The organism is aff. Roholtiella sp. LEGE 12411, assembly GCF_015206995.1.
Classification (GTDB): domain Bacteria; phylum Cyanobacteriota; class Cyanobacteriia; order Cyanobacteriales; family Nostocaceae; genus Komarekiella.
Genome location: NZ_JADEXR010000020.1, coordinates 1 through 57,671, shown reverse-complemented (window position 1 = coordinate 57,671; position 57,671 = coordinate 1). Strand labels below are relative to the sequence as shown.

Annotated in this window: 57 protein-coding genes, 2 tRNA genes and 1 pseudogene (1 of these 60 running past the window's edge); 29 read left to right on the top strand and 31 right to left on the bottom strand. The window is 42.2% G+C overall.

The annotated features are described in order from the left end of the window. A protein-coding gene (gene sds / locus IQ246_RS07115; RefSeq protein ID WP_194001447.1) for a solanesyl diphosphate synthase crosses the window boundary here: on the top strand, positions 1–192 show its final stretch. Its footprint begins 780 nt before the window's first position; 192 of the gene's 972 nt are visible here — the last part of the coding sequence; its start codon lies off the left edge, out of view; it ends in the stop codon at positions 190–192. A gap of 133 nt (positions 193–325) precedes the next feature. Here the strand turns inward: sds and IQ246_RS07110 are convergent, their stop codons facing one another. Next, complete coding sequence (locus IQ246_RS07110) at positions 326–799, bottom strand: hypothetical protein (RefSeq protein ID WP_194001445.1); 474 nt, start codon at positions 797–799, stop codon at positions 326–328. 206 nt (positions 800–1,005) lie between these two features. Between IQ246_RS07110 and hetZ the strand changes: the two genes are divergently transcribed. The 6 genes from hetZ to gmk all read left to right on the top strand — a co-directional run bounded on the left by hetZ (position 1,006) and on the right by gmk (position 7,524). Further along, the gene (gene hetZ / locus IQ246_RS07105) at positions 1,006–2,196 is read left to right on the top strand and encodes a heterocyst differentiation protein HetZ (protein ID WP_194001443.1); all 1,191 of its coding nucleotides are present in this window, start codon (positions 1,006–1,008) and stop codon (positions 2,194–2,196) included. Beyond that, positions 2,189–3,169, top strand: coding sequence for a PatU (locus IQ246_RS07100; protein WP_194001441.1), 981 nt, complete (start codon positions 2,189–2,191; stop codon positions 3,167–3,169). Before hetZ ends, IQ246_RS07100 begins: the two co-directional genes overlap by 8 nt. A gap of 316 nt (positions 3,170–3,485) precedes the next feature. Then, positions 3,486–5,801 carry a DUF3488 and DUF4129 domain-containing transglutaminase family protein gene (locus IQ246_RS07095; RefSeq protein WP_194001438.1) on the top strand — a complete coding sequence of 772 codons (2,316 nt, stop codon included), beginning with the start codon at positions 3,486–3,488 and terminating at the stop codon, positions 5,799–5,801. A gap of 196 nt (positions 5,802–5,997) precedes the next feature. After that, positions 5,998–6,258: an NAD-dependent epimerase/dehydratase family protein gene (locus IQ246_RS07090; protein ID WP_194001436.1), complete on the top strand. Its 261-nt coding sequence runs from the start codon at positions 5,998–6,000 to the stop codon at positions 6,256–6,258. Positions 6,259–6,485: 227 nt separating this feature from the next. Further along, positions 6,486–6,752, top strand: coding sequence for an extracellular matrix/biofilm regulator RemA (gene remA, locus IQ246_RS07085; protein WP_191756985.1), 267 nt, complete (start codon positions 6,486–6,488; stop codon positions 6,750–6,752). 175 nt (positions 6,753–6,927) lie between these two features. After that, positions 6,928–7,524, top strand: coding sequence for a guanylate kinase (gene gmk / locus IQ246_RS07080; protein ID WP_194001464.1), 597 nt, complete (start codon positions 6,928–6,930; stop codon positions 7,522–7,524). A 161-nt stretch (positions 7,525–7,685) separates the two neighbouring features. Here gmk and IQ246_RS30190 read toward each other — a convergent pair. From IQ246_RS30190 to IQ246_RS07065, 4 genes and pseudogenes are all read right to left on the bottom strand, one after another. After that, positions 7,686–7,838, bottom strand: a pseudogene (locus IQ246_RS30190) (type II toxin-antitoxin system RelE/ParE family toxin); the annotation flags it as partial. Between the two features lie 114 nt (positions 7,839–7,952). After that, positions 7,953–8,474, bottom strand: a complete 522-nt coding sequence (locus IQ246_RS07075; RefSeq protein ID WP_194001434.1) for a photosystem I reaction center protein subunit XI — start codon at positions 8,472–8,474, stop codon at positions 7,953–7,955. A 280-nt stretch (positions 8,475–8,754) separates the two neighbouring features. Then, positions 8,755–8,904, bottom strand: a complete 150-nt coding sequence (gene psaJ / locus IQ246_RS07070; protein WP_012410218.1) for a photosystem I reaction center subunit IX — start codon at positions 8,902–8,904, stop codon at positions 8,755–8,757. Between the two features lie 39 nt (positions 8,905–8,943). Next, positions 8,944–9,438, bottom strand: coding sequence for a Photosystem I reaction center subunit III (locus IQ246_RS07065; RefSeq protein WP_194001432.1), 495 nt, complete (start codon positions 9,436–9,438; stop codon positions 8,944–8,946). A gap of 264 nt (positions 9,439–9,702) precedes the next feature. On the opposite strand from IQ246_RS07065, the gene tsaD reads away from it, so the two are divergent. Then, entirely contained in the window at positions 9,703–10,752 is a 1,050-nt protein-coding gene (gene tsaD, locus IQ246_RS07060) for a tRNA (adenosine(37)-N6)-threonylcarbamoyltransferase complex transferase subunit TsaD (protein WP_194001430.1), read from the top strand. Positions 10,753–10,842: 90 nt separating this feature from the next. On the opposite strand, the gene IQ246_RS07055 is transcribed toward tsaD, so the two are convergent. Together IQ246_RS07055 and IQ246_RS07050 are read right to left on the bottom strand one after the other, a co-directional pair. Beyond that, positions 10,843–11,754 carry an alpha/beta fold hydrolase gene (locus IQ246_RS07055; RefSeq protein ID WP_194001428.1) on the bottom strand — a complete coding sequence of 304 codons (912 nt, stop codon included), beginning with the start codon at positions 11,752–11,754 and terminating at the stop codon, positions 10,843–10,845. Positions 11,755–11,930: 176 nt separating this feature from the next. Further along, positions 11,931–12,650, bottom strand: coding sequence for a hypothetical protein (locus tag IQ246_RS07050; RefSeq protein ID WP_162395175.1), 720 nt, complete (start codon positions 12,648–12,650; stop codon positions 11,931–11,933). Between the two features lie 533 nt (positions 12,651–13,183). On the opposite strand from IQ246_RS07050, the gene IQ246_RS07045 reads away from it, so the two are divergent. The 6 genes from IQ246_RS07045 (at position 13,184) to IQ246_RS07020 (ending at position 18,321) form a co-directional block, all read left to right on the top strand. Beyond that, positions 13,184–13,735, top strand: a complete 552-nt coding sequence (locus IQ246_RS07045) for a GNAT family N-acetyltransferase (RefSeq protein WP_194001426.1) — start codon at positions 13,184–13,186, stop codon at positions 13,733–13,735. 285 nt (positions 13,736–14,020) lie between these two features. Then, positions 14,021–14,094: transfer RNA gene (locus IQ246_RS07040), tRNA-Pro, on the top strand. Between the two features lie 617 nt (positions 14,095–14,711). Next, positions 14,712–15,545 carry a Tic22 family protein gene (locus IQ246_RS07035; protein ID WP_194001424.1) on the top strand — a complete coding sequence of 278 codons (834 nt, stop codon included), beginning with the start codon at positions 14,712–14,714 and terminating at the stop codon, positions 15,543–15,545. Between the two features lie 3 nt (positions 15,546–15,548). After that, on the top strand, positions 15,549–16,442 hold the full coding sequence (gene prmC / locus IQ246_RS07030; RefSeq protein ID WP_194001422.1) for a peptide chain release factor N(5)-glutamine methyltransferase: 894 nt from the start codon (positions 15,549–15,551) through the stop codon (positions 16,440–16,442). Positions 16,443–16,543: 101 nt separating this feature from the next. After that, the gene (locus IQ246_RS07025) at positions 16,544–17,152 is read left to right on the top strand and encodes an L-threonylcarbamoyladenylate synthase (RefSeq protein ID WP_194001420.1); all 609 of its coding nucleotides are present in this window, start codon (positions 16,544–16,546) and stop codon (positions 17,150–17,152) included. Positions 17,153–17,379: 227 nt separating this feature from the next. Then, on the top strand, positions 17,380–18,321 hold the full coding sequence (locus tag IQ246_RS07020; RefSeq protein WP_194001418.1) for a sensor histidine kinase KdpD: 942 nt from the start codon (positions 17,380–17,382) through the stop codon (positions 18,319–18,321). On the opposite strand, the gene IQ246_RS07015 is transcribed toward IQ246_RS07020, so the two are convergent. The 11 genes from IQ246_RS07015 to IQ246_RS06970 form a co-directional block, all read right to left on the bottom strand. Beyond that, complete coding sequence (locus IQ246_RS07015; RefSeq protein ID WP_194001416.1) at positions 18,263–18,733, bottom strand: GNAT family N-acetyltransferase; 471 nt, start codon at positions 18,731–18,733, stop codon at positions 18,263–18,265. The genes IQ246_RS07020 and IQ246_RS07015 overlap by 59 nt on opposite strands. A 112-nt stretch (positions 18,734–18,845) precedes the next feature. Next, on the bottom strand, positions 18,846–19,238 hold the full coding sequence (locus IQ246_RS07010) for a hypothetical protein (RefSeq protein ID WP_194001414.1): 393 nt from the start codon (positions 19,236–19,238) through the stop codon (positions 18,846–18,848). A 103-nt stretch (positions 19,239–19,341) separates the two neighbouring features. Beyond that, positions 19,342–20,328 carry a protein translocase subunit SecF gene (gene secF / locus IQ246_RS07005; RefSeq protein ID WP_194001412.1) on the bottom strand — a complete coding sequence of 329 codons (987 nt, stop codon included), beginning with the start codon at positions 20,326–20,328 and terminating at the stop codon, positions 19,342–19,344. Beyond that, positions 20,325–21,740 carry a protein translocase subunit SecD gene (gene secD / locus IQ246_RS07000; RefSeq protein ID WP_194001462.1) on the bottom strand — a complete coding sequence of 472 codons (1,416 nt, stop codon included), beginning with the start codon at positions 21,738–21,740 and terminating at the stop codon, positions 20,325–20,327. Before secD ends, secF begins: the two co-directional genes overlap by 4 nt. Then, the gene (locus IQ246_RS30800) at positions 21,716–21,850 is read right to left on the bottom strand and encodes a hypothetical protein (RefSeq protein WP_255515479.1); all 135 of its coding nucleotides are present in this window, start codon (positions 21,848–21,850) and stop codon (positions 21,716–21,718) included. The genes secD and IQ246_RS30800 overlap by 25 nt, the downstream gene beginning before the upstream one ends. A gap of 83 nt (positions 21,851–21,933) precedes the next feature. Further along, positions 21,934–22,917, bottom strand: coding sequence for an alpha-ketoacid dehydrogenase subunit beta (locus IQ246_RS06995; protein WP_191756970.1), 984 nt, complete (start codon positions 22,915–22,917; stop codon positions 21,934–21,936). A 547-nt stretch (positions 22,918–23,464) separates the two neighbouring features. Continuing rightward, positions 23,465–23,755: a DNA-binding transcriptional regulator gene (locus IQ246_RS06990; protein ID WP_194001410.1), complete on the bottom strand. Its 291-nt coding sequence runs from the start codon at positions 23,753–23,755 to the stop codon at positions 23,465–23,467. A 360-nt stretch (positions 23,756–24,115) separates the two neighbouring features. Next, positions 24,116–24,532, bottom strand: a complete 417-nt coding sequence (locus IQ246_RS06985) for a putative toxin-antitoxin system toxin component, PIN family (RefSeq protein WP_244141951.1) — start codon at positions 24,530–24,532, stop codon at positions 24,116–24,118. After that, entirely contained in the window at positions 24,519–24,794 is a 276-nt protein-coding gene (locus IQ246_RS06980; protein WP_194001408.1) for a hypothetical protein, read from the bottom strand. Before IQ246_RS06980 ends, IQ246_RS06985 begins: the two co-directional genes overlap by 14 nt. 472 nt (positions 24,795–25,266) lie before the next feature. Beyond that, positions 25,267–26,247 carry a porphobilinogen synthase gene (gene hemB / locus IQ246_RS06975; RefSeq protein ID WP_194001406.1) on the bottom strand — a complete coding sequence of 327 codons (981 nt, stop codon included), beginning with the start codon at positions 26,245–26,247 and terminating at the stop codon, positions 25,267–25,269. A gap of 634 nt (positions 26,248–26,881) precedes the next feature. Beyond that, positions 26,882–27,223, bottom strand: a complete 342-nt coding sequence (locus IQ246_RS06970) for a DUF4870 domain-containing protein (RefSeq protein WP_194001404.1) — start codon at positions 27,221–27,223, stop codon at positions 26,882–26,884. Positions 27,224–27,346: 123 nt separating this feature from the next. Between IQ246_RS06970 and prfC the strand changes: the two genes are divergently transcribed. From prfC to IQ246_RS06935, 7 genes are all read left to right on the top strand, one after another. Beyond that, positions 27,347–28,996 (top strand): peptide chain release factor 3, encoded by a 1,650-nt coding sequence (prfC, locus tag IQ246_RS06965; protein ID WP_194001403.1) that lies wholly within the window; start codon positions 27,347–27,349, stop codon positions 28,994–28,996. A gap of 111 nt (positions 28,997–29,107) precedes the next feature. After that, positions 29,108–31,411, top strand: a complete 2,304-nt coding sequence (locus IQ246_RS06960) for a M48 family metalloprotease (protein ID WP_194001401.1) — start codon at positions 29,108–29,110, stop codon at positions 31,409–31,411. Between the two features lie 665 nt (positions 31,412–32,076). Continuing rightward, positions 32,077–32,577 (top strand): RNA-binding protein, encoded by a 501-nt coding sequence (locus IQ246_RS06955; RefSeq protein ID WP_194001399.1) that lies wholly within the window; start codon positions 32,077–32,079, stop codon positions 32,575–32,577. Positions 32,578–32,896: 319 nt separating this feature from the next. Continuing rightward, entirely contained in the window at positions 32,897–33,070 is a 174-nt protein-coding gene (locus IQ246_RS06950; RefSeq protein ID WP_194001467.1) for a hypothetical protein, read from the top strand. 59 nt (positions 33,071–33,129) lie between these two features. Continuing rightward, a complete protein-coding gene (locus IQ246_RS06945) occupies positions 33,130–34,884 on the top strand; it encodes an NFACT family protein (RefSeq protein ID WP_194001397.1) in 1,755 nt (584 codons plus the stop codon). A 187-nt stretch (positions 34,885–35,071) separates the two neighbouring features. Beyond that, a complete protein-coding gene (locus tag IQ246_RS06940; RefSeq protein WP_194001466.1) occupies positions 35,072–35,443 on the top strand; it encodes a hypothetical protein in 372 nt (123 codons plus the stop codon). 404 nt (positions 35,444–35,847) lie between these two features. Continuing rightward, positions 35,848–36,561 (top strand): PEP-CTERM sorting domain-containing protein, encoded by a 714-nt coding sequence (locus IQ246_RS06935; RefSeq protein ID WP_194001395.1) that lies wholly within the window; start codon positions 35,848–35,850, stop codon positions 36,559–36,561. Between the two features lie 145 nt (positions 36,562–36,706). Here IQ246_RS06935 and IQ246_RS06930 read toward each other — a convergent pair whose 3' ends face one another. Continuing rightward, on the bottom strand, positions 36,707–38,317 hold the full coding sequence (locus tag IQ246_RS06930; RefSeq protein ID WP_194001393.1) for an iron uptake porin: 1,611 nt from the start codon (positions 38,315–38,317) through the stop codon (positions 36,707–36,709). Between the two features lie 348 nt (positions 38,318–38,665). Between IQ246_RS06930 and IQ246_RS06925 the strand changes: the two genes are divergently transcribed. Continuing rightward, positions 38,666–39,658, top strand: coding sequence for a metal ABC transporter substrate-binding protein (locus tag IQ246_RS06925; RefSeq protein WP_194001457.1), 993 nt, complete (start codon positions 38,666–38,668; stop codon positions 39,656–39,658). 35 nt (positions 39,659–39,693) lie between these two features. Further along, a complete protein-coding gene (locus IQ246_RS06920; RefSeq protein WP_194001391.1) occupies positions 39,694–40,488 on the top strand; it encodes a metal ABC transporter ATP-binding protein in 795 nt (264 codons plus the stop codon). A gap of 88 nt (positions 40,489–40,576) precedes the next feature. Here IQ246_RS06920 and IQ246_RS06915 read toward each other — a convergent pair whose 3' ends face one another. After that, entirely contained in the window at positions 40,577–40,864 is a 288-nt protein-coding gene (locus IQ246_RS06915; protein ID WP_194001455.1) for a helix-turn-helix transcriptional regulator, read from the bottom strand. Between the two features lie 231 nt (positions 40,865–41,095). Here IQ246_RS06915 and IQ246_RS06910 point away from each other — a divergent pair, with 231 nt between their 5' ends. Together IQ246_RS06910 and IQ246_RS06905 are read left to right on the top strand one after the other, a co-directional pair. Continuing rightward, on the top strand, positions 41,096–41,962 hold the full coding sequence (locus tag IQ246_RS06910) for a metal ABC transporter permease (protein ID WP_194001389.1): 867 nt from the start codon (positions 41,096–41,098) through the stop codon (positions 41,960–41,962). Between the two features lie 72 nt (positions 41,963–42,034). After that, positions 42,035–42,107: transfer RNA gene (locus IQ246_RS06905), tRNA-Phe, on the top strand. A 124-nt stretch (positions 42,108–42,231) separates the two neighbouring features. On the opposite strand, the gene IQ246_RS06900 is transcribed toward IQ246_RS06905, so the two are convergent. From IQ246_RS06900 to IQ246_RS06890, 3 genes are all read right to left on the bottom strand, one after another. Beyond that, positions 42,232–42,978 carry a creatininase family protein gene (locus IQ246_RS06900; protein ID WP_194001387.1) on the bottom strand — a complete coding sequence of 249 codons (747 nt, stop codon included), beginning with the start codon at positions 42,976–42,978 and terminating at the stop codon, positions 42,232–42,234. 487 nt (positions 42,979–43,465) lie between these two features. Next, positions 43,466–43,738 carry a cupin domain-containing protein gene (locus IQ246_RS06895; RefSeq protein WP_194001385.1) on the bottom strand — a complete coding sequence of 91 codons (273 nt, stop codon included), beginning with the start codon at positions 43,736–43,738 and terminating at the stop codon, positions 43,466–43,468. A 22-nt stretch (positions 43,739–43,760) separates the two neighbouring features. Then, positions 43,761–44,120: a Mo-dependent nitrogenase C-terminal domain-containing protein gene (locus tag IQ246_RS06890; protein ID WP_194001383.1), complete on the bottom strand. Its 360-nt coding sequence runs from the start codon at positions 44,118–44,120 to the stop codon at positions 43,761–43,763. Positions 44,121–45,166: 1,046 nt separating this feature from the next. Between IQ246_RS06890 and IQ246_RS06885 the strand changes: the two genes are divergently transcribed. Further along, positions 45,167–45,685, top strand: coding sequence for a DUF456 domain-containing protein (locus IQ246_RS06885; RefSeq protein WP_194001381.1), 519 nt, complete (start codon positions 45,167–45,169; stop codon positions 45,683–45,685). Positions 45,686–45,977: 292 nt separating this feature from the next. On the opposite strand, the gene IQ246_RS06880 is transcribed toward IQ246_RS06885, so the two are convergent. The 7 genes from IQ246_RS06880 to carB all read right to left on the bottom strand — a co-directional run bounded on the left by IQ246_RS06880 (position 45,978) and on the right by carB (position 54,695). Further along, positions 45,978–46,739, bottom strand: coding sequence for an LEVG family PEP-CTERM protein (locus IQ246_RS06880; protein WP_194001379.1), 762 nt, complete (start codon positions 46,737–46,739; stop codon positions 45,978–45,980). Positions 46,740–47,194: 455 nt separating this feature from the next. Next, the gene (gene nblB, locus IQ246_RS06875; protein ID WP_194001377.1) at positions 47,195–47,860 is read right to left on the bottom strand and encodes a phycobilisome degradation protein NblB; all 666 of its coding nucleotides are present in this window, start codon (positions 47,858–47,860) and stop codon (positions 47,195–47,197) included. A 103-nt stretch (positions 47,861–47,963) separates the two neighbouring features. Then, positions 47,964–48,428, bottom strand: a complete 465-nt coding sequence (locus IQ246_RS06870) for a CBS domain-containing protein (protein WP_194001375.1) — start codon at positions 48,426–48,428, stop codon at positions 47,964–47,966. Positions 48,429–48,548: 120 nt separating this feature from the next. Further along, entirely contained in the window at positions 48,549–49,004 is a 456-nt protein-coding gene (mutT, locus tag IQ246_RS06865; protein WP_194001373.1) for an 8-oxo-dGTP diphosphatase MutT, read from the bottom strand. A gap of 292 nt (positions 49,005–49,296) precedes the next feature. Continuing rightward, positions 49,297–49,641: a DUF760 domain-containing protein gene (locus IQ246_RS06860; protein ID WP_194001371.1), complete on the bottom strand. Its 345-nt coding sequence runs from the start codon at positions 49,639–49,641 to the stop codon at positions 49,297–49,299. 186 nt (positions 49,642–49,827) lie between these two features. Then, positions 49,828–50,784 (bottom strand): RNA polymerase sigma factor, RpoD/SigA family, encoded by a 957-nt coding sequence (locus IQ246_RS06855; protein ID WP_194001453.1) that lies wholly within the window; start codon positions 50,782–50,784, stop codon positions 49,828–49,830. Positions 50,785–51,398: 614 nt separating this feature from the next. Continuing rightward, positions 51,399–54,695: a carbamoyl-phosphate synthase large subunit gene (gene carB, locus IQ246_RS06850; RefSeq protein ID WP_194001369.1), complete on the bottom strand. Its 3,297-nt coding sequence runs from the start codon at positions 54,693–54,695 to the stop codon at positions 51,399–51,401. A gap of 210 nt (positions 54,696–54,905) precedes the next feature. Here carB and IQ246_RS06845 point away from each other — a divergent pair, with 210 nt between their 5' ends. Beyond that, the gene (locus IQ246_RS06845; protein ID WP_194001367.1) at positions 54,906–55,064 is read left to right on the top strand and encodes a hypothetical protein; all 159 of its coding nucleotides are present in this window, start codon (positions 54,906–54,908) and stop codon (positions 55,062–55,064) included. Between the two features lie 279 nt (positions 55,065–55,343). Here IQ246_RS06845 and IQ246_RS06840 read toward each other — a convergent pair whose 3' ends face one another. Next, positions 55,344–55,892, bottom strand: coding sequence for a Dps family protein (locus tag IQ246_RS06840; RefSeq protein ID WP_194001365.1), 549 nt, complete (start codon positions 55,890–55,892; stop codon positions 55,344–55,346). A 431-nt stretch (positions 55,893–56,323) separates the two neighbouring features. Here IQ246_RS06840 and IQ246_RS06835 point away from each other — a divergent pair, with 431 nt between their 5' ends. Continuing rightward, on the top strand, positions 56,324–56,569 hold the full coding sequence (locus IQ246_RS06835; RefSeq protein WP_194001363.1) for an Asr1405/Asl0597 family protein: 246 nt from the start codon (positions 56,324–56,326) through the stop codon (positions 56,567–56,569). Between the two features lie 76 nt (positions 56,570–56,645). Beyond that, complete coding sequence (locus IQ246_RS06830) at positions 56,646–57,326, top strand: (2Fe-2S) ferredoxin domain-containing protein (RefSeq protein WP_194001361.1); 681 nt, start codon at positions 56,646–56,648, stop codon at positions 57,324–57,326. The last annotated feature ends 345 nt before the right edge of the window (positions 57,327–57,671 follow it).

The window sequence follows — 57,671 nt, the reverse complement described above, 5'->3', positions numbered from 1 at the left end:
CAGTTTGCCCAAGAAGGTGATTTAGAGCAGGCGCTGGAACTGATTCAAGATAGTCAAGGTATACAGCGATCGCAAGAATTAGCTGCTCACCATGCTAAGTTAGCAACTGAGCATCTTGTGGCTCTCCCACCCTCAGAATCTCACCAGGCATTGGTTAACATAGCCGAATATAATCTTAGTCGGCTCTATTAGGAACTAGGGCTGGGCACTGCTTAGACAGCGCTGTAGGAGGGTTTACTCCGCAGATGACTGCGAACCCGAAGGGGAATTAAAGATTAGGAAGCAGTTTTCCCAGTATCCAACTTCCCAGTCCCTAGTTATCAACTTAAGCGATATCAGGGGGTATGCTTTTCTGTGATTTATTTTGTTGCAGCTTTTGTTGAACAAGATTTTGCAGGTCAGTTCGTGGTACTTCAATCGCATTGGTAGTAGTACCAGGAGTTTCAAAAAAAACTATGCTGTCTACGGGTTCTAATGCCATTAACTGGAACAAAATATTAACAACAGGAATGGCTGTAGCTATTAGTTGAGGGTCAAGCCCAGCAGAGGAGATTAGTGAGACATCCTGTAAGGTAGGAAAAGCATAAATCACGCGCTTTTCCAATTTTGGATTTGCACGGTTACTCAATGTAGTTAGAACCCAATCTTCCTTCAAGCTTTGAAGAATATAGTACTGGGGATAGCGTAACTTTTGAGCGATCGCGCTGAGCGCAGGGGCGATTGCTGCGATAAGTTGTGGTGTAACACCATCATGGGGTGCATTGTCAATCAGCAATTGAATTTGTGCTTCTAAATCCATAATGACTTGTAAACGGCTCCTGGGTAATGGCTATAACATTTATCTAAAGTGTGAATAATCTAAACAGAGTTGGGAACAATAAATCAAGCCAAATCCTCAACGCAGGATTGGTCTGCGTTTAGCTTATACGCAAAACACACAAAGCCAATACCCACGGTCGCACAGGTTGTATTTAAGTATGTTAGGGCCTTTAAAAAACCGAGACTATGAATTCAGCCGCAACAGCAACTATTCTGGGAGAAAATTCTATCGGCGTGGAGGTGATATTTCAACTCCTATTCAAGGAGCTTCAGCAGTCAACCAAGGCTTCGGAACAGAATTGCCACGATGTGGCGACACGAATTAACGCCGAAGTCTACCGGATTTGCAGTGAAAGCAAACGTATCCAAGCTTCCGGTGCTGTGGAAAATTCGGCAATGACCCTTGCTCGACATAGACTGCAACAGTGTCTCAGGTACTATCTGTTGGGTTCAAATCGGGGAAGGGTAGAATTACATAGTACTTTGAGTGCGATTATCTATCGTTACATTAATCCGCCTCAGAGGCAATTGAGCTATCAAGGTCGGCTGACCATAATTGAAGATTTTCTACAGAGTTTTTATCTCGAGGCTTTAAACGCTTTCCGCAGGGAAAACCAACTCAGCGCCACTTATCGTCCCCAAACACTGCTAGAGTTGGCAGAGTACATGGCATTTACCGAGCGCTATGGCAAACGACGCATTCCCTTACCAGGTCGTCAGCAGCAGCTAATTATTTTGCGGGCGCAAACTTTCTCCCAACAGCAACCCCCGGAAACCAGCGTAGACATTGAACAAGCAGCAGAAGGTAGCAGCAACGAAGCCGATGGTTCTTGGGAAGAGCCAGCAGTTCAACAACTGCGCTCAACGATGGCGACACAATCCGAACCTGAACCAGAAGAAGATACGTTACGCTCCGTAGTAATTACGGAATTAATGGATTATCTCGAACAACGGGAACAATCTGACTGTGCTGATTACTTTTCCCTCCGCCTCCAGGATTTATCAGCACAAGAAATTGAGTCGGTTTTAGGTTTAACCTCTCGTCAGAGAGATTATTTACAGCAGCGCTTCAAGTATCATTTAATTCGGTTTGCCTTGTTGCATCGCTGGGAACTAGTTCACGAGTGGTTGGAAGCTTCTCTGCACACCAATTTGGGCTTAACTCCCCAGCAATGGCAACTATACACATCACAGTTGGACGATAAACAGCGTTCTTTACTAGAGTTTAAGCAACAAGGACAACCCGATGAAAAAATCGCAAAAACTTTGGGACTGTCAATGGCACAACTTCAAAAACGGTGGTTTAAGATTCTTGAACAAGCCTGGGAAATTCGTAACTCGTTAGTGTCCGGATCAGGTGCATCTACTCATGAATAGTGACTCAGAATCCTTACAACACCAGTTTATCGATTGGTTAATGACATATAATGTCAAAAACTACGAGCAGCCTTTGGTAGAGTGTAAGGAAATTGACGGGGTGGAAAACCCTTTCAACGAAGCTGTTACTCCAAAAAGTGACCAGCAAAAATTGAGAGGGACACCCCAAACCTTTCAACTGGGAGAAATTCCTACTGTGCAAGAACGTTTCCAAGCCGTCCTTAAGCGTCGGTTACAAATCCAAATCCAAGACCACCCACCGTTGTTTCCTTGGGAAACACAATTAACAGACTATCCTGATTTTGTTGACGAACCATTGATCGCACTAGTGCCTACCTGGGGGTGGATGGCACAGCAATCGAAGCTGAATCTGCCCATTCCCTTGCCAGAAAGAGTTTTCCGGCAATTGCTAGAGCAGTGTCAAGCTTTGGTCACGTCTTCAGTACCGTTAGGGGCAAAATTAGTTCAGGTGGTAGAGAGCTTTTTCCCCAACGAGTCCCAGACACTTAACGACATAGCTGGGTTGGTGCTAAGAAGCACTTATCGCTCTGTGGATACCCTGGAGATGATGCCCAATATTCAAAGCGATTACTCAGATTTACTACCACGTCAACAAATGGCGCTGTCGTTGCTGGCTGCTAAACAACTACTGGAAAATCTGACTCTACCACTTTCACCAACTAATCCAGTGGTAGAAAGGCAATGGCTAACTAGCGCTGGTACTCTTAGCATCAGGGTAGAATGCCAGTCCTTGAACAACTCGACAAAGTTGCTTGTTCAGGCTGATTTACCGGCGAAAGGAATTATAACGCTTCAGGGAAATGGCACTCTAGCAACGTCACAGTCTTCAAGTCCCGAAAGCCTAAGTGTAGAATTATACTGTAGGCAGATGAGCCAGACTTATACCCTGGAAGTTGAGTTTCCAGAAATAGACCAACAGCCACTGTTGTTTGTGATTAGTTCCACCATTTAGCTTAAATTGCCACCGCTAGCACTCTACGTTATTCAACGCCAATCCAATATATAAAGATGATTTTCCTGGTTTTGAAGCTTATCCTATTTTTCAACATACGGTCATTAGGGGTTTAGGAAAAGCGGCTCTGAGAAGGACATTTAACATAAGACGTGTAGGGCCCCATAAATACCTGAAGAGTTTCTAAACAAAGGGTAAGAAAGCTTTCTCAAGGGTAGTAGCTTCAGGTAGGAGTCCAGTTCCGTCTCAAGTATTATGTCCGCGTAGCATCTACATCATCGCTTTGCTGAGACTCGAAATGTTTAACTTATCCAGGATGAATCGGTTTTGGCGTCTCCCTGTAGGTAATTACTGGCGGCATACGCAGGGGTCGCCTTTAACAGAAGTGGAAGATTCAATTTCTTTGCGGGTGCTAGTGCTAGCGTTGGTTATTTTGGGAATTGTAGCGACGGATATTGCCGCTGAGACTGCATTCAGCCCTTGGGCATTACCTTTAAGTATAGTAGGTGCGATTTGGAGTTACTACCGTCGTGGTTATGGCAATATTCCAGTTAAGTTCTGCATCGCTGTAGGGATGTTAGCAGCACTGGGCGCCTTCTTTGGGCGGTTAGTGGGAGAATTGAATGATACGCGGTTGGGTTTGGCAGAATTATTAATACAACTCCAAGTACTGCATAGCTTTGATACACCTCGCCGCAAAAACTTAGGTTATTCAATTGTCATAGGACTGATTTTAATAGGTGTGGCTGGGACTTTGAGTCAGACCTTAGCCTTTGCACCGATGCTGTTGTTATTTTTAGCGATCGCTCTGCCAACTTTAGTACTAGATTACCGCTCACGCTTAGGTTTACAGCAATTAAAAATAAAAAAAGAAATATTCCAAAAGGGAAAATTCTCAAGTTTAAATATAAAACTTTTAATTCTTAATTTTTTGATAATTGTCAGCCTGGGGCTGGCAATTTTTGCTATTTTGCCTCGTTTTCCTGGCTACCAATTACGGATGTTTCCTGTAAGTTCTCCTATCGGAGTAAAAGGAGATTTTACAGGACGTAGCATTATCAATCCCGGTTATGTCCGCCAAGGTAATGGTAATAAGGGGGGTAGTAGTGGTACGAGGCAAAGCCAAACCGGCCAACCAGGAAAAGTAGATAAGGGCTTTTATTACGGTTTTAATAGCCAGATTAACCAAAATCTTCGGGGCGAGATGACACCTAAAGTTGTAATGCGGGTGCGATCGCAAGCCGAGGGTTTTTGGCGAGTCCTGGGATTTGACCGTTATACAGGTAAGGGATGGGAAGTTTCTCGTAATGAAGACGTTACGACCATTAAGCGATCGCCTTGGTCTTACCAAATTTTTCTTTCCCCACCCTGGATCACTGGTAAAACCAAAGAGGTGGTACAAACTTATACAGTGGTGTCAGATTTGCCCAACCTGATTCCAGCGATGGCTTATCCTAAAGAAATTTATTTCCCCACACCAATAATTGCTGTTGATCAAGAAGACGGGTTGCGATCGCCTGTGGAATTATCAGAAGACCTGACCTATACAGTAATTTCCGAAGTACCATACCGCGATCGCACTTTATTAGGACAAGCTCAAACCAAATACCCGCAGCAAATTAAAAACTATTATCTACAAATTCCTCCTGAAATTGCTGAAAAAGTCCGGCAACGCACGGAAGAAATCTTCGCTAACTACAATCGGGAGCGGGTAGCTAAGTCATTTAAAACACTCGATTCACCCTATGAAAAGGCTCTCTATTTAGCTCAATACTTGAAGCAAAACTACTCTCTACCCCAAAATCCCTTAGAACTGCCTTATTTGGGTGAAAAAGAAGATTTAGTAGAAGCTTTTTTGTTCAAGCACAAAGGAGGCTATCCCGACCACTTCTCGACAGTGCTTACAGTGATGCTACGTTCTATTGGCATCCCAGCACGGTTGGTGGCGGGGTTTAGTGCAGGAGAATTTAATCCATTTACGGGAATGTATGTTGTTCGTAATACAGACGCTTACGCGATGACCGAAGTGTATTTCCCCAAATATGGCTGGTTTGCTTTTGACCCAATTCCCACTCATCCCCTGATTCCCCCGTCAATTGAGGATACTCAGACTTTTAGCGTGCTACGCCAGTTATGGCACTGGATTGCAGGGTGGCTACCTTCTCCAGTAACAAGTCTACTGAATAATATGTTTGGGACAGTATTTAGCTGGGTAACTAGGGCGATCGCTTGGTTTTTAGCTTTATTTTCTCAAGGTTGGTTCGGTGTATTAACTGGCTTCATCTTAGCGACGACAACGGCTTTCTTAGGTTGGCTGGGTTGGGGTCAGTGGCGAGAATGGCGCAACCGCCAATGGTTGAATCAATTGCCAGCAATGGAAAAACTTTATCAACAGATGCTCCAATGGACAGCCCAAAAAGGTTTGGGTAAACATCCAGCACAAACACCATTGGAATATGCCCAAATATCACACCAGCATCATGCTCCGGCGATCGCTCAGGTAATAGATGAAATTTGTCAAGCCTATGTTGGCTGGCGCTATGGCGGTCATGCTCCTGACTTGAAGCGACTGCGACAAAGATGGGAAAATTTGAAAAACACTTTCAATCAAGAAAACTTGTTAAAAACATAGAATATAGGACTTACGCACTGTACAAATAGACCATCATGTGTATTAACTAAATTTGGTTGTTTCAGGCTTTTTATAACTACCCTTTGATGGTTGGCGATCGCTTCAAAAGCGTCGAAAAACCAATCTCTAATGGCTGAAATTCATATCCCATGTTTGGTATTTTCTGTCAATGCGTAAGTCCTAGACTAATTCATATTTGGCAAAAGTTTTAGCTAAACCAACAATTTGCAATTATTCGTATAAATTGTTACTTATAAAAATATTGGTTACGGGCAACGAAGGAATGATCGGTTCGGTTGTTGAAAAAGTCTTGAGTGCCGACGGATGTGAAGTGATTGGCTTTGACATTAACAAAAGTGGCGTTGAGGTTTTGCATAGGGTACAGCACAACCAAATTGGTATCTTAATGCAATGCGCTTCGATTTTGCTCTCCATCAAATTCCATACCAGATTGTGATTAAAAATAAATCTACATCAGCCGAATAGCTTGTATCAGTCTAATATCGCCTATATCTTTGGGTATATTTTAAGTTAATTTAGCTGATAAACCACTAAAAAAAAGCAGACATTATTTAAAACCAAAGGCTGGCGTGAATTTAAGCGTTTTAACTCCCATTTTTGGGGATAACATGGGAATAAGTTTCTTATAAGCTTCTCACACCGCGTTTGGTGTCAATTTTTTATATGGATATTCAGCTAATCAACATTGGTTTTGGCAACATCGTATCTGCCAGGCGAGTAGTTGCTATCGTTAGTCCCGAGTCTGCCCCGATTAAGCGGATCATTACCGATGCACGGGACAGAGGCCAACTAATTGATGCAACTTACGGACGCCGGACTAGGGCTGTAATTATCACCGATTCCAGCCACGTAATTCTGTCAGCGATTCAACCGGAAACGGTAGCGAATCGGTTCGTGATTTCCCGCGATCATCAGGCTGTAGATAATTAATTAAGAATGGTTTAACAGCCTCACTCTATTTGCACCGTATCAGCAGTACCATGTGAATTAGACAAGTTTTCTGTCACCCGTGCTACAAATTCCCTAGTCAACAGTGGTCTTAGTAACGAACACAAGACTAGTGGCTAATGAATAATGTTTATTGATTAATTCACAGATTGAACGGATGATGCAAGTTTTACCTATCCAGAGTGGTGCTAACAAAGAATACCCGCCAAGTGGCAGGCTAATTGTTTTGACTGGCCCTAGTGGTGTCGGAAAAGGCACTTTAATGCGATCGCTCCTACAGCGTCATCCAGAGCTATATTATTCTGTATCTGTGACGACTCGTTCTCCCCGTCCAGGAGAAATCGACGGCAAAAATTATTACTTTATTAGCCGCAGCAAGTTTGAGCCATTGATTGCTCAAGGCGAATTCTTAGAATGGGCGGAATTTGCTGGTAACTATTACGGCACTCCTCGCGAAGCTGTGCTTAAGCAAATTAGCTCTGGCAAATTGGTAGTGCTGGAAATTGAGTTAGAAGGGGCAAGACAAATTCGTGCTTCTTTCCCTAGTGCCATCAGTATTTTTATTTTGCCACCTTCTTTTGATGAATTGGAGAAACGTATACGTAATCGCGCCCAGGACTCTGAAGAAGCGATCGCCCGGCGTCTACGCTGCGCCCAAGAAGAAATTAAAGCCGCAGATGAATTTGATATTCAAATCGTTAATGACGATTTTGAAACCGCTTTAAAAGATATTGAAGCGGCTTTATTTGGATAATTTGGCTTTGCCGTCGTCAGCCCCGCAGTATAACTGTACTCAGTTTGGTGTCGGGATATAAGAGGGTTAATTACCAGTAGTAGACACAGACACTAAAAACAACTCAAGGTGGTGATTCCTTATACTACTTAACTATCCCCATAGTTAACTCACCTTTCCTCTTATTGCAATTGTTCTAAGTGTGATTCAAACCTGGCATCAGCCTTTTTTATAAGTTGCTTGTAGAAACGACGTTGGCCTACACCAGATTTATCAGCAGCCACTAATCAAATTGCATTTCGTCTTGGAGCAAATGCAAATGCTACACGCCATACACAATCAAAAAAGGACACAAAGAAAAACCTCTGTGTCCTTTGTCATTTGTCTTTCGTTAGTCGATATTTTTTCACTACGAACCACTAACAATTGACCAATGACTAATAATTTAATTAACCCACTATACCTTGAATTAGTCCCAGATTACTAGTCAGAAAGTAAGCAACTACTGCACCACCAATACCACCAATTAAGAAAGAACTGGCAAAGTTATTCCAGCTTTCTTTGGAGTTAAAAGCATCGACTGGTGGGTTGGGTACGGTAACACTGGCAAGTGCTTTAGGAGGATTACTACTTGCATACAAGGATAGGCAAGCAGTTAGAAGAACAACTAAGCCTATACTTGCCAGTAAGCCAGCTAGATTAGCATTAGCTGTATCCCGCAGGGGCCCCAATTTAGCGAAGGGGCCAAACAGCAAGTAACCATGAGCCATACCAACTTCCAGCCCTCTTCTGGAAGGAGTAATACCTGGGCGATAAGCGGGCAAGTTATTAATGAACCACTTGCTCAAGGGAGAAGCATTAATCGGGGTTTCTAGATTGCCCTGCTGTGGATCGCGTCCTGCGGGAAAAACAACCTCACGATTTCTTGGATCACTGGGGAGATTTTTTGATGCATCTACTGCTTGCGCCATGTTTTTATGTTCGCCTCTAAATTTAGAATGGGGGCATTTTTATATTAATAATAATTGTAGCCAAAGATGTTTTTTAACTAGGAAGTTTAGAAAAATTAATTTAGCTGTTTTCAAAAGTCTGAAACTCGCTAGCTGTAAACAGCATTACGAGTTTCATAAAACTATTTTCACTGCTTATTTGAGTGATAATTTCACCTAAATAAGACAAGCTACCCGACTACCTAATTTTAGGTACAAAACTAAAACTAGACATTCAACTTTTTTACATCCTATTTTCCACTTATGGCAGTGGGTGGAAAAGTAGATCAGGAAAAAAGCGGTTGAATTCAATCAAAATACCTGCTGTGATTGTCAGCCATATAGTAGCTGCCACTGGCGCTGTGGAAATAAATTTAATCAAATAGGATGATTGATCGCCTTTGTCCGCCATGAATTTAGTCTCCAAAACAAGTGAATTAGTTAAGCTGAATTAACGTGGAGAAATAGGGATTTCTGTATCCTTGGCTGTTAATTTGCCAGAGAGCAATTCTTGGACAGCAGCTGCTGGCCAAGCAAAGCCTGTAGCCATGATCGGTAGTGCCAAGCCCAGATCGATCTGGATCTCTTTTTGTTCAGCATCCGATCCTTTTTTGATCGCTTGCAGATAGGCACGTCCTACCCAACCAATCCAACCAGCAATATACAGGAAGAGAATACTGGGAATTAAAAAATCTCCAGCACGATCAAGACGACCGTCAACAATCAAGTGGGGATAACCTTCAGGGCCACACAGCGCTTGAGAATAACGCTCAAACCGCTTTCTCCCAGATTCAGGATCAGCGGTAGTATTACGGGCATTTGCTGCTAGCTGTTGAAATGCGGGAGAGTCTTTACAGGGTACAAGGTCAGCCCCCAGAGCTTTTGCTGGAGGGGCAAAATTGAACCAAAGACCAATCGCTAAAATCAAAGCAAACAATCGTCGCATGGAGTTGTTTCCTTTTATTACAAAACAAAAAGTTTTTTGTACAAAACGAAGCGGCTTGTACAGTGTTTATTTGCATAACTAGCATGTCATCATACTCTTGGGTGGGAACCGAGTAAAGTTTAAGTAAATAAAAGTTAAAGCTTCTCAAACAATTTTTGCTTGAGTACTGAGTACTGAGTAACGGGTTCTGAGTATAAGAATTGTTGTTGTAGGGTAGTAAAGAAGCAAGAATTCGTCTCGACTATTCAGGACTCAGCACTTTCAATGGCAACCGTTTTAGCAATAGAAACCAGCTGTGATGAAACTGCCGTCGCAATTGTTAACAATCGTCAGGTTTGCAGTAGTATCGTAGCCTCACAAATCCCTGTCCATCAGCAGTATGGTGGGGTAGTGCCGGAAGTGGCTTCTCGCGAGCACTTAGCAACGATAAATGAGGCGATCGCCCAAGCTTTGGAGCAAGCACAACTAGACTGGGAGAAAATTGACGGGATTGCCGCCACCTGTGCCCCTGGACTCGTAGGAGCGCTGTTAGTGGGGTTAACTGCTGCCAAAACTCTGGCGATGGTACACAACAAACCTTTTTTGGGCGTTCATCACTTGGAAGGTCATATTTACGCAACTTACTTGAGCGAGCCAAGTTTAAATCCCCCTTTCTTGAGTTTATTAGTTTCTGGCGGACATACAAGCTTGATTTATGTCAGAGATTGTGGTAATTACCAAACATTGGGAGAAACCCGTGATGATGCAGCGGGTGAAGCCTTTGATAAAGTGGCGCGATTATTAAAGCTAGGTTATCCCGGTGGGCCGGTCATTGACAAATTGGCACAAGCAGGGAATCCCCAAGCTTTTACCTTACCAGAAGGAAAAGTTTCATTACCTGGTGGCGGGTATCATCGTTATGATGCAAGTTTTAGTGGGTTAAAGACAGCGGTACTGCGTTTAGTGCAGCAGTTAGAGAAAGATAGCGAGCAAATACCAGTGGCAGACGTAGCAGCTAGCTTTCAGGAAACTGTAGCGCGATCGCTAACCAAAAGAGCGATCGCCTGTGCTCTTGATTACGGTCTAGATACGATTTCTGTTGGTGGCGGTGTAGCAGCTAACAGCGGTCTGAGAAAAAACCTACAAGCCGCAGCTGCTGAAAATAACCTGCGTGTGCTATTCCCAGCTTTGAAATTTTGTACCGATAACGCTGCCATGATTGGCTGTGCCGCAACTGACCATCTATCCCGTGGTCATACATCCCCCCTCACACTGGGCGTTGAGTCTAGGTTAGGGCTTACTCAGGTGATGAAGTTGTATCAACCTGTTGAGTAGTGATCAGTCATTTGTCCTTTGTAACCACCAATGCCCAATGCCCAATGCCCAATCCCCAATCCCCAATCCCCAATGCCCAATGCCCAATAATTAATGACTCTTGACTATCGATCTGATGTGATCAGCAACTGCATCCGGCTGTTCTAACATTGCTAAGTGTCCGCACTCAGGAATTTCGATGACATTATTACCACAGTATTGGAACAGTGGATGAAAGCTAGCTAGATGGCGCACATACTTGGGTTCCATAACCTTGTCTTCAGCACCAGCCAAAAAATAAACTGGCTGCTTAAGTTGGGATACTAGTTGGGGTAAGCGGTTAATTTCTTCCTCAGTTGTTGAGTCTAACAGGGTTCCCAGAGCAGCTTGTGGGTCAGCCACAACGAAATCAATCACCCTTTGACGTGCCCAATAGCGCTCTAGGGGACGTGCCACACTTGCTCTGGTAAATAGCAAATCAATCAAAGGCATCTGGGACAGCCAGCGCGGGCGGACTTGCAAAAATTTCTGACCTACTGAGCGAAATTGCTCAAAAGCTTCTTTAAGATAAATGCCACCACCTGAATTAATACAGATAACTCCTTTAACACACTCAGGCATTTGAGCAGCTCCCCAAAGGGCGATCGTGCCTCCTAAAGAGTGACCAATTAGCCAAGCACTGGTAATATTCATCTGTTGCAAGAGGACTGTTAAATCCTGAGCATAGGCAGCAGGAGTATAAAGAAAATCGAAAGATGAGCTAACCACACTATTACAAATAGAGTTTAGGCTCATAGAAGTTGGTATTTGACTAAAATCGGTTTTCGTATGGAATTGGGACTCACCAAAACCTCGCAAATCATAAGACAGGCACTGCAAATCGGCTGATAGGCGGGAAATCACAGGTTGCCAGTATCCACGGCTATTGAGCCAACCATGGATAAACACTAAAGCATGGGGGCAGGACGTGGGAGCCGTTAGCTCGTATGCGTGTGGAACGCCCAATATTTCGATGTTTGCCATACTTTTATCGTACCCTTAAGAGCGGGTGCGACTAAATACGGAATCGGAGAAGCAAATTAAAAATTAAAAATTTGGAATTTTGAGCAAAGCCAAAGACGCTCCGCCTCTGGAGAAATCTGAGCAGAACTTTGTAACAGAGGAATCCTCAGCTCAGAACTTTAGTGATTTTTAAATATTCATTGACCCAGTAACCTTTGTCGCACCCCTTCAGCAATCTTATGACCCAGATATTCAGGAATGAGGCTTTCATTCGGCCCCAACAAGTAGAGAATTAGACGTGTACGTCCGCGCCAAACCAACAAATTGGCATTAACTACCAGCAGGTCTTCCTGCCAGATGGCGTACATGACTTTATAGAATAATCCTGGTTGGTTATCGGCTTCAATCACTAATGCAGGAAGATGAAAGACCGGATCGACGTAAAACTCTGTTTGTACCTGCTCTAAGCCAGTGTCAAGGTTGAATTCAACCGCTAGCATCTCTTCTACCTCAAACCGCCCTCCTAAAGCCTCGCGAATAGCGCGACAGACATTTTCTGCGGTTTTATCGGTCAGAGCTTTGCTGCCACGAGACACCAGCAGCTTGATAAAAACTAACATCGGTGGTCGGATCTGACCATATAGACTTAAGCCGTGGATAGTCAAGCCATAAGCTGCCAGCACACCAAAAATATCGCTGAGGAGAAAAGACTGGTTACGGTAGGCAAAATGCAGAGCACTCTTACTACCTTCAGGTTTTAGTTCTATAACAGCGCGTCTGGTTTTATATAGACGGTAGGCTAGTCGCAAATTTTGCAGTTGAATCTCACTGCTGACAAACTGCTCATAAAACTGGGGAAACGCTCGGTTAAAGCGCTTTAGGAGTTCCAGTGTCGAGGATTTTAAACCAGAAGCCATTGTTTAGGTGTAAGACTCGCTTGCTTTCGTCATTAGAGGACTGAAGACTGGGTAATACCGTTTCACCTTAAGGTTGCTAAAGATGGCAGGCAGGGAGAGTGATTTGTAGCAGTAATTTTAGTGAATTGATATAGCCCTACGAATAAATTCGCTTGCCTGAGATAATTACGCCTTGTGTGTCGCACTACGTGTCTTCACAGAATTTTTTTCCATATCTCAAAGATAGGGGCTGGCGATAAATTATTTCCAAATATCCAGCCCCTGTTCTCCAATCCTTAATACCTTCACTTATATACAATTCACTCTCATATCCTCCCTTTTGGCGAATTTCTCCTAGGCTTTACAACAAAATGCTAAAGTTGAAAATGATTGGTGTGAAACACGCTCAAACTAGCTGTTACCATTGCAAATCCCGAAAATAACCGAAAAATTTTGAGTATTAGGGGGAAGAAATGGTACTAGCTATGTTAAACGTAAATCAACACTCTTGAGAGTGGAAACCAATTCAGTTATACTACCCGAACCGCGTTGGCATGGGTTTTTGGAAAACTTGGTTTAGTACTCCTGAATCTGTAGCGACAACTAGGACAACCTCCTTTGAAGAGCATACAGCGGAAACTGTGGGCAACTCCAGCCCTAGCAGCGTTGGCGAAGCCTCTCCAAAGGAGACTCGTATTGTCTTCAGCACGGAGCGAGATATTGACCTGTATGAACTAGAAGAGCTTTGTGATGCAGTTGGTTGGTCGCGCCGTCCTCTGAGAAAAGTGAAAAAAGCCATTGAGCATAGTTTTCTCGTTGCCTCTATGTGGCAAGTGCGAGGAAACCAGAGACGGCTCATCGGTTTTGCCCGTGCTACCTCGGATCATGCTTTTAATGCCACCATTTGGGATGTGGTAGTTCACCCAGACTTTCAAAGTCAAGGACTGGGGAAAGCACTGATGAAATACGTGCTCAAAAAACTTAGAAGCGAAGAGATTAGCAATGTCACTCTCTTCGCCGACCCACATGTTGTAGATTTCTACCGAACTATGGGGTTTATGGCTGATCCAGAAGGGATCAAAGGTATGTTTTGGTATCCTCACTAATGCTCGATCCAAATAAAACAGCTTTGGTCAAGAAAATCAGCTATTATAGAGAAAATCTGTTAATTTTAGTGTAGTTTTGCTCAACTCAGCCGACAAACAAGCAAATTTTATGTAAAGTTTAAGTCGGCTCACAATTTTTATTTGTGTAAGGATATGATTAATTTTCATCTTTACAGACAGTAAAAATTGTGAGCAATTACCCGCTTGATATGATATAATAAGTCTGAAACCTGATTGTTTGTATATCGAGCGAAAACCAAATCATTAAAAAATAGATTTATCTAACGGGATGTAGCGCAGCTTGGTAGCGCGCCTGCTTTGGGAGCAGGATGCCGCAGGTTCAAATCCTGTCATCCCGATTTTACATAACATTAAATTATTAAACCCCAGATACATTAGTAAATCTGGGGTTTATTGATATGTGAAATAAAAAAATTAAAATTTACTCTGTTTTAATTAGGGATTGACTAGAGATTTTATTGCTAAAATGTGCATTTAAATTGCTTAATTTACCGTCAAAGACAAATCTTGCTTTTCTACTATTATGCCGAATTTTAAAGACTAACAGGTACGTTAGATAGCTAAGGAGTAAATGACTTCCAAAACCGCGTTTTGTATAAATTCAATCACATATTCAGCTAACAGCAGGTGGAACGATTGATTAAGAGATGACGTCACACGTGTCAGAGAAAGACAATAAAATGGTGTTTATCACCTCCAAGGTCATGGAAATTTTTCACTGCTTGAGAAGACATATAATAGGCATCTATAGCATTTCGCAGTGAATAACCAGGCGAAAAAAAAGGAAAACACAACTTTAGTACAGTCAATTTTTTGACCATTGGCAGTTAACAGTCAACAACTACCATGAGTTTTTTACAACTCAAGTTGATTGCTATATAACTAAAACAAGTTAGTGTTGTGCAAATACAACCATTCATCTAACGTAATTGAACTTTTGATACGAGGAGTAATTATGAAATCATTGGTTCGCTGGGGCGCGACATGGGGTTTAATCGGTAGTACTTTACTAGGAACAGTACTTGGTGCAAGTGTGCCAGTGCTGGCATTGTCAGAACAGCAAATAAAAGAGAAATTAGACTCAGTACCTGTTTACTTGATTACTAACGACAAAGGTTTACCGCTAAGTCGTGCGTTGCCTGAAGGTCAAAATGGGCAGAAAGGTGGTGGTTCGGTGACAGGCGTTTATATGAGTCGGCAAGAAGCTCAAGCTTTTATTAACGAACTGAAGAATGCAAAAGGCAAAGACCCTAAACTGGACGCAATGGTGAAAAACCTACAAGTGACACCAGTGCCTATGGGAGTGATTTATCAGCAATTGCAACAAAGCAAAAACCAACCAAACCGTCTTTTATTTGCTTTTAAACCTGTGGAGCAAGAGATTAAGGGAGCAATGGAGTTGCTGCGCCAAAGTGGACAACAGGTAACTCAATTCAAGAGCGTGCCTGTTTTTGCTGTCAGATTTGCACCAGATAAAGGGTATGTACCTATTAAACTGACAGCTGATAATCAGCAACTTATTCCTCTATTTTTGAGTAAGCAAGACGCACAAGGTTTATTGAACCAGGTGAAGTCAAAGAACCCCAAAGCTGATATTCAAGTAATAGACGTAGACGGGGTTATTAAAACTTTGCAAGATAAAAACGATCCGTGGTTGAATCAAGTTGTCTTAGTGCCATCCCCAGAGTCTAGAGAATATATCAAGACACTGCCTAGGAATAGCACACCCAACACTCCTGCTGCTCCCAATCGAAACAATTCACAGCCTGCAAAGCCCCAGCAACGTTAAGACATGGCGGAGCAACAGCCAAAGATAGTTTCTGGTTTACAACTTTGGCAGTGGCGTTATGAGGCAATCCAAGCGGCGATCGCCTCTGATGTCGCACCAGCAGAAGTGGATTGGCTTCTACAAGAAATAGCTGGGTTAGACCGTTTGGCACTGCGTTTGGAGTCTTTCAAAAACTGGCCTCAGATTCAGATGGAGCAGCCTCTAGAAGAGTTAGATCAACTTTGGCAGAGGCGATTACATGACCGTTTGCCAGTGCAGTACATTGCGGGAGTTACACCTTGGCGACAGTTTAAAATTGCAGTGTCGAGTGCTGTTTTGATTCCTAGACCAGAAACAGAGTGCTTAATTGATCTAGCTATGGCGGCTGCTAGCAGTGTGTCAGGACACTGGGCAGATTTGGGTACAGGGAGTGGCGCGATCGCTCTGGGACTAGCAGATGTCTTACCAGAGGCAACAATTCACGCCGTTGATTATAGTCTTGAAGCTCTGGCGATCGCGCAAACCAACGCCCATAATTTAGGTTTCGCTAACCGAATTCGATTTTATCAAGGTTGCTGGTGGGAGCCATTAAAAGTCCTCAAAGGTCAGTTTAGTGGTATGGTGTCGAATCCGCCTTATATCCCCACCAGTATTTTGCCTACCCTGCAACCGGAAGTCGTTAACCATGAACCACATCTAGCCCTGAATGGTGGCGCTGATGGCTTAGATTGCATCCGCCATTTGATAGAAATATCTCCCAGTTATTTGCAACCTGGTGGCGTGTGGCTGATTGAGATGATGGCAGGACAAGGGGATGCAGTACGAGAACTTTTGCAAAATCAAGGTAGCTACTGCAACATTCAAATTCACGCTGATTTAGCTGGAATTAAACGTTTTGCCCTGGCCTGTATTCAGTAGAAACGCGATTAATCGCGTTTCTACTAGTGAGTAATGAGTGTAAAGTTATGAGTTGAGAAGTAGTGGTTAACTTCTGATTCCTGACTCCTAACTTTGTAAAGATGACCCAAGTTTCTCTAAAAACCCTAGTAGCTGGCGCACGTGCCGGTCTCTTAGTGAGCTTTCCTACAGATACTGTTCCTGCGCTGGCAGCTGTACCAGAGAAAGCAGAATTAATTTTTGCAGCTAAACAACGTAGTCAGGACAAACCTTTGATATTGATGGCAGCTAGCGCTAAAGATTTATGGCCTTATGTCAAAGGTAGTGAAGATGAGTATAAAATTTGGCAACAAGTAGTAGAAAAATATTGGCCCGGAGCATTGACATTAGTTTTGCCAGCGAGCGATCGCGTACCAAAAGTTATGAACCCCAATGATCCGACGACAATTGGTATCCGAGTACCAAAAAGTGCGATCGCCCAAACTATTTTGAAGCACACAGGCCCTCTTGCCAGCACTAGCGCTAATTTTTCTGGTCAGCCACCTTTACAAACGATGGCAGAAATTGAGGCTCAGTTCTCCAAGGTTTTGACTCTAACAACTATAGAATGTCAGGATGAAGTACCTGGGATTGGTGTACCTTCTACCGTTGCTAAATGGACAGGGATAGGTTGGCAAATTTTGCGTCAAGGTGCAGTCAAGCTAGATTTATCAACTGAGAACCAGAAATAGATAGCTATAATGTTGTTTTGCTGGTTTTGGTCTGATATCTTGTAGCTAAATTTCGTTATTAGTAACTTGGTTAACTCCCAGGAGGCAGAATAAATTATACCTTTTTGAAAAAGGAATGCGACAGATAGGCCATTGTAGAGATATTGCATTGCAACGTCTCTACTGGGAAATCCGGAACTTTATTTTGCGCTGTTGTGGTCAATTAACAAGTTGAAAATTGGCAAATTATGAATTGGAGCAACTGGATATACCTAGGAGTAGGACTAGGACTGGGGTTGGGTTTTCGTTGGTTATTTGCGCGATCATCAAACGCTTCATCTAGCTCATCCCCAGTAGCGCCATTAGATCAACAGCATGTCCCATTAATCCAGCAGCAAATTCAGCAAACGCAGCTGGCGTACCAAATGGCAAGAGAAATGAGCCAGTTTAAAGCTGGTTTTTTGGCGCGGACTACTCATGAATTGCGATCGCCCCTCAATGGTCTAATTGGCTTACATCAACTAATTTTGTCAGATCTGTGTGAAAATCCAGCGGAGGAGCGAGAATTCATTGCCCAAGCTCACGAGCGGACACTAAAATTGCTCAAACTGATGGATGAAATTCTCAGCGTTGCTAGAACCGAACATGGTACTAACAAATTGGATATTCAGCCTAGACCATTAGCCCAAGTTTTGGAGGAGGTTTATGACTTAACTTATATGCTGGCAGCAAATCGCAATTTTTCTTTACAAATCTCCGCCGCAGATCCAGAAATTTATGTTTTGGCAGATCACCGTTGGCTGCGCCAAGTATTAATAAATTTAGTAGACACTGCTATTGCTCAGATGGAAGAAGGCAGTATCTATATTTCTAGTAGTATTATACCTACAAGTAATTTGGCTTACATTTGGCTGGATGTGCCAACTCACGCTATATCCTGGAGTGAGTCAATTGATTTGATCAAGTCTGAAGACAAGTTATCTCGGACGGACGCAGAGAACGCTGGTCTTTCCCCAGGAATGAAGCTATTACTTAATCAAACTTTGGTGGAAGTTATGGGAGGAAAGCTGGAAATCTTGCCTTCTCCAATTTCTAAAGAACCAGAGCAGGAGCTTGTTAGACTGCAAGTCTCTATCCCCCTAGTGATTTCTGAAGCTGCACTTCTTGAGCAGAAAGGGAAACAAGGTTAGCTCGGCTGCACAATACCATCGTGGTAGTGGTGTTGGGTTCAAAACCAATTTTTTCATAGAACTCCTGCTGGTGAGTAGTCATCAGATACACACGCTCAACCCATTTCATGCGGGGATGACTCAAAACGGTTTCTACTAAGTTACTTCCCACCCCACTACCACGATATTCTGGGTGAATGACAACATCCCAAATCGTGGCACGATATATGCCATCGGATATAGCTCTAGCAAAACCAATGAGTCGGTCTCCATGCGAGACAGAAATTACTGGATCACTATTGGCAATGGCTATGCCTAAATCTTCAAGACTGCGCCCTTTTGCCCAGAAAGCTGAAACATTTAACAGTTCTTGGAGTTGGCAAAGATCAATTTCAGACTTGCGATCGCTAAATTGAAGCTGAGGAGAGTTCATGTACAGCACCTAATGGCAATATCTTGGTTATTGTTAAGTCATATTTTGCTATAAAGCGCTGAATATTTATCTACAAACAACTATTTTAAAATTTCATCATCCATTCAAATATTTAATGACAAACCCACTTCCATAAAGGATGAGTTGCTCCTTGCTGGCGGATCCGAAAAACTTGTTTTTCTAAACGTTGCTTTTCCTGTTGTGGTAGTCCAACTAAAATATTCCGACTTTGCCAAACTAAAACCGCAACAGTCATCCCAATACAAAAGCCTAAACCTAGAGTAGACAGTGGATGGTAGAACAGTCCATATCGCACCGCCACCCAAGTAAAATATTGTTGCCAAAGAGCAATTTCTCTACGTAAATCCCACAGACAAACAGGTGCAATGGTTAGCCACAAACAGCAAACAAACAGCCACCTGCCGTATACTGTCAGCTGGTGTAGCCTTTGTACTTGTTGAGCGAAAGCTGGGTCATTTACTGGAAGTTGTTCGGATTGTTCCATAGGCTGTAAGTTTTGTTACGACTACGCTTCGGCTACGCTCACTTCTAGCGCTGCTTATCGTAAGAGTATAATCGCGTTCCTATTTTTGACTTTTGACAAACAACTAATTACTAGCAGATGTATCAATCGATTCAGCACTAGCCACCACCTCAGATGAACCACTGCGCTCTCGCCACCAAGTTAGAAGAGTACTGGCGATAAAAATACTCGAATAAGCCCCCGCCGTAAAGCCAATAATTAAAGCTAAGGCAAAGTTTTTTAGTGTTTCGCCGCCAAACAGAAAGATAGCAAACAATGACAGCATTGTAGTGAAGGTCGTGTTAATAGACCTTGCTAAAGTTTGGTTTACCGCATCATCCACAATGTCAGCGATTGGTCGATTGGGATTTATTTTCAGGGTTTCACGAATGCGATCGTAAATTACCACGGTATCGTTAACAGAGAAACCTGTAATTGTCAGCAGGGCGACGATGAACAGACTATCTACTTCAGTACCTAGTACCAAACCAAAAATCGAAAAAATTCCTGCTGTAATCAAGACATCATGAAATAGCGCAACGATCGCAAACACAGCATAATCCAACTGGAATCTAAAGCTCAAATAAATAATGATGCCTGCGAAAGAAACTATCAGAGCTATTATTCCAGATCTAAAAAGTTCTGCCCCTAGAGTCGGGCCAACTGTGTCAAGCTGGTTTTTTTGCTCGTCAAAAGTGCCGACTTTTTCACTTAAAGCCTTTTGCAAGTTGGTACGCTGCTCACGAGCCAAGTTTTTTGTGCGAATTAATATGCCATTTTCTGCGCCTGTTCCTCTGTCAGCAACAATTTGGATGCTGCTATCGCCCAGATCCTGTTCTTTAGCTACTTCTCGGACGACATTGATATCAATAGGCTGATCGCAATTACCTGGTTTAGTACAATCTCGTTCAAACTGCAATCGTGTACCGCCGACAAAATCCAGACTGGGGCGTAGGGGTGCGCGAATGTTCGGGCTTTGCCAAGAAATCACCATTGAGATGATACCAGCAAGGATAATGGCACAAGAAATAGTCCACCAAAGCGATCGCGATTTGTTAATACTCAGTTTCATCGCGCCACCTCTGCCTTATTTGATACTGGCAAGTTCGGACAGAAAAGTTCTGGTTTCCGCAGTGCGGGAATTGTATATGCTAAAAACATGAAAGTGCGACTACAAGTAATGGCGCTAAACATACTTACTGCTACGCCCAAAGCTAAAGTTAGGGCAAAGCCTTTCACCAAACCAGCCCCTAGCCAGAATAGTGCAGCACAGGCAATGACTGTGGTAACGTTACCGTCCAAAATACTAGAAAAGGCGCGGTAAAAGCCAGATTCTATGGAACGATATAGGGATTTGCCTGCTTGCAATTCTTCCCGCGTCCGCTCAAAAATTAGTACATTTGCATCCACCGCCATACCAATACTGAGGATAAAACCGGCAATTCCTGGCAAAGTCAGGGTGATACCCAATAAAGCAAAGATAGCCCAGGTTAACAAAGCGTATACCAGTAGTGCGACATCGGCAATTAGTCCTGGTAGTCTATAGTACACCACCATAAATATTAATACTAAAGTCAGTCCACCGATACCAGCATAGATACTGCTAGTGATGCTGTCTTGACCCAGAGTTGCCCCAACAGTGCGGATCTCTGCAATTTCTACTGGTACGGGCAATGCCCCACCGCGTAACTGTACACCTAAATCGTTAGCTTCTTGTGCTGTAAACCTGCCTGTAATGACGGCGGAGCCACCAGTAATACCAGTGGCAGCAAATTCCGGGCCGACAACAGGAGAGCTAATCAGTTCATTGTCTAGAAAAACGCCGATGCTACGCCCAGTACCAGCGAGGCTTTTGGTCAGTTCCGCAAACAGTTCACCACCCTTTTGGTCGAAGCGAATGGCAACATTCCAATTGCTGCCTTGAGAAGTGGGTTCACCATAAGCATCCTTGAGGTATTTGCCAATTAGCGGTGGGTTGGTGCTTTCAAACAATTCGGCGATCGCTTGATTATTTTTCTGTAAATCTTCTTGATTTTTAGTAATTGCTGCTTTATCGTTGCTCTTTCGCAACTCTTGTTGCTTTACTTTCAATTCGGCTCGTGATGTTTGGAAAGCAAACAGTTGGGTTTCTGTATTCGGCTTTTGTGTACGGAACTCTAACTGTGCTGTACCTCCCAATACTCGTTCGGCTTGCTCTGGATCATTGACCCCTGGTAGTTGCACTAATATCTTGTCTGTACCAACTGTTTGGATCACTGGCTCAGAAACACCGAGGCCATTAATCCGACCTTCGATGACTTTCTTTACACCTTCCAATTCTCGTTCGGTGATTTTGGGAATTTCTGCTGATGGTTTCACCTGAATCGTTAGCTGTGAACCTCCTCGCAAGTCAAGCCCCAAAGGTATGGGAATTGTGGCAATCACCGCAATAGCGGCGATTACCAAGACTAAAATCAAGACTAATAGCGATCGCTGTCTTTGCATACCATAACTCGCAACTGACAAAGGTTATAATAGCGCTCTTTTATCGAGTTATGAGTATGAGTTAGGGATGGGCATGGGGCATTGGGCATTGGGGATTGGGAATTGGGCATGGGGCATGGGGCATTGGGCATGGGGGATAGGTTATTCTCTTTGTTCCCAGTCCCCCAGTCCCCCAGTCTCCAATCCCCAGTGCCTAAACTCGCTGGGCTACCATTTTTTCTACGGCTTCGACTATTTGCTCTGGTTGGACAATTGTCAATCGCTCCAGATTACCGTTGTAAGGCGTGGGGATGTCTTGGGATGAAAGCCGCAGTACTGGCGCATCTAATTCATCAAACAAGCGGTCATTGATTGAGGCAATAACTTCTGCTCCAATACCTGCGGTTCGCATGGACTCTTCCACAACAATCACTCGATGGGTTTTTCGTATTGATGCGCCGATTGTGTCAAAATCTAACGGTTTGAGTGAGATTAGATCAATTACCTCCGGGTCATAACCTTCTTTTTCCAGAGTTTTTACTGCTTGCATCACATGATGCCGCATTCTGGAATAAGTAATAATTGTGACATCTTTTCCTTGACGCACAACTTCTGCTTTATCCAAGGGCAACAGGTATTCTTCTTCTGGCAGGTCTTCTTTTAAGTTGTAAAGCAGAACGTGTTCAAAGAACAACACTGGGTTATCATCGCGGATCGCAGATTTTAGTAATCCTTTGGCGTTTCTTGGTGTAGAGCAGGCGACTATTTTCAAACCTGGCACAGCTTGGAAGTAGGTTTCTAGTCGTTGAGAATGTTCTGCTCCTAGCTGCCGTCCTACACCACCAGGGCCGCGAATTACCATAGGAATTTTAAAGTTACCGCCAGAAGTATAGCGCAACATTCCAGCGTTGTTGGATATTTGGTTGAAGGCCAGTAGTAAAAAGCCCATGTTCATGCCTTCGATTATGGGTCGTAACCCAGTCATGGCGGCTCCTACTGCCATGCCAGTAAAGCTGTTTTCGGCGATGGGGGTGTCTAAAATTCGGAGTTCGCCATACTTTTGGTATAGGTCTTTGGTAACTTTGTAAGAACCGCCGTAGTGTCCTACGTCTTCACCGAGAACAAAGACACTGGAGTCACGCGCCATTTCTTCATCAATGGCTTCCCGTAAGGCGTTGAAAAATAGTGTTTCTGCCATTTAGACCTTTAGTACGATTATGGTTTTAGAATTTTATCGTGCCGTTTTGGCAAATACCGTGAGCGATCGCACTAGTTAGAGATTAGGTTGTTTGAACTAATCGCTCCAAGCTACAGAGGATAAAAAATAAAAGGTAAAATCTTTTTACCTTTTTCATTTCTCTCCTCTCTGATTGCTATTTTGCCTCTAGGCAGGAAGTAATTATCGAGATAACTATACCAAAGCTGTTCCTCAAACCAAAATAGACGTAAATATACTGTAAATTATGCACTGACAATGTATTAGAAAGATGGAGCAACTTTGCTAGTTTGAGCAGCTTTGTACAGGAAAAATTTAGTCACCAACAGATGCTAATACAGTAGTAATTAAAACTCATTAACAATAAAAAATGTTAGGAAGTTAATTTCCAGTACATTAGTATTAATCATCTAGTCGATTACTCTAAAATAACTGCACTGAAGTAAGCGAGAGGATAAGTTAGATTTTATAGCTTTTCTCAAGTATCGACACAGAAGAAGGTACTTACTAAAGTTTATCTAGCGCGTAATCAGTTGCAAACTGGTGAATCAGTCACGTGAGATACCTGATTATCAGGAAAGCGTTTCGGTCTTCCTGGTTTGCGTTTATGCCGCTGATTAATTGACTTTTCACTTGCCGCTGCCAATTCTTCAGGTGTACATTTGAACAGACGCAAAGCATCTAAATATTTTTTTGGCGTCATTGTCGGTTCAGTACGCCCAGCCTCCCAATTGCGAACACTGGTTTCACTGATTGCAAGCCTGAAGGCAACCTCTGCACGGCTAAGGCCCGCACGCTCTCTCAAGACTTGCATATCCATATCTAATGCTCCCCTTGAAAATCAAGAATATTTTAAATAGATTGACATTAAATGCCAATTTGAAAAAAATTTATTAACTATCTTCATTTTATAAGCGATCACTTCCCACTCTGGCAAACGAGGTAAATCTCTACTTACGTATTAGATCTATCTTAATTTAAGAAGCGATCGCCTCATTTGCAATAAAGGTAGACGCTCACTCAGTTTATGTATTATTACATAGACAGCATCTATGAACTGTGCTTTATTAACTATAATTAATCAACCGTCTTAGTTGTTACTAGATGAAGGCGATCGCAAAACTTGTAAGAAATACACATGATATCACAATATGCATTGTCTAGTATAGGGTAACTCTTGCTACTTAGAGGCTAAAAATTCTTGAATAGTCAGAATATATATGCCCCTCCAGGGGTTTAGCACTAGTAAATCATCGTCTCCAGTAACAATACATTCTGCTTGACTACTTAATGCCAATTCCAAATATTTGTTATCTTTTGGATCTCGACATTCATTAATCTGCTCAGTCACATCAATAAACTGAGCGTTTTGTGTTAAATTTTCTAGAAACTCTTGCCGTCTTTCTTTAGTGAGATACCTATCAAATTTCGGACGATATAAAACCTCTTTTAACTCCGAAAAAACAGAACTCGATAATACGATAACGCCAATATCCTGAGCTTGGTCTAATGCCTGACGTGGCTGGCTTTGACTAAATAAAAATGCACTAATTAGCACATTAGTATCAAAAACGAACCGTCGATTATTCGTCATCATTCAAAATCGATTCCAAGATTTCAGGCGTTAATCCTTGCTCTTGTGCTTCAAGGCTTGCTTTATCCATCGTGTTTCTCAGACGCGCAATGGACTCTTGTCTTTTTATTGTCAGTTGAGACTGCATAATTGCCGCAATCTTAAGCTGTAATTGTTCGCGTTCTTGTTCTGTAGCATTGCGGTATGCCTCTGCTACCAAAGAGGGAACTTTGATGGTAATTTCTTCTTTAGTAATCATGGTCTGTTCGCTTCCATAACTTCTCATCTTTCATCATGTTACTTCCTCGGCTCAGAGTTCCCTCCCCCAGGAGGCTATTTGGATTAGGGAGTTGATGAATGAGTTAATATACAGAATCTAGAAAGACCACGAAAGCAAGCTTAAGCTCTCCCAAACCTCCAAACATAACCCAACGAAGTCTTGATCGGGAGCAACGCGAAAAAGTGAGATCGGGGTTTAGTTCTCAATTACACCTCTATATTCTCAACAGAACTTGGTTTTTTAGTTGCGATGCCTAGGTTGGGCTACGCCTACGCATCCCGAAACAAGCTATATACGTCCAAGGTTTCAGCACCTCACTGTTAGAGCGTTGCTCCCTCATGGATAAATATGCAAAATCTCCTGGCAGTCAATACAATAATCTCACGCTCAGACACCAAGACACTAAAATGGACTTTCCGCTGCATCTATGCGTGAGATCTTCCGATAGCGATAAATTATTACTATTTAATTGTGTAGTTTACCGTAACCATCGCGCTGCATCTTTGGCGTGGTAGGTCAAAATCAAGTCAGCGCCAGCACGTTTAAATCCAGTTAAAGTTTCCATAACCACACGCTCCTCATCAATCCAACCATTGAGAGCCGCAGCTTTCACCATCGCATATTCACCAGAAACATTGTAAGCTGCAACGGGTAAATTACTCGCTTCCTTCACCCGCCAGATAATATCCATGTATGCCAAAGCTGGTTTGACCATCAGCATATCAGCGCCTTCAGCAATATCGAGTCCAATTTCTTTAATCGCTTCACGAGCATTACCAGGATCCATTTGGTAAGTTCTGCGATCGCCAAATTGCGGTGTCGAGTCTGCTGCATCCCGAAATGGGCCATAATAAGCTGATGCATACTTAGCAGCATAAGACAAAATCGGCGTGTCTTGAAATCCGGCTTCATCCAAACCCACACGAATTGCCTGTACAAAGCCATCCATCATCCCAGAAGGTGCGATGATATCAGCACCAGCTTTTGCTTGGGAAACAGCTGTTTTCTTTAGCAACTCCAAGGTAGGGTCATTTAAAACCCGTCCTGTCAAATCACCCACTTGCAGATAACCACAGTGACCATGACTGGTGTATTCACACAGACATGTATCTGCGATGATAATTAAATCTGGCACTGCTTCCTTGACAGCAGTAGCCGCTTTTTGTACAATGCCGCAGTCATGCCAAGCGCCAGTAGCATCTACATCTTTATCCGCAGGAATACCAAATAAAATAATGCCAGGAATGCCTAAGTCATAAACTTCTTTTGCCTCTTCGACAATTTTGTCTACCGAAAGCTGATAAACTCCCGGCATTGATTTGACTTCATTAGCAATTCCATCACCAGGTACGGCAAACAAAGGATAAATTAAATCATTCGTTGTTAATACAGTTTCGCGCACCATTCGGCGCAATTGGGGATGGGTACGCAGACGACGAGGGCGATGTGTCGGAAACATAGAGCTTTTTAAAGGTAAAGACTAAGCGGGTCAATGGTGCATTAAAGGTGCTTACTTGTCCCATGAAGTATGGTACGACGCCCTTAAGCCAAGTATTCACACTATTAATTATTAATTATTAAACATTAACATCTACTCCAACAGGATAACTGTTCCCTAGTTATGGGTAACTAGATGCAATCTGTCAAATATGCTGGTTTTACCTAACTGATAACCTATTATTTGCTGTTTAAATGCATCAACAACTTGAACATCTACAGTGAAGCTGATGTATAAAACAATAGCCAGTTGAGTATTTTTTAGAACAGCTTGCCACAAATTAGAGCATCTTTTGCTGCTTACTTGAAAGCAAGTGACACTAGACTCTTTTAAAGAATGTTGATGGACACAAGACAAAGCGTCACAAAAGCAAAGTTAAACGTTCCTGCTGTCAGACAGACTACAAATAGTGCTTAACTGTCCCTTGCCCTACTCTTCATTAAGTTGTGGGGCAATTTTGTATTTTACAGCTTGGTTGACATCTCTCCGACGAATTGAAAGAAACAATCTAAAAAAATCTGACCAAATTAATCACTGGACTTTGGGTAATGAGGCATTGCTTCAGGGACTCGATTGCTCAATACCATAATTTGTGCTATAAAACTCGGAAAATCAAAGGATAACGAAAGGGTGTATCAGGATTGCTAAAAACCTGTGCTAATGCCCAAATTGTTAGTCCCCAGTGTAATAGATAGCCAAGACCTGCTAGTGGTAGCAACAAGCCAAATGTTATCCAAACCAATCCTGTAATAATCAAGCTATAGAACCATACATTAAAGTGGAAATTAATGGATTCTTTGGCGTTCTCCTTAACAACAGGATCATCGGATACGAAAAAGATGGCAATAGGTGCACCTACAGATATCAATGCAGTGCTAAAAAAAATGGCTCCATGAGACAGAGCGGATAAAAGCTTTCGTTTATCTGTGTCGTACATTCTTTTCTCCCATTAATTATGGCTTTCAATTATATTACGACCCGATCGCGAGCATGTATTGTCTTAAGATTGAAAGACTCGCTAGAGTAAAAAAAATTAAGTTTAAAGCAAAAAAATACAATTATGTCAACTGAACTTCAGTCTGAACTGCATCAAGCAGTCGAACTTCGCCGCAACTTTGCGATTATTTCTCACCCCGATGCGGGTAAAACTACACTCACAGAAAAGCTATTGCTATATGGAGGTGCAATTCACGAAGCTGGGGCGGTGAAGGCGCGACGAGCACAGCGCAAAGCTACCTCTGACTGGATGGCGATGGAACAACAACGGGGTATTTCTATTACCTCGACAGTATTGCAATTTGAATACCGAGACTGTCAAATAAATTTACTAGACACCCCTGGACACCAAGATTTTAGTGAAGATACCTATCGTACCTTAGCTGCCGCCGATAATGCAGTGATGCTAATTGATGCCGCAAAAGGTTTGGAACCTCAAACCCGCAAACTATTTGAGGTTTGTAAACTGCGGGGTCTGCCCATTTTCACATTTGTGAATAAACTCGACCGTCCGGGAAGAGAACCACTGGAACTTTTGGATGAGATTGAGCAAGAATTGAAATTGCAAACCTATGCGGTAAACTGGCCGATTGGCATGGGCGATCGCTTTAAAGGTGTCTTTGATCGGCACAAACAACAAATCCACCTGTTTGAACGTAGCGCCCACGGCAGCCGAGAAGCCCGTGATACGATAGTGGAATTAGGTGATCCGAGAATTGAAGAACTGCTGGAACAAGACCTTTACTACCAACTGAAAAATGATTTAGAACTGTTGGAGGGAGTAGGGCCAGAACTAGATTTGCAGTTGATACATCAAGGCAAAATGACGCCAGTGTTCTTTGGTAGCGCCATGACTAACTTTGGGGTAGAGTTATTCCTCAAGTACTTCCTTGACTATGCCCTCAAACCCGGTTCCCACCACAGTAGCGTTGGCGATGTCTCCCCTACATACCCGGAGTTTTCTGGGTTTGTCTTCAAACTGCAAGCAAACATGGATCCGAAGCATCGTGATCGTGTGGCTTTTGTCCGGGTCTGCACTGGTAAGTTTGAAAAAGATATGACAGTGAATCATGCCCGAACTGGTAAAGTCGTCCGCTTGTCTCGTCCGCAAAAACTCTTTGCCCAAGAAAGAGAATCGATTGATGAGGCTTATCCTGGCGATGTGATCGGTTTGAACAATCCCGGTGTATTTGCGATCGGGGATACTATTTACACGGGACAAAAACTGGAATATGAAGGGATTCCGTATTTCTCGCCAGAACTATTTGCGACTCTCAGAAACCCCAACCCCTCGAAGTTTAAGCAATTCCAAAAAGGCGTTGCAGAATTGAGAGAAGAAGGTACTGTGCAGATTATGTACTCAATTGACGAAGCAAAGCGCGATCCAATTATGGCGGCGGTGGGTCAGTTGCAATTCGAGGTGGTGCAGTTTCGTTTACAAAATGAGTATGGTGTAGAAACCATACTAGATTTATTACCCTATAGTGTCGCCCGTTGGGTTGAGGGTGGTTGGGAAGCTTTGAATCAGGTGGGACGTTTATTCAACACCACTACAGTCAAAGACACCATGGAACGCCCAGTATTGTTATTCCGGAATGAATGGAATTGCCAACAGTTACAGGGCGACCATCCAGAGTTGAAATTAAGCGCGTTGGCGAAGCCCGCCGTAGGCATCGCCCCGGTATTTTCCAGTCAACAACCAGTGGAAGAATAATTCACTCGACAGGACTAACCGGGCGCGGTTGATTTCCACGGCATCCGAGGTTCGCGCTTTTGCAAAAACAAACGTGGATCACCTAGAAGAGATTGGAGTGCCAGAATTTGTATGCCTTCACATGCCGAATCGTCTTTGGAGGCTGGTTTAGTTGCCCTCAAGCAAGGAAATTACCAAACAGCGATCGCTCAACTAGAACCTATTACTAGCAACCAGGAAAATGGGACTGCTAGCTTGCAAGCCCAGGTTGGTTTAGTGATGGCTTATGCACGCAGTGGCGAAGCCCCCAAGGCGATCGCCCTGTGTCAAAATCTCACTAAGAGTAATCATCCGCAAGTTCAAGAGTGGGCAACACGCGCTCTCGAACACTTGACAAAAAGCAAACAACGTAGTATCGAATCTAAGGAATCAAAAAATTCTAAAACTGGATTTGTCAGTTTTGATAATTCCCGCCCAGATTCTCCCCCAGTGAATGCTGCGTTACAGCAGAAGCCGAAAGATCCTCCGTTAAAAGAAACCAAAAGCCACGACATCTCGCCTACTGTGTCACCTAGTAGCCTCAAAGCTCCAGTTGTACCAGAGAAGCCAAAAGAGACAATTCCAGAAACCAAGAACCACGACATCTCACCAACTGCCTCACTAAGTGGCTTTATGGGATCTGTGGGCCGCACACAAGCTAAACTATTCGGCGTTATTTATTGGCGACAAGCAAAACGTGCCAAGGCATGGCAACCCCTGCGTAAGCTCAACTTAATACCCTTGCGGCTGCTAGCGGCTGGAACATTCATCGCCCTGTTTTGGGTGATCCGGGAAATGCTCAAATTAGCAATGGGATTAACTAACCAGATTTTAGTTAAACTACCATTTTTGGAGCCATTGCAGCTTTTATACCGCGATTCCACTCCATTATTGCTACTAGTATTGGCGATTTTGCTTGCAGTGTCACCCTGGTTGCTAGATCGGCTACTGGCAAACTTTTACGGACAGCGACAGTTATCGAAAGATGTATTGAATAACTATAGTCGCGAAGCAGTGCGAGTGTTACAACGTTCTTGCCAACAGCGAGGCTGGCAGTTACCCAAACTGCTGATTCTGCCAATAGCTGCACCAATTATTCTGACTTATGGTAATTTACCACGTAATGCACGAATTGTGGTGAGTCAGGGGCTGTTAGAGCAACTTGCAGATGATGAAATCGCCACTATCTACGCTACGCAGTTAGGACATATTGCTCACGGGGATTTTGTTGTGATGTCCCTGGTGTTGCTGGTGACACTAACGATTTACAGGCTATATCAGCAAGTATCGGAGTGGGGAAACAACATATCAGGAATTTGGCGCTGGCCGGTGACAATCTTAGCTACTCTTGTGTATGGAGTGTGGTGTTTGCTAACTGGGACTGCTCTGTGGTTATCGCGCTTACGGCTTTACTATAGCGATCGCCTCGCCGCTGAAATTACTGGTAATCCCAATGCTCTGATTCGTGCCTTAATCAAAATTGCCATTGGCATTGCAGCAGATATCGAAAAGCAAGAACACACCAGTTGGCAGTTGGAAAGCTTAAATCTCCTGACACCAGTGGGACACCAACAGAGCCTTTGTTTGGGTACTATTGCTAGTCATCTATCTTTTGAATCCTTCTTGATGTGGGACGCTCTTAATCCTTATCGCCGATGGTTTACTATTAACAATAGTCATCCTTTGATTGGCGATCGCATCAAACGCCTCTGCCAAATAGCCCGCCACTGGCATCTAGAAACCGAACTAAATCTTAATAGTGAGCAATCTCTAAAAGTTAAACGTCAGTCTTTCTTATTACAAATCGCTCCCTGGTTGGGAATTCCTCTGGGTTTTCTGTTTGCAGGTCTAATTTGGCTGACTTGGCAAATAGCATTCGCACTCAAGTTTTTGAACCTAAAATGGATATACGAAGATTGGTCTTTTATTACAGGTTGCCTCCTCATTAGCTTTAGCATTGGTACAGTGATGCGGATGAATTCTTTTTTTCCCGATATCAAACCTGCAACCGTACAAACTGATGACTGCCTACCCAGTCTGTTAGCTGACCCATCTGCCCTACCCATCGATAGCATCAGCGTGTGTCTTGTCGGAAAACTAATAGGTCGTCAAGGCATTAGCAACTGCCTAGCACAAGACCTAATCCTACAATCTAGTACAGGTTTGGTGAAATTACATCATATTTCTTGGCTGGGACAGTCGATTAATTACCAAGACTTAATCGGTCGCCAGATTACTGTTACAGGCTGGTTTCGGCGAGGAGCAACGCCCTGGATCGACATCCAAACTCTGCAAACCCAAAGTGGTAAAACTATTAATAGCCCTCATCCTATTTGGTCTACTGTTTTGGCAGTTGCCGCACAAGCTTGGGGCGCATACATTTTTCTCACAGGATAGTTAAGTGTCAAGAGTCAAGGGTCAAGAGTTAAGTAATAATTTTGGACTGTGGACTATTGACTTTGGACTCCGCGTAGCGGCAAATGTAAACAAAAGTTGCATATTTTCTTTACAAGTGTTACATTTATTTACATAGTCAATAGTAACCAACATAACTCAGCGCACTAGCCTTGTTATGGATATGGCTGCTTTTGCTGATAAATCCACGTGTATTCTCCCAACACAGCAGCAAATCAACCAGCCAATGGCTGGTTTTTGTTTCCGAATATCCCCTCTTGAGAAAAAAATGTCTTTTATGCTACGATGCGATCATACTATGGTCGGAAATGTATGCGCTGAACTAGCTACGTAGAAAATACCGTGATAATGTAAGGAATGGTATTTAATTCTGCGAAACAAGGCATTGAAGAAAGCGTGTATTTTGGCAGGCAGTGGGCTATTAAATTTACAATTCTTAGAATTAAGGTGTTATTAGCTCAGCATAGTGCGAGCTTTTGGATTAAACAAGCTTGAACCCGAGGAAAAACTGTATTGTATAGGTTGACAGTTTGGAGTAAAAAAAATTGGTTTATGGCAGTCTTGGTCAATAGCATCTATTTAAAAGCCAAAGCCAAGTAATTGTTTTCTTGCCTTGCCATGTTCGTTCAACTCTGGAGGTATAGTTCATGTCCGTTCGCCTATATATAGGTAATTTGCCAAAAGAAGAAATAGATCGTCAAGAACTGCAAGCAGTTTTTGCAGCAGAAGGTGATGCTGTCACCACTAAACTAATTAAAGATCGAAAAACTGGCAAATGCCGTGGTTTTGGTTTTCTCACCGTCAACAATGACGAACAAGCTGATGAAATAATTGAAAAGTATAATGGTCAGCTGTTCAAAGATACTGCCATCAAACTAGAGAAGGCATTACCTCGTACAAAGGGTGATGAGAGCGAGGAACAGCAAGCTGCTCCCAAAGTTGCTAGCCCGATTAGTGGTAATCCCACTCCTAGCCCCAATAAAGAAGGCAGTCGTCGCGAGAAAGGGTCTAAAAAACCTCGTCGTGGTGGCGGTAGTTCTCGTGAAAGTACTACTACTACAGAGTCAGACGCTATTCGTCCAGATCCCCGTTGGGCTTCGGAATTAGAAAAGCTGAAGCAGATGCTAGCCGCACAAACCACAAATTAATCCCTATGGGAGAGAAATTAAAAATTAAGAATCAGAATTTTTTTTGGTTTTTAATTTTTAATTATTCCCTAGCTGCATAATGACAAGATACTTGCAGCTATTTTTGTAAGTGCGATCGCTCGTATCTATCGAATCTATCGAATAAAATGTAGTCTTTGGCTAAGTTTGTCTGATGCGAATTGGCTGAGGTATCAGATCTCATATCTAACCACATTCATTAAGAATAAAATCTAATTATTTCATAAATATATTTTACCAAAAACTGCCTTGGGAAAAGGCACAAAGGTAGAGAAAAAACTAAATCTCCTTTAGCTTAAGAGTGAGGGACATTCAGCTAATTATTGGCGGTGGTAGTACTCCAGGTAACAGCGATGGCAGAGAACGCGATCGCATTGAGAAAATTATTAAAGAATTGAGAATAAGCGACTTTACAACCCTCAGCATTATCTTCTCAAAGATAATGCTGAATGCTTTTTTGTATTATTCCATCTAAATTCAGAGAAGATAGAAGTATACTGAGCATCGACATTTGAACGCCAACCACTAATCGCTTTGCAACCAGTTGACTTTACCACCCTCACAGCTGCTTGTAGCGAACTACGCGCTAACTGGCTACCCTCGCGGATAGAACAGGTTTACCAGCGCGATCGCTACACTATTGCTATGGCATTACGCACCCTTCAACAGCGGAGTTGGCTAGAGATTTCCTGGCACCCTCAAGCTGCACACGTTTGCATAGGCGATCCGCCACCAAGAATACCAGATACCTTCACCTTCAGTCAGCAACTAATACACCAGTTGGGCGGTTTGGCGCTGGTGGGGATTGAGGCGATCGCACCTTGGGAACGCGTTATTGATTTACAATTTGCCCGTCGCCCCCAAGAAAGCGCCCTATATCATCTGTATGCAGAAATTATGGGCAAATACAGCAATGTCATCCTCACCGACGCTAGCAATCTAATTATCACCGCTGCTCATCAAGTTAGTCAGCAACAATCCAGTGTTCGTCCGATCCAAACCGGACAACCTTATGAAACACCACCGAAACTAACTGGTACTGTCCCCAGTTTGACTGAATCCCAAGAACGCTGGCAAGAACGGGTAAGTTTGGTACCAGGAGGCATCAAGCGGCAGTTACTGAAAAGTTATAGCGGTTTGAGTACCGCACTGCTAGAGTTAATGCTACTCGTAGCAAATATAGCACCAGAAACAACCACCGATACCCTCAACTCTGAAGATTGGCAAAGGCTGTTTGGGCGTTGGCAAGAATGGCTGCAAACCCTAGAATCCTGTGAGTTTAAACCAGCCTGGACTGCGAACGGATACACCGTGATGGGTTGGGGTGCAGTTGCAACCGCAAAAGACATCCAGGAATTACTCAACCGCTACTACATTGACCAGATCAATCAACAGTTATTTTCCCAACTGCGTCATCAGCTAAGTCAGAAATTAAATAATATTCTGACTAAATTAAGGAACAAAGCGCAAACCTTTACAGAACGCCTGCAACAATCAGATCGAGCCGATGAGTATCGGCAAAAAGCTGATTTATTGATGGCTCACCTGCAAAATTGGGAACCGGGAATGAAAGAAATTACCCTTGCTGATTTTGACACAGGTCAACCAGTAGCGATCGCTCTCCAGCCAGATAAAAATGCTGTACAAAATGCCCAAAGTCTTTACAAACAGCACCAAAAACTGAAACGCGCTCGCGCTGCTGTTGAACCGCTACTTTTAGAGGTACAGGCAGAAATTCAGTATTTAGAGCAAGTAGAAGCAGCGATTGGCCAGATAGATAAGTACCAAACAGCAGAAGATTTGCAAGCTTTAGAAGAAATTCGCGAAGAGCTAATTGATCAAAAGTATCTAGAAGACCCAGAATACCGTAGCCGCAGCACCAATGAACCTGCCATCAGCAACTTTTATCGTTACCGCACCCCCAGCGGCTTTGAAGTCTTAATCGGTCGCAACAATCGTCAAAATGACCAATTGACCTTTCGTGTGGCTGGAGATTATGACATCTGGTTCCACGCTCAAGAAATTCCGGGGAGCCATGTACTACTACGACTAGAACCGGGAACTGTCCCAGAAGAAGCTGATTTGCAATTTATTGCAAATCTTGCCGCATACTACAGTCGCGCTCGTCAAAGTGACCAAGTACCAGTGGTTTACACTCAGCCAAAGCACGTTTACAAACCCAAAGGAGCCAAACCGGGAATTGCTATTTACAAGCACGAGCGCATCCTCTGGGGACAACCGCAGTTAATAGTCAAGAGTCAAGAGTCAAAAGTCAAAAGTCAAAAGTAGAGACGCGATTATATTCTTACGAGCAGCCGGTTTTTGAGCGTCTACGCGTCTGTACAAGGTCAAGAGTTATTTCTTCCCCTGCTCCTCTACTCTCTCTGCTCCCCCTGCTTCCCACATCTCCACCCTGCCATCCACAGAATTATCCTGTAAGATAGAAGCTTTTAACTTCTGCTCGGATCTTTTTCTGATGAATTTTCATGAAAAATCTGTGTTGGCTGTTACAATATTGTTAAGAAAAGTTGCCCGTTGCATTTTGGGAACGCGCAATTGGTTTTTAACTCTATTGAGAAGACAACGCAAAAAAACATCTTTTAGACCAGCTGTGGGAGGCTGGTCTTTTTGTTTAAACGTGTTAATTAAGTTCGGTTTAGAAGCTGAAAGTTGTCCGAATTATACCGAACCTGAAGCGATCGCTAACACACCTGACCTTTTAACGTATGCAGCAGAACGGTTGATGCGCTTGATTAAAGTTGGGCAAAACTTAGCTCAGCCAGCCACCTTCTCAACTTACACACAATGTTCGATAGTTGCATATCAAAAACTCTCTCAGACTTTCTGAAACTGCTGCCTCAAAAGAATATTTTCCAAAACATTGAATCACTGGGAATTCTAAATTTTGTGGAAACTTTTAAGTAATTTCCACAACTTTTCTTTTTCGACTCCGTTAAATCCACTAGAGATTTCACTTTTGTTCCTCCTGATAGGATTTGAAAATAGCTGACCTTACTCATAAATTGCCTTTCGTAAACAATTAACGATACAACCACAATTTTTCCCTACGTATATATATTGATTTTTTATATTAAATAATAGCCTTGAGACTATTGATTACAAAGAGCTTTTTCTCAACTTCAGATTTATTTATTCAATACATTTTTTTGATAAAAATGATTCTTAATCACTACACAAATTCCCAGTTGGCGTGCCAAGCTGTGGATATTAAATCATTAGGAAAATAAATCAATGTTTACTCTGCAAAAACTATCAATCGCCTTGGTCGGAACAGCAGTTATTTTCATGGGTGCTAACCCAGCAGGTGCTGTTAGCTTAACACAAGGAGGTTCCACACCTGTTGTAGGAGAAGGTCAATACACGAATATTCAAGGAGCTCAAACTATCAACTTTAATAATGGTATAGCGCCTTCTTCTGGAGTTGTTAATTACTCTGCAACCAATGGAATTGTACAAGGATCTGTAGGCGGTCAATATGCTACCCCTTTTGGTAACACCAGCAAATTTTTAACAATTTCCCCAAAAAATGATAAAGTTAGCGGTAATGATTTTGCAGGGAACTCTGGTGATGTAACTATTAGCTTTGCTCAAAGTCTTGATTACTTTGGCTTCTACTGGGGGTCAATAGATACATATAACTTTGTGGATGTTTATAGCAAAGGCAACCTGCTAAGAACATTTAGTGGCGCAGATGTTCCCGGTGCGCCAGCTAATGGTGAACAAAGTGGTAGCACAAATAATGTCTACGTTAATCTGTTAGCTGATACCAGTAAAGGAGAGACTTTTGACAAAGTAGTTTTGAGATCGACTGGTCGCGCCTTTGAAACTGATAACCATAGCTATAGATTAGCTAGTGTTCCTGAATCTAGTTCTACTTTGGGTTTACTAGCCTTCGGTATTTTGAGTGCTGGGTCATTTGTAAAACGGAAATCAAAGACAGCTTGAAATTATCCATTCAGACTGTCTGAAAAATTTAAAATATTATTGTGAGATATAAAGCCTAGCAACAATGCTGGGTTTTATTTTTAAAATCACACAAAAAAGACGCAAAGGAAAACTTTGCGTCTTTTAGGAAAATTAATTGTGAGAATTAGAAACTGAATGTGGTTCTCAGAGCACCAATTACAACATCACCGTTGTCATCGTTATGATCTGGGGATGTCAACCAAATGACTCCTGGGGTAATGGTGATATTGTCACTCAGCTTGTACTGGTAGAACGCCTCAATATGATATGAAGTATCATCATCTTCTGCCAATCCGGCAACACTGGAACTTGTTACTCTCGGCTCTACACCAACGATGATACCAGCCAAGTTGCCTTTTTTACCAAGGTCGGGAAAACCGAGAGTTACAGCGTAGTTCCAAATATCAACCTCTCCACGGTTTCCACTCAAGGTGCGGCTATTGGTGTATCCTGCCCAACCACCCAAGACTAATTTATCACTGATGCCAATGGATGCTTGGATACCATAAGAATTGCTGGAAAATGCTACTTCTTCTAAACCCTGGTCGGCTGCTAAATTCACGAAAGTTGCCGCATTACTACCTGTGAGTAGTGGCTGTTTGTAGGAATTGATGTAAGTTAAACCAACAGAAATGCGATCGCTTGGCGTAAAAGTCAGCTGTGCCAGCGCACCGTAAGCACCATCAAATAAACCATTCTTAGGTGTAGGGTTATTAGCCGTACCACTTAAATAGCCTAAAGTTAGTGCCAATTTATCACCAAACTCCTGGGTTATTCCTAACCCAGCACCAGCCATCTGCCCATAAATTGGGTTGCGTGTACCAAAAGTAGACAAAGCACCAAACGAACCATCACCATCAAAGAGATTGACTGTAGTGGTAAGGTCATCTGCTGCACCTGCATTGGCAATAGCGATTACCTGTGTATTTTCGCCCAGAGGAAATTTGTACCACAGTGCATCGATACCAGCATCATTGTTAGCATCTGCACCACTGTTACCACTGGCAAAAAATAAGTTACCTTCTGTGGTGTTAATGTTAGGGCTAACAATATTATTAGTTTGGATTCTGGTAAACAGTGTATCTTCCCCTGTAAAACTAGTCACTAGTTCGATACGCGCCCGTACTCCAAGAGTTGTATTCTGGTCTGCAATTTCTGCACCCTCAACATTGTCTCCTGACAAAACATCGCTGATGACTGTGACAACTTGTCCTTGCAGTTTGGTTGTAGTTGAAAACTGATTTGCTTCCAACTCCGTGGTGCGTGCTTCTAATGCATCCACTCGACCCCGTAATGTCGCCAGTTCTGCTGAAAATTCTTCTTGCAGCTTTTGCAGTTGGGCTAAATCTTCTTTTTTTACCAATTCACCAGTGGCGGTGGCAATTAGTTCGTTAACTCGCTCAAGACAAGCATTCAAGCCAGCAGCAAACTCATATCGCGTCATTGCCCGATTACCGCGATAAGTGCCATTTGGATATCCTGCAATACAACCGTAACGTTCTACCAGCGATTGTAAGGCTTGGAATGCCCAGTCTGTAGGTTGCACGTCCGACAACTGAGACACCGAGGTAACTTGTGCCATTACCTTATCTTGAGTAACGCTCTCAGCTACAACTTGAGGTTCATTAATTTCCGATGTAGTTGATATTTCACCTGCAAATACAGCACTATTAACAAAAAGTATTGCAGCATAAATTACTGGATTAGCCAGCAAATACGTACAGAATTTTTGCATTTTCTTCTCACACTCAATTAGAATTCACACCCACACTGCGCTTTTTAAAGGCGTATTTTATGAGAAAGTTTTTCAATAATCTTATCAGAATTAAGCAGATTTTCTCACAAAACTAAGTCAAGAAATCCTAATTATCCAAGAAAGACTAAATTTTATACATATTCCTCTCTAAGAAATTATGTTGTTATTTCTTACACATTAAATGTAGAAATAATATCACCTGTCTTGCATGAGAATGATAATTATTGTAATCTAAAAATGTAGAATAAGTCTCATTGTCAATAAGTATTTTGACGAAAGCAAAGCAAACATCCTTTTAGAGGGGAAAATACAGTGGTTTGGAATCGCATGGGACGTAAAATCGGCAGACAAGGACGCGGCATCCTGCCCCTAATTGTTCTGCTCATGTTGTCTATTGCGGCTGGGTGTAACCAATCGAACACTAATCAGTTACTGCAAGCACAAGAAACTGCATCTAACCCATCAGTGCAGGCGGGTAAAACTAAAGTGGTGACGACATTTTTACCGATATATTTATTTACCAAAGCAGTAGCTGGGAATGTAGCAGATGTAGAAATTCTAGTGCGACCAGGTACTGAAGTACATGAGTACCAAGCAACACCAGAAAATGTCAAAGCGATCGCTACTGCGAATGTATTAGTAAAAAATGGTTTGGGGTTAGAGGAATTTTTGGAAGATACTGTCAAAAACGCTCAAAATCCCAAATTAACTCAAATTGATGCCAGCAAAGGTATTAAACCCTTAAATGAAATTTCACCCGTGGAAGCAATGGCGAAAGACGGAAAAGACCACAACCACGACCATAAAGCTGGTAATCCTCACGTTTGGTTGGATCCAGTTTTAGCAAAACAGCAGGTAATAAATATACGTGATGGGTTAATTGCATCTGATCCTAAAAATCAAACTACTTATGAGGCAAATGCTGCCGCTTATATTAGAGAATTAGAAAGTTTAAACGGCGAATTTCAGCAGACTTTGCAAAAAAATCCCAACTGCACCTTTGTTACTTTTCATGATGCGTTTCCATACTTAGCTCAACGCTATAAACTCAAGCAAGTTGCTGTAGTGGAAATTCCTGAAGATCAACTTTCACCGACAGATGTGCAAAATGCGGTTAATGCTGTAAAAAAGTATAAAGTTAAAGCTTTATTTAGCGAACCAGGAGTAGATAACAAATTGCTAACCAGCCTCTCAAAAGATTTGAAATTAAATTTGCAGACGCTGGATTCTCTGGAAACAGGCGAAACAGATCCGCAATATTATTTCAAGGCCATGAAAGCTAATTTGCAAACTCTAGAAACTGCGTGTAAACAAGTTTAATTACGTTTTTTAATTTTAAATTTTGAATTAATTAAATGACATCGCCTATTTTAAAAGTTGAAGGACTAACTGTATATCAAGGCAACTATTTAGCTATTCGAGATGTTTCTTTTGAATTGTTGTCAGGAACGGATACAGCTATAGTTGGCCCTAACGGTGCGGGTAAAAGTACTTTAGTAAAAGCGGTTTTAGATTTGATACCTCAAAGTGCTGGTACGATTGAAATATTTGGTCGTCCACTTGTTAAGCTGGGGCATTTACGCCACTTGTTGGGCTATATGCCGCAAAACTTCATCTTTGATCGCAGCTTTCCTATTTCTGTCAGCGAATTAGTGGGACTAGGATGGGTAATAAAAAGGGAAAGGGAAAAGGGAAAAGGAAAAAGGAAGAATTTATTTTTCTCCAGCCTGTGGAGACAAGACAGGGAAAAATCAGCAGCAGTAATAGAAGCTTTACGAAGAACCGATGCTTATCATCTGCAACATCAAGCTATTGGTACTTTGAGCGGTGGTCAACTCAAGCGGGTGCTACTAGCTTACTGTTTAGTTATGCCTAGGAGACTTTTGATACTCGATGAAGCCTTTGCTGGGGTTGATGTGCAAGGTACAGCAGATTTTTATGCCTTATTAAATGAATTAAAGCGGGAGGAAGGTTGGACGGTATTGCAGGTTTCTCATGATATTGATATGGTAAGCCGTCATTGCGATCGCGTCCTTTGTCTCAACCAAACCCTTGTTTGTACTGGTAAGCCGGAAATTGCCCTTTCACCGCAAAACCTTTTAGCAACTTATGGCCCGGGGTTCAGTCGCTATCAGCACCAACACAATTGAGTTGGCAGACATAGAGAAGTTTCCAGATGAGGAAGCCTCATCTGGAAACTTCAAACAGACAGAATACAGGAGTCTAGAGTTAATATTTTTATTCCTCACTCTCAACTCCTCGCTCCTCAGCTTCATCTAAGTGTTCAGCAACAGCCTGATAAAGTTGATAAATATGGCTATCGTGTAAGCGATAGAATACATTACGACCTTGCTTACGATAACTGACCAAGCGTATCGCCCGTAAGTTTCGCAGCTGATGGGAGACAGCAGATTCACTCATATCTAGTAATGTTGCTAAATCGCTAACACACAGTTCTTTTGTAGCCAAAAAAGAGAGAATTCGCAGACGATTAGCATCTCCTAAGAAGCTAAAAAATTCTGCCATTTGCTGAGCTTTTTCGCTGCTGAGAACCTTATCTGATAGGGTTTGCACAATCTCATTATCTATAATGCACCTCGGATTATACGGAATTATTATCGTTTTAAAAATCAAATTAGTTACAATGATAACTATATAACTTTTGATGAAAGTGTGGGAAAAATTTCTGATTTTTACTTAAAAAATAAAGATTATTTACCATCAGCATAACTGCTAATCAGCTTAAAAGTATTACGTATGTATTTAGTCAATCATTTCCATATAAGTTGGTTAGCCATCATTAATAACGACTTAGTAACTCTGTTGCAATTTCCTTTCATGCAGCGTGCGATCGCAGGTGCTGTATTAATGGGAATACTTGGCGGTATGTTGGGTAGTTTTGTCACTTTGCGCCAGCTGTCTTTTTTTAGCCATGCTGTAGGTCATGCAGCATTAGTAGGCGTGGCGTTAGGTGTGCTGCTTCAGTTTAATCCTACTTGGATGCTGTTACCTTTTACCTTAGTTTTTGGTGTTATTGTCCTCTACTTTATTGACAAAACCGATTTAGGTAGCGATAGCGTACTTAGTATAGTGCTATCAGGTGCATTAGCGATCGGCGTGATCCTCACTAGCTTGATTAAAGGGTATCGCGGCAATCTGATGGCAGTACTGTTCGGCGATATTCTTGCGATTGATACCACAGATTTAATTTTGACGCTGCTGGTACTTATAGGAGGCAGCATATTTTTATTGTCAACCCTACGGCAGCAAATTTTGTTGACACTTAACCCCGATGTAGCACAGGTTCAAGGCATTCCAGTTCAATTGTATCGCTATGGGTTTGTAGTTTTGCTGTCACTGGCTGTAGCTGTAGCGATTAAAGCTGTTGGTGTCTTATTAGTAAACGCCTTTTTAGTAATTCCTGCCTCTACAGCTAAACTAATGAGTCACCACTTTAGCCGCTTTCTCGTCATATCAGTGATTGTTGGTTCTAGCAGCAGCATTGCTGGCATGATTGTATCAGGTCTTTTTAACCTTGCGTCTGGCCCTAGTATCGTTATTGTCCAGTTTCTGCTATTTGTCGTAGTTTTCCTCTGGGTTAAGTTGAGAATGAAAGCAGCATAATTTTTTCTTCAATCTCTTGCTAAATTATTTTATGTTTGCTACATTGATTAATCGTGGCCAAGATAAGTTCCAGCCGGGATAGCTCAGTTGGTAGAGCAGAGGACTGAAAATCCTCGTGTCACCGGTTCAAGTCCGGTTCCTGGCATTTAAGTAAACCCCTTGAAACCCAATAATTTCAAGGGGTTTATCCTTTATAAGTGCTGACTAATAGAGAACAAATATTCTATATTTGAAAAAAATTTTGGACATTTTTGGATAACTTCCTTTCTTCAATCTGCGTTCACAAATTCCAAATACCCATTGCTAAGTTCCTTCACCGCCAAATCATAAAACTGCTTACCATGTTCCGGTGTAGCCAAGCCAGGATTTGATCCCATGCGTCCATCTGGGTAATGCGCTCGAAAGTTAGCAGCACCATAAATCCTGTGTCCAGTTCCAACTTCTGGTGAAAGGGGCGCTTGTTTAATCGCCTCCGGATAAACGTATTGGGTGAGCGCTACTTCACTTGGGGTGGCATGAGAACCTTCTTGGTTGCCATACAATTCTTTAGCTAGCTTGTATACAGAACCGCACATAAACCAGTTAGCCACTTGACATTGCACTTGTGAAGCATTAATAATCTGCAAATCTTCTAAGTAGGCATAAGTTTCGGAGAACGCAGCTTTGAGGGTAGCAATGTTACCGCCGTGTCCGTTGATAAAGTAAAACTTGGTAAAACCGGCTTTGGCTAAACAAGTTACGTACTCTAGTACCACCTGAATTAAAGTACTGGGACGCAGACTAATTGTGCCAGGAAAGGCGGTGTGGTGCAGTGCCATCCCTACATTGATTGTAGGGCCAACGATCGCCTGAGTTGCTTCACCGACACCACGAGCGATCGCTTCTGCACAAATCGCATCGGTGCCAATCAATCCTGTCGGCCCATGTTGCTCAGTCGAACCAATAGGGAAAATAATAGCCTGAGACTGCTGTAAATAAAGTTCAACTTCCTGCCAAGTACTTAAATGAAGTAACATTTTTTATGATTTTCCTCATCAAAATTGCGGTGGGAAGCAATTTTTTGCTACTAAATAGCATCTTCCATAAATTATTTACCCACTAACATGATTATGAACTCCTTTCTTTCACACGGAAGTAATCACTATGAAATACGGTGATTTTAATGAATATTAAGGCAGCAATAATTACGATAGAGATGAAGCCGCAAATTATACAACTACCTTTTTGGCCATCAGCCATGAATTTGGTAAGAAATTTCTGCCAAATGGGGGAGGCAATAAAACTATTTATTTTTACAAATAACAAATATTGTTTGAGGGATGTGGTTGCAACGAGTTTTGTCAGATATGGATATAAGCAATTGGCTGATTCTGCCTCTTCATTTGACGACTCTCGTTGCGAACATCCCTACAATAGAAATCTAAACTGAGTTAATCAGATGTTTGCGTTCTCTAAAATAAAGCAGACAAAAACGCTTTAGAACCAGCACATCTCTACTTTTAACTAATCAAAGTAATAATGTTTTTTCACATCGCTTGTTATTTCCCATACACAGGACATACCAGCGGGAAAAGTTACCAAATCACTTTTACCCATTTGCACTGGCTGTCCACCATCAGGAGTAACAATTACCTCACCTTCCAAAAAGTAGCAAGTTTCTTGAGAATCATACGTCCAAGGGAATTTTGAGACTTCCTTTTTCCAAATTGCCCATTTGGACACATCCAATTGATGAAGACGCTCTTGACTAGGTTGATGCTCAATTTTAATTTCCATGCCGTGTTAACTCTGGTTATTTTCAGCAGTAAGACTGAATATCTTCTCCACACTGATCTACTAAATAACACAAAGCACGAAAACGCAAGCCTACAAGTTGATCATAAAGAGGATTAAGCTTGCACATTGGGGGAATATGTCCAATTTTGCGACCAAACAACATGACATCACGCTCGAAGGGACACTGAGCAGGAATCAGTATGGCAATAAATTTAGCAAATTTACGATTCTGAATTTCGAGTTCGTCGAGCCATGTACGTAATGGTTGCAGTAAATCCAATTTAGGTTGAGCAAACTTTTTTTTAGTCCCTATTTGATGGTTTTCTCCTACAGAATTTATAAAAGCAGGGAAAACAATACGCCGATTATTTGTTTTGAGCATTGTTGTAAGCAAGGCTTTCCTTGTGTTGATAAACTATTGGTCAATTTGAGATGTTACTATGCAACATATTTTGGTCATTTGTTTGGTGCTTTTCATACTAAGACAATCACAAAGCCAAGAATTAGCATAGAATTTTGCAGCGGGAAAATGGTTCAACTAATTGATATTTAAACCCACCAAATTCTGAAGAACTGTCCCGTTAAATACAAAATAACAAAGAAATTATAAAAATGGTATTTCTTTAACTTATTGATTGCTGATATTCAAAATAGCAATCTCATATACATATATTATATATAAATGCTTGGTTCTGAAACTATACAGTACCTTGAGGTGTAACTTTATAGACAAAACTGCGGTTTTATTCTGACTTCAGCTAGAGATTTCTATGATTAGCCCCTAATGACAACAGATTTTAGGGTATTGAGTATCAAATAAAATGTCATATATGTTACATAAACTGACCTAAATATGATTTAATAAGTTGCAAAACATAGTTTGATAAGTACAAGCTAATATACTTATGCAAATAACTGCAAGTTGGGTAAAACTGTTTACAAAAATGTGGAGCAAATACGGTTTTTGCACCCAAAGAAGATCAAAGAGTAAGAGCTTAGTCTACTAACATCTGTTGACAAAGCTGCTACTTTATATGTTCCTGTAAAAAAACTATCTTTGACAAAATATTTGGGAAATTATTTCTGGCAATTCTCCTTGCCTTTTTCTATGGTATACGCTCAGTAATCATCCTTCGGAGATAATACGCGCAATGATCACACTTGTGAATGGCGTAATTACCCTACTTTATGACTGGCTGCTGAGGTGGGGTAAAAAACAAATATACTAGGGTAAGCTTATCTAATTTGGTAGAATGTGAACTTGACAAATTAAGTAAGATAAGCATAAACAAGGATGCTCTTACCCTGTTAATCTTAGCTATTATTTATAAAGTGAATCTTGAATATGTATTTAGGCATACTTATAGTTAGTTTATGAGTAAACTCCTTAGTTCCAATTTGCCAGCTGACTCAGAAATTTAAAATTTTATGCAAATTATTTATTGGTCATTAGTTGCTGTAATGGTAGTGGGTATCATCGGTGCTGTGGTTCCTGCCATTCCCGGTAGCAGTTTAATTTTAATAGCAATTATCATTTGGGGAATTACTAGTAGTTCCTTCGCGGCTATTAAAATACCACTAATAGTGACAATTATCGTTTTACTCCTCAGCGTCGGAGTAGACTTTTTAGCTAGCTACATAGGAGCAAGACAAGCAGGGGCTAGTAAGTGGGGGCAAATTGGCGCAATTGTCGGTTTAGTACTGGGATTTTTGGGATTATTGCCAGCGTTGCCTTTTGGGGGGCCGTTATTAGGTATTTTACTAGGCCCGCTTTTAGGAGCAATTATTGGTGAGTACCTTTATCGGCGGGAATTTGGGTTGGCAGTTAAGGCTGGTATAGGGATTGTGGTAGGATCATTAATTGGCAATTTGATTCAGGGGTTGTTGGCGATCGCAGCAGTTTCAGTTTTCCTCGTAACAACTTGGCCGCAAGTATTTGGCTCTTAGAATCTTCTGAGAAATTTTTCACTGTATCTGGATTTCCCATACAAGAAAATTGAGTAAATAGAGTAACTAATTGCGGTAGTTAGTTATTCTTATCTACTCAATTTAAAGGTGAAATACAAGGGTTTTTCTGAAAAAGTGATGCACTAACCTGGATAAGTTTTTATCTAAGCAATCAAATCCAAAACTATTTATTTTTGGAATTTTTAATTTTGTTAAAAGTGGGCATTGTAGGTTTTTGGATCGCTCAACTTTCCAAAACTCATTTTAAATCCGAGCGCAGTGATCTTCAAAATTAAACTGCTTGTGAGGATTTTTTACGTTTTTGCAAGCCGAATAAAGCTGTTAGTACTAAAGCTCCCAGGCTGACAGTTGTTCCTGGTTCAGGTACACTAGCTTGCAAATCAACACCATCACCATGATTGAATGCACCACCAATACTACCTAGTTGTACCTCAAATGATTGCACATCTGTCAGCTTGATTTTCCTGATATTGCCGTCAGATCCTGGTGTAATTGGCAATAGGAAATTGACACCATTCTTTTTCAGAATCGTAGTACCGTTTTGTTCGGTATCAAAGAATGTTAATTCCAGCTCTCCTATGATGTTAGCGAAATCGAACTTGTACTGACCAACTTCCAATCGACCATTTTCAGCGGGAACACCTACAGGTTGAGCATCTGATGTATCAGCTAGATAAGCTATCGGACGAAAGAAATATTCATCCAAAGAGGGATTTGTTCCTTCATCCTGTCCTAAGAAAGTAATTCCAAATCCATAGTTGTTTGCAGTACTTCTTTGGTCAACAAACAAGCGGCTAAGACCATACTGTGGGTTGATACCATCAGTGTCATACGGCAAACTGGTAACTGTATAACCCAAGGGATTCGTTTCAATACAGTTTACGCCGCTAAGACAACCAACATTTGTTAGGTGAATTTCTCCTTCTGTTGTTGGAACTAAAGAAGTAGCTTGAGCTTCAGATATACCACTAACTAAACTTAAGCTTAGGGTTGATGCTGCAAGTGTTGATGCTAAAATAGTGAACTTTTTCATTAGACTCTCTTTTTTTTTGACTAGTAATCTTCTAGGTAAAAAAGTTTTGTGCTTATTTCCTATCTATAATTTGTATACTAATCGGGTATTTACCTAAGTGCATATACTTGAGTATCATATTTACGCAATCTTTATTGTTGCACTTTTGTATGTAAATACGGAGCGAATAATTACTTAATTGAGGCAACTTTACGTTACCAGTATTTAGCAGCAAATATAACATAGTTAGCATAAATTCCAAGTTTTATCCTGTCTTTACTCAGTAATTGAAATTTTTTATAAAATAATTGAACAAAATAATAAACTTATTATGAAAGTACCCAGACGATTAAAAAAGTATAATAAAAACCCTTCCACAACGGGAGAGGGTTTTACAAGTGCGAGAGCTTGAAAGCGACGGGAAACTCATCCCCAGGCAACTGAATGCAGATTAGCTTGTTTTGAAAAAAATAGACTTAAGCTGACTGCAAAGATTTTCTAGCTTCAGTTGCGATCGCTTCTACTTGATCATCAGCCAGAGTTTCTAATATAGATTTGGCTTCTGCACTATTTAAATAGGTCAAGGCTTGTACAACTCTGTAACGGATTTGCCAATCTGGATTAGTCGCATAGGGAGCCAATAGGGGAACTGCTTGTACATCTCCTAACTCACCCAAAGAACTAATAGCAGCAGTTTGTACTAATTCATTGTCTGACGAGAGTGCCTCTTTGAGTAGTCCAAAGGCTCGTGGATCGCCCAATTCTCCTAACGTAGCGATAATACTGAATTGTATTAACCACTCACTAGTTGTGTGGTAAAGCTGCTGCATGTCTTCAAAAGCTGCATGTAGTTTAAGAGCGCCTAGACAGTCTGCTGCTGCTGCTTGTACATCAGGTTCCGGATCGTTAAGCAAGCGATCGCGCAATATATCTAAAGATAACTGTAAATCCTGTGATCCTAATGTATCCATTTGACTTACTGCTGAGTAACGAACACGGGAATTGCTATCGCCAATCGCACCTTGAACCAATTCAAAACCAATCGCTGGTTCCAGTTGGCGGATTTGGTTAACTGCACGCAAGCGATCGCCCAAATCCGCAGAACTGAGCAATTGCTTAACAGACTCAGGAGTAATACTCATTTAATTATCCTTAATTTTCAAAGGTGTTAAAACGAACAGTCAAAAGTCAAGGGTCAAAACACTTTAGACTCTTGACAAATAACTCTTGACAAATGACAAATGACTAATCTTGACTGGCTGCCATTGCCCGAATAATATCACCACGGGTAAGAACACCAATAACTTGACCCGCGCTGTCAAGCACTGGTAGGCGGTGAACGCTGCGATCGTGCATGAGTTGAGCTGCTTGTTTTAAAGTTTTCTCAGGGGAAATGGTAATAGGGTTTTGACTCATCACCTCCCCAACAGTTTGCCCTAGTGCCTTGTGTAAGTCACGCTCATATTCAGCAGGATTTTTTAAATAGATAACGCTATCAAGAAACATGATGTATGCGGGTGGAGTAACACCAGTTTCTTGCCACATTAAGTCTGTTTCCGAAATAATGCCCACCAATTTACCGACATCATCCACAACAGGTAGCCCACTGATGTGTCGTTCTGCGAGAATTTGGATGGCTTCATTTAGTGGAGTTTCTGACCGGACGACAATTGGATCACGGCTCATCACGTCGGCAACGGTTTTAGACATTTATTTGCTGACACCTTTTATCAAAGTCCCTGCGCTTATTGTAGGAAATTGCGGGACTCAACCTGATGCAATTAATAGATTGTTACTTGTAAACTACGCCTACGCTACTTGGGAAATGCTCTAAAAGCCAGATGATTTTCCATAAGTATAGTTTTTGTCTACCTCTTTGCTCTGCTTCAAGGCAGCGATAATTTGAAAATTTGCTTTAGGAAAAGCAAATGTCTCCAGTTCTTCCAAGTTTACCCAGCGAATTTCGTCGCATTCTAGAGGTTGGGGAATACCTGTAATATGACGACAGTGATGTACTGTCAGGGTGACACGCAAGTCTGTATAAGTGTGGTCAATAGTGATCAGATGCTCTCCTACTTCAATCACTATTCCTAGTTCTTCAGCAATTTCTCGTTGAATACACTCTTGAATTGTCTCACCAAGCTCGATTTTGCCACCGGGAAATTCCCACAAACCGCCCATTACTCCTTGCGGACGACGGCGATCAATTAAAATTTGCTCTTGGTCATTCCAAATTACGGCAACACCAATAATTTTATGGGGTGGAAAAGAACTGGTTTTATTCATAGTTGATTGGGGAAATGAGAAGATAAAGGAGCACAACAGGCAAAGCTTTGGACTCCGATTCTGAAGTTTTGAATAATAACAAAACTCGGCAGGTTAGTTTGCACTCTGCCGAGTTTGTATTTATTGCAAATTCCGTCTACCGCTGTTATTTTATCCACGCGCCTGTATTAATCATTTAGAGATAAGCCTCTGATTGAACCAATTACCTCACTCACCACTAACAATACCGCAGCTTAAATTAAGCAAATATGATAATTCAGTTATCAGTTGATGATTTCTAAATTTTATATTCCTATTCGATTTCGCTATTGTTGGTTTCAATCCCTTGTAAGGCAACTTCAAAGTCCATTCTTTGTTCAGCGTTACGCAAGAAATAACCACTAATCATAGCGGAGGCGAGAAGCCGACCTAGACTTTCTCTACTGGTAGTAATAGTAACACCAAAGTGCTCTGGAGGTAGGTTTCCCAAAAGTCCCACAATATTACGTTCCATCACCTGAAAAACTTCGGGGGAAGTGGGTTTAGATAGCTGGGTAACAGTCTCTGAACTCAAGGACTTAACGTACTGCCATAGGAAATTGCCAGTTTCTGATTCGCTATTAAAAAACTCTGATACTTTATTAGACGGGTTACTCACTTTCTACCTCCTTTAATACCACTACTTGCTACGGTGTTATTAGTATTCCTGTCAACTAATGTAACAGGCTAGTTATATAGTGGAAGTCGGTGTAACCGTACCAAAGTCAGCGTATTTTCTCACCTGTTGGTCATCAGTCACTCGTCCTTTGTGAAAAATTAACAACAAAGGACAAATGACAAATGACTAACTTGCGAGATATTCATCCATATTGGCTTTAGACTTACGAAGTTTTGTTAAGGCTTCCCGCTCAATTTGCCGTACTCGTTCCCGGCTGATATTTAAAATTTCACCGATTTTGGCAAGAGTTAGCGCTTGTCCATCAGTTAACCCAAAGCGTAGCGTGATCACTTCCCTCTGTTGTGGGGTGAGGTCGCCCATTAAGCGCTCTAAGTCATAAGATAAGGAAGATTGCATGACAAACTCTTCTGGAGAAGCGCCTGGATCTTCTAACATTTCTCCGAGTTCGGTATCGTAGTTATCTCCTAGCCGTAAATCTAGAGATAATGGCAAACGTGCTTTTTCCAAGTATTCTCGTACTTGCTTGGGGGTCAATTCTAATTCTTGGGCTAACTCAGCAGCTGTGGGAGCGCGTCCCAGTTTTTGAGACAATTGCCGCTGTGCTTTTTTAATCTTATTCAATTTCTCAGTAATATGGATAGGCAGCCTGATGGTACGAGCTTTTTCGGCTATAGCACGGGTAATAGCTTGCCGTATCCACCAATAGGCATAAGTAGAAAACCTGTAGCCTTTGGTGGGGTCAAACTTTTCCACACCCCGTTGCATACCAATGCTACCTTCCTGAATCAAGTCTAGTAAATCGACGTTACGCTTAATGTACTTTTTGGCAACGGACACCACAAGCCGCAAATTGGCTTCTACCATCTTGCGCTTGGCTATTTCCCCATCTGCGATCGCCTCATTCAACTCTGCTGGTTCTAGCTTTGTTGCTCTTGCCCACTCTTCTAGAGTCGGCTCACGACCTAACTGGGTAGTAAGACATTCCCTTGATTCGTGCAAGGTGGTTGAACGTTGCACTTGTTTGCCATAGAAAATCTCCTCCTCGTGGGTTAAGAGTGGCACACGGCCAATCTCACGCAGGTAAGTCCGCACGAGGTCTGTGGCTGTCTGAGCGGTCTTCATGGCGCTACTCTTTGGTAATGATGGATTTGGCGGTAGGGTCATTAACAGATAGATGCTTTTAGAGGGTGCTAGCCAGTCAGACTGGGAACCCATGCTATGGTTTGCAATTTACGCGCCCGAGAAACTCGGCTGCTCATAGTAATCAAATTAGGGTCTTAACTGCTAAAAGTTACAGCTATTTCCCTGTTTTCACAAGTATCTACAGTTAGATAAAAGGTGGCTTGTTAAACATTGTTTTTATTTGATAAGTATTACCAATTGTAACATTTATGAGAAAATTTGAACATCCCTTGGGAATTGGATTTGTTGATTGTTACATTTCATGCAGTGCCGTTATTACTCTCAAGACATTTTAAAAGCCAATTTACTAAATTATCTAGATAGAGGATAGAAGAAAATTTACTCATATTTGTTAAAATATCTCAATGATAACTATAATTATTCTCTTATAACAATTGCTTAATTTTTTAGGCGAATGAGGCTGGATTGCGAGGGTAAACAAAGAGAAGGGGAGAACGGTAAATAGGGAGAGGGGAGGATCAAAATTCCAAATTCCAAATTATTCTTCCACTCCCCCACTTTTCACCTCTTAGCTCCCTATTTACAGGGCGGTGCTAAAGGTTCGCGCAGTAATCTTGGATGACTTTTACGTCCAAAGTCGTATTTTGTAGGGAGTGGATAGCAGCAACAGTGGCTTTTGCGCCAGCAATGGTGGTAATAATGGGTATTTTGTAAGCCAAGGCTGTACGCCGAATTAACCTAGCATCAGTTTGAGCTTCCTCCCCTGAAGGGGTGTTGATGATGAGTTGGATTTTCTGGTTTTTGATCGCATCTAGAACGTGGGGACGACCTTCATGGAGTTTCAGTACTAACTCAATATCTAACCCATGTTCCTGAAGAACTCGGCGTGTGTTAACTGTAGCCATCACCCTAAAGCCTAAATCAATAAACTCCTTGATTACAGAAACCGCAGGAATTTTGTCGCGATCGCTCATTGATACAAATACGGTTCCCGTCAGGGGTAAACGCTCTCCAGCACCCATTTCTGCTTTAGCAAATGCTCGCCCAAAGTCGCTGTCGATTCCCATGACCTCGCCAGTAGAACGCATTTCTGGGCCCAATATTGTATCAGTTCCGGGGAATTTATTAAACGGTAATACTGCTTCTTTGACGGAAATGTGAGATGGAATGACTTCCTGAGTAAAGTTTAGCTCCTCTAAAGTTTTACCCGACATAACTAGAGACGCCAGTTTCGCTAGCTGTACGCCAGTTGCTTTAGAGACGAATGGTACTGTGCGTGAGGCACGGGGGTTAGCTTCCAGGATATAAACTTGGGGAGAATAACCTTGAGCACCGACCACGGCAAACTGGATATTCATCAACCCCACAACTGACAATGCTTGTGCTAGCTGTACTGTCCAAGCGCGAATTTGATTGAGAACTGCTGGTGATAGGGAAATAGAGGGTAAAGAACAAGCGGAGTCTCCTGAGTGAATCCCTGCTTGTTCTATGTGTTCCATGATGCCACCAATTACTACCCGCCCAGTGTGGTCAGCGATCGCATCTACATCGACTTCAATAGCATTTTCCAAAAATTTATCAATCAAAATTGGGTGTTCAGGCTCCACCTGCACCGCAAAGGTCATGTAGCGTTCCAACTCTGTATCGGAATAGACGATTTCCATTGCTCGTCCTCCCAAAACATAACTAGGACGCACGACTACCGGATAGCCAATGCGTTGGGCGACAATCAGCGCATCTTCATAAGTCCGAGCAATACCATTGGGGGGTTGGGCAATATTCAACTTGTTCAGAATCTTTTCAAACCGCTCTCGGTTTTCTGCCATGTCGATAGAGTCCGGCGATGTACCCCAAATTTTGGGAATTGGGCATGGGGCATTGGGGATTGGGGATTGGGAACTCTCCCCAGTCCCTAATCTCTGCAAATATTCTTGAAGGGGAATTGCCAACTTCAAGGGTGTTTGACCCCCAAACTGGATAATTATCCCTACAGGATTTTCCGTTTCGATGATGTTAAGGACATCTTCCTTAGTCAACGGCTCAAAGTAAAGGCGATCGCTTGTGTCATAATCCGTTGATACTGTCTCTGGATTAGAGTTGACCATAATCGTCTCAAAGCCTGCCCCTTTTAAAGCATAAGCAGCATGACAACAGCAATAGTCAAACTCAATTCCCTGTCCAATACGGTTAGGGCCACCACCCAAAATCATCACCTTTGGCTTGGTTGCAGGCAAAACCTCTGTTTCTTCTTCGTAGGTAGAGTAGTGGTAGGGAGTAAACGCTTCAAACTCAGCAGCACAAGTGTCCACGGTTTTGTAAACTGGGATGATTCCTAGTTGTTTACGGTAAGCGCGGACTTCATCTTCAGTGGTTTTGGTAGCAAAGGCAATCTGGCGATCGCTAAATCCGTCCCGCTTTACTTCATAAAGTTGCTCTTTTGTCAATTGCTGCAAAGGTGTCCGCTTGAGGAATTTCTCCACATCCAGCAGTTGCTGCATTTTATCTAGGAACCAAGGGTCAATGCCAGTGAGTTCGTAAATTTCCTCAATACTTATCCCTAGCTGTAAGGCGTGACGCACAGAGAAAATGCGATCGGGATTAGGTGTCCGCAGTTGGGCGCGAATTTGTTCACCACTAGGTAATTTTTCGGCTCTGTCGCAACCCCAACCAGCGCGTCCTGTTTCCAGGGAACGCAGTGCTTTTTGGAAAGACTCATTAAACGTCCGCCCAATTGCCATTGCTTCGCCTACCGACTTCATTTGCGTTGTCAGCACTGGTTCTGAACCAGGGAACTTTTCAAAAGCAAAGCGGGGGATTTTTGTGACTACATAGTCAATTGTCGGCTCAAAGGATGCGGGAGTTTTCTTTGTAATGTCATTTTTAATTTCATCCAAAGTGTAGCCGACAGCTAACTTTGCAGCCATTTTGGCAATGGGAAAACCTGTGGCTTTGGAAGACAAAGCGGAACTGCGGGACACACGGGGGTTCATCTCAATCACTACTACATCTCCTGTAATGGGATTGACAGCGAACTGAATATTGGAACCGCCAGTTTCTACCCCAATTTCACGGATGATCTTAATTGCCATATCCCGCAGCCTTTGATATTCTTTATCAGTGAGGGTTTGTGCGGGAGCGACGGTAATTGAGTCCCCAGTGTGAATGCCCATAGGGTCAAGGTTTTCGATGGAGCAGATAATCACAACGTTATCTGCAAGGTCACGCATCACTTCAAGTTCGTATTCTTTCCAGCCGAGTAGAGATTGGTCAATAAGAATTTGCGAAACAGGACTAGCATCTATACCTACCTGTGCCATTTCTTCAAATTCTTCTTGGTTATAGGCAATACCGCCACCAGTACCACCCATTGTGAAGGCAGGCCGAATAATCAAGGGATAGGTGCCAATTTGGCGAGCGATCGCCTTTGATTCTTCTAAATTGGAAGCTGTGCCGCTGGGACACACAGCCACCCCAATCTTTGCCATTGCCTCGTTAAATAGCTTCCTATCTTCGGCTTTCTCAATAGCTGGTAACTTAGCGCCGATTAACTCAACGCCGTACTTTTCTAACACCCCGTTTTTGGCTAAGGTAACGGCAAGGTTGAGAGCTGTTTGTCCCCCCATCGTCGGTAGTAAGGCGTCGGGGCGTTCTTTGGCGATGACTTTTTCGACCAATTCCGGTGTCAACGGCTCAATGTAGGTGCGATCGGCCGTTTCTGGGTCGGTCATAATCGTCGCAGGGTTAGAGTTAACCAGCACAACTTCATAGCCTTCTTCTCGCAGCGCTTTACAGGCTTGGGTGCCAGAGTAGTCAAACTCACAGGCTTGTCCAATCACAATTGGACCAGAGCCTAATAGCAGAATCTTCCGGAGGTCGTCACGGCGGGGCATAGTCGTTGCCTTAGAGTACGAGAATAGAAATCCTGATTATTTTAAGGGTGTTTACCCCTAATGATGCTGTTTATTATTAAGTTTTACAGGTTTGACATCAACAGAGAAAAACAGGAGTAAAAAATGGGAAACTCGAGTTATCCGCCTTGTAGACCCCAAAAGGTCGGCTTGCCGTTCGCCTAACATCAACCACAACACAAGAGCGGGGTTATGTATGTTTTACCGACCAGGCGATCGCTGTGGGAAATTGACCAAGATGGGAAAGTAAGAATAAATTTCTCTGTTTCTGTGCGTTTTGGATATCTATTTTTATTTAATTGTGAGCTAAAAGGCTTTCAATCTGTTGCTAACATTTACCATTTGTATTGATCATCCTTTGCAACAAGCAATTATTTTTCAATCACACATAAGTCTGGCTGTTAATGACAAGTAAATTAATCAAGATGAAAATATTTATTAACTAGCTAATTGCTAAATATTTGCAATATTAAATATTAACTATGTATGTCGTTATATTTCATTAAATGAAAAATGGCAGAGAAGTACGGATGCTACTCTCTGCCATTGTTTCGATTTTTTTAAGAGCTTAGTTTTTCTGACTTTTCTTTCAGTCTAGGGTAGATCAATCTAGATTTGAGACTTTTAGTTTTAGGCTGGTTGTACAAACGCCAAGGTTAAGCTATCTTTAGCGAGGAAGTGAGCTAAATGGAAAGCTCGTTCCTCAGTCTTTAACAGAATTTTTTCGTACAAATAGCGTGTAGCTCTGTCACCTAAACTCTCTGCTTGAGCAGCTTGGCGGCGAATCACACCAAGAATGGCTTGTTCTGCGGCTAGGTCATTTTCTACCATCTGACGGCAAGAATATACGCCATCGGCTTCTTGCTCAAAACAGGTTAGTTCTGCTAGTTTACTGAAAGTAGCTACTGGCACACCGCCCAGTCCATCTAATCGCTCCCCAATTTCATGGGTGTGTCCCTGCACTTCTTCGTAGCTCTCGTTAAAAAATTGATGCAACTGATAAAATTCTGAGCCTTCAACAACAAAATGATGTTTTTGGTACTGCAAGTACAGTGCCTGGAAACTAGCTAATACAACATTAAATCCTTCAGTAACTGGAGCAGTTACACTATGATCTAATAAGACAGGATTGTCATAAACATGACCAAAGTTCCGTAATACAGTTTGCGTTTCAGACATTGTTCTCCTCGCTTTTTAACAGTTATGATTTTTAACTGCTTAGTCTCTACATCTTAACATTTTAAAAAGGAAAGCAAGCCCAATAAATATGATGGCCTTTTGAATCTTAGGCTGCTATAACTCTTAAAATTACTCATTCGGCGTATGATGGCACACTCATCAATAGGTGTGTAACTACCATTATCCTTGACATAGATGCTGTGATATGCATACATCTTGAGTGGGAAATAAAAGACTATGTGTCCCTCTGGTTTGGGATTATTGATGTGGTTTAGCACACAGCCTACAAAAATCAGATTTTTTAAAACTACTGAGAATTGTTTGCACTTAAGGTATCCTTATTTAAGAGGCTATACTCCTAAAATTTTTAGATATCAGGAGTTGAGGCGCGGTAGTTACTGCAAGTTTGTTGCACTTTGAGGGCAATTCTCTTGAAATCGTTTAGTTCAGAAAAAGAAAGAAAGCACATCGTAGAGGTGCATTGGGCAGACCGCTGGCAAGTCTATCAACGCTTACAGGAGCTAAATATTCCCTGTTGGTGTGAGACTAACCAACCATTAAGAGTTGAAATTAGTAGTCCTGTGGCAGCTATTCAACTTTGGAGTGTGATGCAGCGATTCACAGCTTCCCGCCAAGACATGATTTGGACTCTTGAAAACAGCTGGCATCGCTACTAACAGTTTTAATTCGCAGCTACCGCTGCTGAGACTGTCTGGCTAGATAACTTGTTTTAGTTAAAAATAGGTCAAGAACATGAGTGAATCCTACACAACCGAAGTATCAGAATTTTGCTTTGAAGGAAGGTTTCTCGACTTTCATATTAAGGATGGTTATAAGCTGAAAGGTTTGCTACTGGGAACTGCTGAAGGTGAATGTTATGTTAAGCTAGCTAAACATTTACGGGCTGCTTTTGACTTGCGGTTGCCACCAGGGACTTGGTTACAAGTTAGAGGTACAAAAAAGCATGATTTAAAAAATGACAAGGTTACACTAAAAGCTGAGCGTGTGATGGCAGCGCGTAAAGAGTGGGAAAGTGAGAGAATTTCGCCTCATTACACAAACCCCGCCAGTTACCAGCCGCAGGAACTACCACCAATCAATAACGCCAAAGCAAAATCGGCTAACACTAAGACTACAATTTTGGTGTGTCAAAAGTCTGATTGTATAAAACGTGGTGGCAAAGCAGTTTGTCAGGCGTTAGAGGCAGCTTTGAGCGATCGCGGTTTAGAAGACCAAGTAACTATCAAAGGCACTGGCTGCATGAAAAACTGTAAAGCTGGTCCTAATCTAGTTATGCCAGACAAAAGCCGACATAGCCGAATTCAGGCTACACACATATCTGCTCTTATGGACAAGCATTTCGCTGACAGTAGCCTGGAAAACATCCCAGAGAACTTGAAGGAAGTAGGGATCACTTATGGTAAGCTCTGCTGAAGCTACTAGCCAAGTTTCCCTTTTATACGCACGAATTAGGAAATAACAAACCGCAGAGGCGCAGCGAAAAGTTGTCAGGAGGGTTTCCCTCCGTAACAAACTTTTCAAGACAGAGTACACCGAGAAATCGATGTTTTTTAATGGGAATCATTGCAAGGCTTGCAGCTATCTCAAAGACCATAATTTGATACCGATAGTTTAGTTCATCAGGCTATTTCACTGGAGTTTAGACTAAGCAATGGAAAATGACCCAGCAGGGCTGAGTTAATCAGAGACTTAGCAAAAGTATGAAGAATCTTGGGTATTAAACAGCAACAGATGGTTCTTTAGGTGGTCGTGCTACTG

Excerpts from the sequence above, each read along its gene's own strand:
- hemB (WP_194001406.1), bottom strand. The coding sequence starts at position 26,247 with ATGTTTCCGACACATCGCCCTCGTCGTCTGCGTACCCATCCCCAATTG.
- IQ246_RS30800 (WP_255515479.1), bottom strand. The coding sequence starts at position 21,850 with ATGCCCAATTCCCAATCCCCAATGCCCAATGCCCCATGCCCATCCCTA.
- IQ246_RS06920 (WP_194001391.1), top strand. The coding sequence starts at position 39,694 with ATGACATCGCCTATTTTAAAAGTTGAAGGACTAACTGTATATCAAGGC.
- IQ246_RS07110 (WP_194001445.1), bottom strand. The coding sequence starts at position 799 with ATGGATTTAGAAGCACAAATTCAATTGCTGATTGACAATGCACCCCAT.
- IQ246_RS06885 (WP_194001381.1), top strand. The coding sequence starts at position 45,167 with ATGCAAATTATTTATTGGTCATTAGTTGCTGTAATGGTAGTGGGTATC.
- IQ246_RS06980 (WP_194001408.1), bottom strand. The coding sequence starts at position 24,794 with ATGAGAAGTTATGGAAGCGAACAGACCATGATTACTAAAGAAGAAATT.
- IQ246_RS06870 (WP_194001375.1), bottom strand. The coding sequence starts at position 48,428 with ATGTCTAAAACCGTTGCCGACGTGATGAGCCGTGATCCAATTGTCGTC.
- IQ246_RS07025 (WP_194001420.1), top strand. The coding sequence starts at position 16,544 with ATGACCCAAGTTTCTCTAAAAACCCTAGTAGCTGGCGCACGTGCCGGT.
- secF (WP_194001412.1), bottom strand. The coding sequence starts at position 20,328 with ATGAAACTGAGTATTAACAAATCGCGATCGCTTTGGTGGACTATTTCT.
- IQ246_RS07010 (WP_194001414.1), bottom strand. The coding sequence starts at position 19,238 with ATGGAACAATCCGAACAACTTCCAGTAAATGACCCAGCTTTCGCTCAA.
- IQ246_RS06930 (WP_194001393.1), bottom strand. The coding sequence starts at position 38,317 with ATGCAAAAATTCTGTACGTATTTGCTGGCTAATCCAGTAATTTATGCT.
- IQ246_RS06970 (WP_194001404.1), bottom strand. The coding sequence starts at position 27,223 with ATGTACGACACAGATAAACGAAAGCTTTTATCCGCTCTGTCTCATGGA.
- IQ246_RS06995 (WP_191756970.1), bottom strand. The coding sequence starts at position 22,917 with ATGGCAGAAACACTATTTTTCAACGCCTTACGGGAAGCCATTGATGAA.
- IQ246_RS06895 (WP_194001385.1), bottom strand. The coding sequence starts at position 43,738 with ATGGAAATTAAAATTGAGCATCAACCTAGTCAAGAGCGTCTTCATCAA.
- IQ246_RS06880 (WP_194001379.1), bottom strand. The coding sequence starts at position 46,739 with ATGAAAAAGTTCACTATTTTAGCATCAACACTTGCAGCATCAACCCTA.
- psaJ (WP_012410218.1), bottom strand. The coding sequence starts at position 8,904 with ATGGCGGACAAAGGCGATCAATCATCCTATTTGATTAAATTTATTTCC.
- IQ246_RS07050 (WP_162395175.1), bottom strand. The coding sequence starts at position 12,650 with ATGGCTTCTGGTTTAAAATCCTCGACACTGGAACTCCTAAAGCGCTTT.
- IQ246_RS07095 (WP_194001438.1), top strand. The coding sequence starts at position 3,486 with ATGAATCGGTTTTGGCGTCTCCCTGTAGGTAATTACTGGCGGCATACG.
- IQ246_RS07075 (WP_194001434.1), bottom strand. The coding sequence starts at position 8,474 with ATGGCGCAAGCAGTAGATGCATCAAAAAATCTCCCCAGTGATCCAAGA.
- IQ246_RS06845 (WP_194001367.1), top strand. The coding sequence starts at position 54,906 with ATGTATGTTTTACCGACCAGGCGATCGCTGTGGGAAATTGACCAAGAT.
- IQ246_RS07015 (WP_194001416.1), bottom strand. The coding sequence starts at position 18,733 with ATGAACTCTCCTCAGCTTCAATTTAGCGATCGCAAGTCTGAAATTGAT.
- IQ246_RS07055 (WP_194001428.1), bottom strand. The coding sequence starts at position 11,754 with ATGGCAAACATCGAAATATTGGGCGTTCCACACGCATACGAGCTAACG.
- tsaD (WP_194001430.1), top strand. The coding sequence starts at position 9,703 with ATGGCAACCGTTTTAGCAATAGAAACCAGCTGTGATGAAACTGCCGTC.
- IQ246_RS06990 (WP_194001410.1), bottom strand. The coding sequence starts at position 23,755 with ATGGATATGCAAGTCTTGAGAGAGCGTGCGGGCCTTAGCCGTGCAGAG.
- IQ246_RS06935 (WP_194001395.1), top strand. The coding sequence starts at position 35,848 with ATGTTTACTCTGCAAAAACTATCAATCGCCTTGGTCGGAACAGCAGTT.
- IQ246_RS06840 (WP_194001365.1), bottom strand. The coding sequence starts at position 55,892 with ATGTCTGAAACGCAAACTGTATTACGGAACTTTGGTCATGTTTATGAC.
- IQ246_RS06960 (WP_194001401.1), top strand. The coding sequence starts at position 29,108 with ATGCCTTCACATGCCGAATCGTCTTTGGAGGCTGGTTTAGTTGCCCTC.
- IQ246_RS06910 (WP_194001389.1), top strand. The coding sequence starts at position 41,096 with ATGTATTTAGTCAATCATTTCCATATAAGTTGGTTAGCCATCATTAAT.
- gmk (WP_194001464.1), top strand. The coding sequence starts at position 6,928 with ATGATGCAAGTTTTACCTATCCAGAGTGGTGCTAACAAAGAATACCCG.
- IQ246_RS06985 (WP_244141951.1), bottom strand. The coding sequence starts at position 24,532 with ATGATGACGAATAATCGACGGTTCGTTTTTGATACTAATGTGCTAATT.
- secD (WP_194001462.1), bottom strand. The coding sequence starts at position 21,740 with ATGCAAAGACAGCGATCGCTATTAGTCTTGATTTTAGTCTTGGTAATC.
- IQ246_RS06900 (WP_194001387.1), bottom strand. The coding sequence starts at position 42,978 with ATGTTACTTCATTTAAGTACTTGGCAGGAAGTTGAACTTTATTTACAG.
- carB (WP_194001369.1), bottom strand. The coding sequence starts at position 54,695 with ATGCCCCGCCGTGACGACCTCCGGAAGATTCTGCTATTAGGCTCTGGT.
- IQ246_RS06955 (WP_194001399.1), top strand. The coding sequence starts at position 32,077 with ATGTCCGTTCGCCTATATATAGGTAATTTGCCAAAAGAAGAAATAGAT.
- IQ246_RS06890 (WP_194001383.1), bottom strand. The coding sequence starts at position 44,120 with ATGCTCAAAACAAATAATCGGCGTATTGTTTTCCCTGCTTTTATAAAT.
- remA (WP_191756985.1), top strand. The coding sequence starts at position 6,486 with ATGGATATTCAGCTAATCAACATTGGTTTTGGCAACATCGTATCTGCC.
- IQ246_RS06925 (WP_194001457.1), top strand. The coding sequence starts at position 38,666 with ATGGGACGTAAAATCGGCAGACAAGGACGCGGCATCCTGCCCCTAATT.
- IQ246_RS06855 (WP_194001453.1), bottom strand. The coding sequence starts at position 50,784 with ATGAAGACCGCTCAGACAGCCACAGACCTCGTGCGGACTTACCTGCGT.
- hetZ (WP_194001443.1), top strand. The coding sequence starts at position 1,006 with ATGAATTCAGCCGCAACAGCAACTATTCTGGGAGAAAATTCTATCGGC.
- IQ246_RS07035 (WP_194001424.1), top strand. The coding sequence starts at position 14,712 with ATGAAATCATTGGTTCGCTGGGGCGCGACATGGGGTTTAATCGGTAGT.
- prfC (WP_194001403.1), top strand. The coding sequence starts at position 27,347 with ATGTCAACTGAACTTCAGTCTGAACTGCATCAAGCAGTCGAACTTCGC.
- IQ246_RS07045 (WP_194001426.1), top strand. The coding sequence starts at position 13,184 with ATGGGTTTTTGGAAAACTTGGTTTAGTACTCCTGAATCTGTAGCGACA.
- prmC (WP_194001422.1), top strand. The coding sequence starts at position 15,549 with ATGGCGGAGCAACAGCCAAAGATAGTTTCTGGTTTACAACTTTGGCAG.
- IQ246_RS07020 (WP_194001418.1), top strand. The coding sequence starts at position 17,380 with ATGAATTGGAGCAACTGGATATACCTAGGAGTAGGACTAGGACTGGGG.
- IQ246_RS06830 (WP_194001361.1), top strand. The coding sequence starts at position 56,646 with ATGAGTGAATCCTACACAACCGAAGTATCAGAATTTTGCTTTGAAGGA.
- IQ246_RS07065 (WP_194001432.1), bottom strand. The coding sequence starts at position 9,438 with ATGCGACGATTGTTTGCTTTGATTTTAGCGATTGGTCTTTGGTTCAAT.
- IQ246_RS06915 (WP_194001455.1), bottom strand. The coding sequence starts at position 40,864 with ATGGCAGAATTTTTTAGCTTCTTAGGAGATGCTAATCGTCTGCGAATT.
- nblB (WP_194001377.1), bottom strand. The coding sequence starts at position 47,860 with ATGAGTATTACTCCTGAGTCTGTTAAGCAATTGCTCAGTTCTGCGGAT.
- IQ246_RS07100 (WP_194001441.1), top strand. The coding sequence starts at position 2,189 with ATGAATAGTGACTCAGAATCCTTACAACACCAGTTTATCGATTGGTTA.
- mutT (WP_194001373.1), bottom strand. The coding sequence starts at position 49,004 with ATGAATAAAACCAGTTCTTTTCCACCCCATAAAATTATTGGTGTTGCC.
- IQ246_RS06940 (WP_194001466.1), top strand. The coding sequence starts at position 35,072 with ATGAATTTTCATGAAAAATCTGTGTTGGCTGTTACAATATTGTTAAGA.